Source organism: Aestuariirhabdus haliotis (assembly GCF_023509475.1).
GTDB lineage: Bacteria > Pseudomonadota > Gammaproteobacteria > Pseudomonadales > Aestuariirhabdaceae > Aestuariirhabdus > Aestuariirhabdus haliotis.
The window spans coordinates 173,014-230,684 of sequence record NZ_JAKSDZ010000003.1; the positions used below are offsets into that span (position 1 = coordinate 173,014).

Below are 57,671 nucleotides of genomic sequence, written 5' to 3' on the forward strand. Positions count from 1 at the left end.
ATGTGCTTCGGGCTCTTCAACTATCAGCCCTCGATAAGCAGCGGTGGGATCCTTAGCCATCTCACTTAGCACAACGGCCATAAATATTAGGTTGTTAAACCCGAGTCCATTCAACTCAATATCGAAATAATCGGCCTGAAGAGATAGCCTGGCAGATAATCGATTGAAGTCTGTACCACTGATACCTAAAGAAAGTAACTGAGCCAACTTATCTCCAAGCATGGCGCTGTGCTTACTGGCTATCGAAGTTTGAGTGGACTCTATGGGGCCTTTTTCTTTTAACTGTTCGTCATATTGAACTAACGTCTTTTCAATTTCTTCCTTCCCTGCTGGGTCCTCATCACCAAGCAAGCGTAACAATTTGGCTAATTGGCTATTTCGGCCTGGTTTAAGGCCCTGGGAAGCATCCCTTAATGGTTTTAAATAAACACCCCGAAGATTTTCCAGTATATCGCTATTAAGCCCAATTTCTTCGTGCTCGCCACACCAGCGCTTGGGCCGCATTCGGCCTGTAGCACGGTCAACAAGACTGTAACTAACAGATATATGCGCCTCAAATGCTTCTTCTCCCTCAACGGGAACTAATGACGGCAAAAAATCGGCCTCATCCTCATCACTGAGGTCTGAAAAAACAAACTGAAACAAGATATCTCCATTTGCAGGAGTGCCATCGCAGGGTCTATGAATATCATCACTCGTAAATCGTGGATACTGCTCCTCATGTCCTGCGAGCAAGGATCTGAGCGCATCAACCAATGCTGTTTTACCAATATTGTTGGCGCCCACAATAACGTTAAGACCAGGAACGAATTTAAATTCGGCATTCTTTAGCTTTCTAAAATTAGATACCTTCAGTGACTTTAGGTGCAAATCAACAATCCTCTTTTTAGGGTGTATCCCCATTTATTAGTGCCATGAATCCCGCATTCAAAGATATGCATTAATGAAAATCCACCCCATCCAAAAAATGCGTCCCATCGACGGTAAGCACATTGGTGTAAATCTCCGTGCTGTCCACTGACTTATGCCCCAATAACTGACTCACATACTTCAGTGGCCGTCCGTGCAGTAACAGGTGAATCGCAAACGAATGCCGAAACGTGTGGGCACTGATGGCGAACGGTGCGCCCCCTACTCTCTCCACCAACGCATGAATATGCCGGTTCACCGTCTGCCGGCACATCGGAAAGATGCGGTCGGTTTTTTTGAAGTGCCCTGCGTAGAGGTAACTCTGGATACGGTCTTCCAGCGCGTGATCGACGATCGGAATGTAACGTTTGGGCGAGCGCTGTAACGCCACCCTGGTCGGGCGACCCGGTCGCTGCTTGAGGGTCTTGAGAATCACCCCGAAATCGTAGCCGTCATCGATGAACGATGTCTGTCTCAGGGCCAGCACCTCGGAAACGCGAGCACCCGTGGTCCACATCAGATCCAGAATCAGACGAAAGGTCGGGTGTTTTTCGGCATCGATCAGCCGCAGTATTTCCGGTTTGAGCAAGTACACCGGCATGGCATCGATGGTGTTCAGTACGGTGGGCCGCTTGGCCACCAGACGATCCCAATCGATTGTGACCGATTGGATGGGGAACGCCACAACCGGTGCTTCCACGGGGTGAAAGAGGCGTTGGGGGCGTGCAGGGGGAAATTCATTTTCCCCGGGGTGTTTTTGAACCATTTTGTCTGGGACCTTGGTGCAAAACTAACCCCATTGTATACCCTTTATGCCGGATTAGACACCGCTACCCCTGAGGCAATGGCCCGCCCTGAGGGGGCAGCTCCGCCCTGCACCCAAATACCTGCAGATGGTGCACAATCGCACCGATTACCCAATGAGCTTTGGTGCAACACCGAAAGTCAAAGAAGTCTATTGGGGTGCTACGCCCCCAAACCCCTGTATAATAAGGGGAGGTATCAACTTTCAGCCTGAACAGCCCTCAGAAGCTCTCTACGGCCTCATATGACGTAAGGAGGTTCCATTATGCGCTATTTTGTTTGATGGGATTGGGTGGACATCTGAGGTGTTGGCTTCCTCGCTGCGGCTCGCATGGCTACGTCTCTGCACACCTCAACTGGATTTAACAGCGGATGGTCTGTGGCGCGTCGCTCGTTAGACTCAATCACAACTCGATATATTTATACTGAGCTTGAGATAATTCTTGCTTTCGATCACTGTCATGAAAGCTCTGGCATCTCAGGCATCCGTGATGAATGATGTTCAATAATCATCCAGCGCGTACCATTCCATCGGTATATGAATGTAAAGCGCGCCTGTACTTTTTCTTCTTCATTAAAGGTAAACGTATAAACTCCAGAATTAATCGCAATTTGATCGAAAACACGAATATTACATTCATCGATCTTTCCTATGGGGTTATTCGCAAGAAACTGGACAAAGTAATCAGCAATCTCTTTGGTGTTGTAACGAACCTGATTGGAGATCGTGGGAAGTAAAACGGCATCACTTTCATAGAGCGATGCGACAACCTGAGAGTCCCCTGTTTGCAGTGCGCCATTCCACTCATCAAATAAAGATAAAATTTCAGTTTTACTCATCTGACATCCTACGATTATGGGCTCTCGGCCTTCTTTTTAGCTTGCTGAAACGAGGCCAATATCTGCTGCTGATAGTGAGCACCATAAAGCACCATAAACTGTCTGTTCTTGAAGTCGTTGGCATCTTGCAGGGATGATATACGTTCTTTAATAAGTGCAGGTGTTAACTTCAAGCCGCATTCGACGGTTATACAGTGATGCCACTCATCGTAATTATTGGGTATTCGAGCTGCCATCATGTTTTTGTTTATCGTTTAGGCCAGATTAATTGAATTGCTGATAAGGTGGCGCTAATTCCCGGGTTAGGTATTTAATAGCATCATCCGGTGAATACTCACCCAAACTGGTACCGTCGTTATATCTTAGATTGACCTTACCGCTTTGGGCCTCTTTTGCACCTACAATAACCATAAAACAGGTTTTTTAATGCGTGCTCAGGCTTACAAGCGCCCTATCTTCTCGACTCTCACAGGTCCGACTATAGTGTGTACCGCAGCGGTACTGTTCTTACTGTCAACCGTGGTTTGGCGAATCGTAAAACCCTTAGGAATCACCGCCTTAAAACTGTATCGGCCATCGTAACAAGCACCGAGTCGACAGGAGCTACATAAGTCTTGCCATCGATGAAGGGCTTGCGAAACAGCTCCTCTCTGGTACTGTCTCTGACATATACACAGACAACAGTGCATTTCGTAATCTTATCCTATGAAGAAAAATATTTGGCACCCCGTAACCTTCCAACCAGAATTAACTGTTGGCCAATATGTTGTCCCCAACTTCGTATCTAACTCTGTCGCCATTCGCCTGAGCGACAAAGAGTTTGTCTTGTACAGCCCAGGGGAATCCCTACTAGCCAGCTGGCCTGATAAGTGGCGTTCAACTGATACAAAAATGCACATCATTATGCCCAACGGATTTCACTATATGGGTGTCGCGGCTTGGCAAACAGCGTTTCCAAATCATCAGCTCTATGCCAGTAATGCAGCCATTCCCCGTTTGATAAAACAGTCTGTGGCACCAGCCGAAAGCGATATCATTCCACTAGAAAAACAACAGCCGCCTTTGCCCGAAAGTTATTCAGTCCTGTTTCCTCCTGGGCACAGAGCCGGAGATATCTGGCTAAAAAAGGATAACGGTGATGGAAGCTCTGTCTGGGTTACTTGCGACAGTTTTTTAAACTATGAGCGCGTCTCAAATCAGCCTGTTGCCCGTTTTGCCCAAAAGTTACTGGGTGCTGCGCCGGGACTTAAAATCAGCCAGGTGGTCAAATGGTTTATTATGAATAATCGCAAGCTATTCAAACAATGGGCGCTGCAACAACTCGCCAACGACAAGCCGACTACTCTGATGCCCAGTCATGGCGAGATAGCTCAAACAGATGCTTTACCGGAACAATTGGAAGACCTTATAAAACAACGTTTGTAGCTTGACTTTAAAGCCGCGCCTAAATAGTAGATGGATCAGCGTCAGCGTGGCTTTGAGCCTTCAGCGGGTTCGATGATGAACGTTTTTAACGTTCCATACAGGCACCAAATACAACAACAGCAAAGCGATCATCCGAGCCCGATAAGGACATTTTTCCGCTCGATTGATCAATAACCATAGTCCAACCCAAGCCATCCCTAACCCCTTCTACACCGTCATCCGCGCCCTGCAGAAACAGTTTATCGTCCAGAGTTTCTACACGTTCAATGGGGGTCTTTCTTTTTGCGCTGCGTAGCTCTTTATTGGCCACATCAACCACAAAGAAGTCCGGAATATTCATGCTTTGCGATGTCACCGACTGACATCCTTGATTGGCCAGACATTCATTCACACTTTGTGTGGCGCACAATAACTCTTTCGAGCCATCCAATGCGAACAACACAGATGCATTCAGCGCCATAAAGCCGGCTAGTATCGCCCTAAAAGCAATTCTCATATCTACCCCCTATTTTACTGTGTATCCGCGTCCTTCCAGACATGCGGAATAGGCTCGATTATAGTTATTGCGATTATTGGCGTAATTGGCGCTTTCACGCTGCTCCCACTCTCTTCGTTCACGCTCAGCCGCACTATTTTGCGATGATTGGCGAACGCCACCAATCAAGCCTCCGGCTACGGCACCTCGCTTGGCTGCCTTAGAACTATCCCCAATAATACCACCTAGCACGGCACCACCTACCCCACCTCTGACAACGCCGCCAGAGCTTTTTTCATTACTGGGTGGTGCAGTCGTTGCCTGGGGTACCGCCATCGGGTCAAAGCCTGTGTCATTTTTAGCCCAGCTGTAACATTCGTATTTGTCTTTATCTAATTGTTCTGCACTTTGCCCTTTCGCTGGATAAATATAGAGTTCACTCGCAATGGTTGGCCCAGAAAGCAGCATAACGCCTATGAGGAATGCTCCTCTATGCATGGTTCTTTTCATCGATATTCCTCGTTTTCATCGAGTTACAAGCAAAATATCATTGGCCTGCGAGTCAAAATATCCGCAAGCACAGGATTTAGCTGCCCTGCTTTTGAGGCGAATAGACGTGCATTATTAGAGCATTTGGCTTGCATGAAGAGCATGATAGAGCCCCAATCCGTACTAACCATGTGCCACGCCAGGCAGAAGCCCCTTAAGTCAGGATAGCTCAATCAATAATAGACCAAGGAGAATGCCATGCGGGCTTCTAGTAGTGCCTATTTAGTAACGCGGGATCAGTTATTGGAATCGCATTGTTGCTGGTGAGGGGTATAAACCCGGCGCTCACCCGAGACACCTCTCAATGGGAAAGAACCATTGAAGCGCCAGCCATCTTCGCCCTGCCCGCCATGCTTTTCGACAAACTGATGCGAGGCCAACAAAGGTACACCCAGTGACTTGGTTAAATCCTGTATTCGAGCGGCCTCATTGGCGGCAGCGCCTATGGCCGTAAACTCAAGTCTTGAGGGTGAGCCTATGTTGCCGTACATGACAGTGCCAAAATGCAGCCCAATGCCAAACTCCATGCCTTTACATTCGGGCTCCGATTGCATTCGGGAGATGGCGCAGCGAGCCGCCATCAGTGCATTCGCAGCAACCTTCGCAGGCACCGCTTCACATCCGTGTTTTCCGATAGGGAAAATAGCCAACATGGCATCACCGATATACCGCAAGACCTCACCATCTTGCTCCAGAACCGATTGAGCCATAATTTCAAAAAATTGATTAAGCTTTTCAATAAAAGCCTCCAAACCCATCTGATCGGCCATTTGGGTCGATCCACGAAGATCACAAAACCATATAATGGCCTCGATCTGTTCTCCGTCCCCACGCTTGATTCGGCCTTGTAACACCTGGCTTCCCGTTCGCTTGCCGAGGTAGGTTTCCAGCAGTATTTGCGAAGTGCATCTCAGCGCATAAATCTCCAATACCCGGCCCATTGCAGGTAAAAGTTCGTAGATCATCGCCAAATGCTCTGTAGAAAAACCAGGGCCTTTATCCGCCGCCAAGGTGATGGCGTGAATGCTGCCATCCATAAATTCAATGGGGAGCGCCACATAATCGCTAGCGCCCTCGTCAGCCAGTTCGGACAACAACGGATAATCGAGCTGAGCATCAGGACCGCTTAACCGTCGGCGAATAGCCCCGGCGCCCTCTTCAAAAATGGCCCAGTATGGGCTGTCTCGGTAGGTTTCCGAATGCAGCATTTCATGGGGTGGGTTATAAACGGTAATTTCGTCGTCCCCTTTCACCCAGGTAAAGCTGAAACCTGTAATTTGCGGGTGCAATAACCTCAGTGTAATGCGTACACGGTAGAGAGGTACACCCAAGGAGAGCAGCCGCTCAACCAGTGCCTTGGTCAGACTTTGGGCATCCGGCAAACGCCAGGCTTCGTTAAGCATCCACTGGGATAAGGGCTCTTCAGGCACATGAATCGGCTGTACATTCAAGATATAGGGCTCCTGGCCGCTAGGCCTTCACCGGGTTAGTCTCGGAAAAGTAAGTATAACCCCCAGAGCGCTTTGTGGAATCTGCCAATAGGCACCCATCGACAGATCCGTATTATGAGTTCAGGAAACATCAAGCGGGAGCAAGCCATGATTACAGTAGCAACACCCTCACTGAAAGAGTGCACACAGTGCTTACTGCAATTACGCGCCCGTCACTTCACCCTGAAACGCATTCAGGGTCGCTGGATTGCAACACTCAGCAAGCAGATATCCGCCTAGGGTCCTTAAACAATCACGCCTGATAAAGGTTTTCATAGCAATAGTTGGTGGCTTTTATGTAGCCATCGACACTTCCACAATCGAAGCGCTTGCCTTTGAATTTATACGCTAGTACACAGCCATCTTTGGCTTGCTTGAGTAGCGCATCGGTGATTTGAATCTCCCCCCCCTTTCCTGGTGGCGTATTACGGATAATCTCGAAAATATCCGGCGTCAGGATGTAGCGGCCAATAATGGCCATATTGCTGGGCGCGTTTTCGGGAGCAGGTTTTTCCACCATATCGTTTATTCGGAAGATATCTTCCTTAATCATCTCTCCGTCGATGACACCGTACTTATAAGTTTCATCGGCGGGCACCTCCTGAATAGCGACAATACTGCAACGAAACTGTCGGTACAGCTTGACCATTTGCGATAACACTCCCTCTTCCGGGTTAACACAGAGATCATCAGCCAGCACCACTGCAAAGGGTTCGTCACCGATCAAGGGTTCACCGGTAAGAATCGCATGCCCCAACCCCTTCATTTCTTGTTGGCGGGTGTATGAAAAGGTGCAGGCGTCAATCAGGTGACGAATATCCTTGAGTAGATTTTCTTTGGAGGATCCCGCAATCTGATGCTCGAGTTCGTAATTGGTATCGAAGTGGTCAGCCAACGCACGTTTGCCACGTCCCGTTACAATACTGATTTGATCCAAGCCAGCTTCCAGCGCTTCCTCAACGCCGTACTCTATCAGTGGCTTATTTACGATTGGCATCATCTCTTTCGGCATGGATTTGGTCGCTGGCAGGAACCGTGTACCATAGCCTGCGGCGGGAAATAAGCATTTACGAATCATTGATCAGGGGTTCCTTCGGGATTAATTATTTCTGTGCGTCCATAAATATCATCCAGACGGACGATATCATCTTCACCGAGGTAGCTACCAGATTGCACCTCGATCAGGTCCAGTGGAATTTTACCGGGATTCTCGAGCCGGTGCTGTTCTCCCAGTGGAATGTAGGTTGATTCATTTTCAGTCACCAGATACTGGCTGTCACCGCAGGTCACTTTCGCCGTTCCCTGCACAACCACCCAATGCTCGGCGCGGTGGTGATGCATTTGTAAAGATAAGCTGGCACCTGGATTAACCCGAATATGCTTGACCTGGAAACGTTCCGAAGTATCAATTTCTTCGTATTTTCCCCAGGGACGATAAACGGTGCGATGCTCACGCGCCTCTTTGCGCCCTTCAGATTTGAGCAGGCTTACAACGTCCTTCACCTGCTGCGCCTTGGCCCGATCCGCTATCAGTACCGCGTCATCGGTTTCTACAACAATAATATTATCCAGCCCAACTGCCGCCACTAGACGGTTGTCGGCGTGCACGTAACTGTTGTTGCAATCAACCAACAAGCGATCACCAACACCACCATTACCCTGGTCGTCAGCAGGTTGCAGATCTGCTAGAGAATCCCAGGCACCCACATCGCTCCAGCTAATATCGGCCGGAACTACAGCGCCTTTTTGCGTATGCTCCATCAACCCGTAGTCAATGGAAAGATCAGGTGCAGCAGAGAAGCCGTCCTCCTGTAGGCGAATGAAGTCCAGATCTTCTGATGCTTGCTGAACTGATGCCTCGACCGCTTTCAGAAGTTCAGGTTGATATTGCTGCAGTTCATTGATCAGGGTTTGTGCCTGGAACATAAACATGCCGCTGTTCCAGAAATAATCACCACTGGCAACCAGCTTTTTAGCTCGTTCCAAAGAGGGTTTTTCAACAAAGTGATCTAGCCTTAACCCACCTTCAGGGAGCTCAGCGCCGCCCTTGATATAGCCATAACCGGTTTCCGGACGATCGGCAATAATACCAAAGGTGACCAGACGGCCTGTAGAGGATAGGAGACTTGCTAATTTGATTCGTTGATGGAATTCATCGACTCGGGCGATAACATGGTCAGCAGGCAATATCAGTAACGTCGGATTCTCACCAGATCGCTGGGCGATCAAGGCTGCCGCGGCTATGGCTGGAGCCGTATTTCTAGCGCAAGGTTCCAGCACAATATTGCTACCCTCGGCACCGCACTGACGCATCTGCTCGGCAACCGTAAATCGGTGCTGCTCGTTACAAACGATGAGCGGCGGTGCAACATCATCAACATCTGCTATACGACGCCAGGTTTGCTGAATCATGCTGTCATGGTCTGACAGCATACGAATTAACTGCTTGGGGTAGGACTCTCGCGACAGAGGCCAAAGCCGGGAACCACTACCACCTGAAAGAATAACCGGTACGATCATGAACTATCCCTGTAAGACCAATCGAATGTACATACAGATAGTAGCGGAAAAAAAGAGCTTAAGTCTTCGGCGGGAGGATTTTTTTGAGTGGTGCCCGGAGCCGGAATCGAACCGGCACGACCTTACGGTCGAGGGATTTTAAATCCCTTGCGTCTACCAATTTCGCCATCCGGGCTAAGGAGGGCAAGCGTCTTAGCAAGTAAAACGTGGCGCTAGTTTACACTGGATATCTTAGGCCTAACAAGCTGTTTTAAAAGTGCTTTATACTCATAAAAAGTAAAAGTAACAGCCGCTCACAAGAGATTCAGAATAAACTTGGGTTCGCCGAAAACATCCTTGTTTTCAGCGGGAAGATGGAGGCTGAGGTCGGAATCGAACCGGCGTACACGGAGTTGCAGTCCGCTGCATGACCACTCTGCCACCCAGCCTAAATCGGGAGGATATTGCAAAAGTACAATACCCAAAATGCAGAAAATTTGGAGCGGGAAACGAGACTCGAACTCGCGACCCCAACCTTGGCAAGGTTGTGCTCTACCAACTGAGCTATTCCCGCTCTGTGTATGTTTAACCAGTTACCGCTGGTGCGAATATGAGGCAAGCCTCCTCGCTTCCTGATGTTCAGGTGGTGCGTATTGTATGCGCTCGGAGAATTCTGTCAACCCATTGATTCAAAAAAGAGTTTTGGTTGAATTGTAGCCAGCTAAGACTGATCGTCGGTTGGCATTAGGTCCCCCCAGGCAGCCGACAAATATTGCCACATCGACCAAATCGTCAATAACGCAGCAACATAGAGAAACCCAAATCCGATTTGACCAACCAGATTGTTAATCTCGGCCGGAGTTGCCAGCAGGAAGAAAATGGCGCCCATTTGGGCGGCCGTCTTAATTTTACCAATATAGGATACAGCCACACTGGTTCGCTTCCCCAGCTCGGCCATCCACTCCCTGAGTGCCGAAATCACTATTTCTCGACCAATAATAATCATGGCGGGGACTGTCACCCAGAAACTGGCATACTCATGCACCAGAAGAGTCAGGGACACCGCAACCATCAATTTGTCTGCGACAGGATCGAGAAAGGCACCGAAGGGTGTACTCTGATTCCAGCGACGCGCCAGGTAACCATCGAGCAGATCGGTGCAGCCAGCAATAAAAAAAATCCCGGCCGCTGCCATGTAACTCCAACCCACCGGCAGGTAGTAGACAACGACAATAACGGGAATCAGCAACACTCGTAACAAGGTCAATAGGTTGGGGATGTTCATGGAATCCTTTGTGTCAGGCATCAACAGAAGCGTAGATATTAGAGCGATTAATCTGGATGTAAAGCGTCATGAATGGCTTCGGCCAAATGGGCACTGATCCCCTGCACTTTCTGTAGCTCACTCACTGACGCCTGACTAACCCCCTGCAAGCCTCCAAAGTACTTCAGCAGCTGCTGTCTACGTTTGGCCCCAATACCGGGCACATCCTCCAATGCAGAACGATTACGGGCCTTGGCGCGCCTCTGGCGATGACCCGTGATGGCAAAGCGATGCGCCTCATCACGTATAGACTGGATCAGCAACAATGCCGAAGATCCTCTAGGCAACTGAATCTCTTCGAAAGACCCGTTTACAATCAGGGTTTCCAGTCCCGGCTTGCGCGTTTCTCCCTTAGCAACCCCGACAAGCAATAGATCAGTCAACTCCAGCTCCTCCATTACCTGATTAGCCATAGACAACTGCCCCTTCCCGCCATCAATGAACAGCAGATCGGGCAACCTGCCCTCCTCTTTCAATACCCGGCTATAACGGCGATGCAGGGCTTGGCGCATAGCGGCGTAATCATCACCCGGGGTAATATCGGTGATGTTGAAGCGCCGGTAATCTGATTTCAACGGCCCCTCATCATTAAACACCACACAAGAAGCGACCGTCGCCTCCCCCGAACTGTGGCTGATATCAAAGCACTCCATACGCGCTGGGATCTTGTCCAGCTCTAGCAGCTGTTGCAATTCAATGTAGCGCTGGCGAATACTGGTTCGGTTGCTCAACCGTGCTTGCAGGTTTTGCACCGCATTTTTTTGCGCCAAATTGATCCAACTGGCTCGATCTCCGCGCACCCTATGGCGGATGACCAGGGCACGACCTACCCCGGAAGAAATGGTTTCTTGCAGTAATTCTGAAGATTGAATATCGATGTCTGTGACTACCTCCTCAGGTACATCTCTGCCACCCTGATCCCCCAGATAAAGCTGGGCTAACAAGCCACTGTATATATCCTCAAGCGGATCGTCTGTTTTGCGTTGGTGGAAAATGCTCCGATTACCTGCGACACGACCACCACGTATGCTTAACAACGCAAAGCACAGGTGATCCCCCTGCTCCGCCATAGCAATGACATCGATATTACCGCCATCACGATCGACCACCTGCTGTTCCTGAGCCGCCCGAAGCTGAGTCACCTGATCCCTTAAGTCAGCTGCTTTCTCGAATTCCAACGCAGCCGCCGCCGCTTCCATTTCTTCCAGTAGCAGATAGATCAAGGCTTGGCTTTTGCCGCGCAAAAACAACCTGGAACGCTCAACATCAGTAGCATACTCTTGCTCACTGACAAGCCCGGTACAGGGAGCTTTGCAGCGCTTTATTTGATACTGGAGACAGGGTCGGGTCCGGTTGCGGAAATAGCTGTCTTCGCATTGCCTGACCCGAAAGACACGCTGCAGTATATTCATACTTTCCCGAATAGCACCGGCGCTGGGATAAGGTCCGAAGTATTCGACACCTCGCTTTTTTCGCCCTCGGTAAAACCCCAAACGGGGGAATCCCCCCCCCGGAGCGATAAAAACATAGGGGTAGGATTTATCGTCCCTAAGTAGAATATTGTAGGGCGGGCGGTGATTTTTAATTAGATTTTGTTCAAGTATCAGCGCTTCGGCTTCAGTATTCGTCACAATCGTCTCTATATGAACGATGCGAGCAACCAACGCAGCCGTTTTCGGCGCAAGGCCACTTGAGCGAAAATAACTTGCCAGTCGATTCTTCAGGCTTTTCGCTTTACCCACGTACAGAATAGCACCACCTTCGGCATACATTTGATAGACGCCGGGGTGGTGGTGCTGGGTTGCCAGAAAGGCTTTGTGATCAAAAGCAGGAGGTGAGGCCGCCATAAAACCCCTGATAGCGGTTCCAATAAAACAGAAATTATCCGGCTACACTCTCACCATCAACCATTCCGTGACGAACAGCGAGCAGAGTTAATTCAACATCACTACTGATGCCGAGCTTATCGAATATTCTGTAGCGATAACTATTAACAGTCTTTGGACTAAGGCATAGCTTATCGGAGATGACCTGCACCTTATGGCAGTTAACAATCATCATCGTGATTTGAATCTCCCGCTCCGACAATTGGTCAAATGGCGAGCTTTGCTCCTCATCCTGAAAAGGTTTCAGAGCCATTTGCTGAGCTATATCGGCACTGATATAGCGCTTGCCTTTCGCCGCCATACGAATCGCGTTGACCATATCATCCAAGCCCGCACCCTTGGTGACATACCCGGAAGCGCCCGCTTTCAGCAATCTGGAAGGAAAGGGTTCGTCCTCGCAAACCGTGACAGCGATCACTTTGATATCAGGATTTGATCGCGTTATTTTACGGGTGGCTTCCAAACCGCCGATGCCAGGCATTTTCACATCCATCAGAATTACATGGATATCCAGGCGTCGCGCAAAATCGACCGCTGCCTCACCACTTTCCGCTTCTCCAACAACAGTAATACCGTCTACATCAGCAAGCATTCTGGTGATACCGGTACGCACCAAATCATGGTCATCAACAACCAGTACATTAATCAAATACGAACCCTCCCCGCAAATCTCTTTATTATTATCAGGTTAAGAGCACAACTTAATGCTATTAATGAAACTGTAGTGCAATTCCTGACAATTAAAATAGCAGATCGGCAGTACTATAGACAGAAAAAAGGCCCACCCCGAAAGGATAGGCCTTCTTACTTATTCGCAATAATTGTCTATACAAGCTTTTCCAGTTCAGGAACAGCTTCAAACAGATCAGCGACAAGACCGTAATCAGCAACCTGGAAAATAGGCGCTTCTTCGTCCTTGTTAATTGCAACAATAACTTTACTGTCTTTCATGCCGGCGAGATGCTGGATAGCACCAGAAATACCCACAGCAACGTAAAGGTTTGGCGCAACAACCTTACCTGTTTGTCCAACCTGCATGTCATTCGGGACAAAACCAGCATCAACCGCTGCACGAGATGCACCGACCGCTGCTCCCAGTTTGTCAGCAAGGGTATACAGCAACTCAAAGTTTTCTCCATTGCCCATACCGCGACCGCCCGATACCACGATGTCGGCAGCTGTCAACTCAGGACGGTCGGACTTGGCCAGCTCTTCGCCGACAAAGCTCGATATGCCCGCATCTTCAACGTTGGCAACCGCTTCAACATTTGCACTTCCACCTTCAGCAGATGCGGCATCAAAACCCGTGGAACGAACCGTGATCACTTTAACCGTAGCACTGGACTGCACGGTAGCGATCGCATTACCTGCATAGATAGGTCGGGCGAAGGTATCCGGGCCTTCAACTCGAATCACTTCAGAGATTTGATCAACATCCAGCAAGGCAGCAACGCGAGGCATGTAATTCTTGCCGCTGGTAGTCGCTGGCGCCAGAATGTGACCGTAGGACTTGCCCAGATCAGCAATCAATAATCCCATATTCTCCGCTAACTGGTGCTCATAAGCAGCATTGTCGGCCACCAATACCTTGCTGACACCTGCAACTTTAGCGGCCGCTTCTGCGGCACCGCCGCAAGCATTACCGGCAACCAGCACATCGATGTCGCCACCGATTGCCTGAGCTGCAGTTATGGTGTTAAGAGTTGCACCGGCCAGACTGTCATTGGAATGTTCTGCAATTACTAGAATAGCCATTAGATCACCTTCGCTTCGTTCTTCAGTTTCTCAACCAACTCCTCAACGCTGGCTACCTTGATACCAGCTTGACGTTCTGCTGGCGACTCAACTTTCAACGTTGTCACGCTGGATGAGGTTTCAACACCCAAATCTGCCGGGGTTTTGGTATCCAGAGGCTTACGCTTGGCTTTCATAATGTTAGGCAAGGAAGCGTAACGAGGCTCGTTCAAACGAAGATCTGTGGTCACAATGGCAGGCAAACTCAAGGAGACTGTCTGCAATCCACCATCAATTTCACGGGTAACAGAAACCTTACCGTCAGCAACATTAACTTCGGAAGCAAAGGTACCCTGAGGAAGCCCTGCTAACGCACCCAGCATCTGGCCAGTCTGGTTATTGTCGCTATCAATTGCCTGCTTACCAAGAATGATCAGATCAGGCTTTTCCTCATCAACAACCGCCTTAAGCAATTTGGCGACACTTAATGAACCCAGGCTTTCATCGGTTTCGACCAGAATGCCACGATCAGCACCCAGCGCAAGCGCAGTACGAATCTGCTCCTGGCACTCTTTTCCACCCATGGAAACCGCAACAACCTCAGTGGCAGTTCCGCTCTCTTTCAGGCGAACGGCCTCTTCGACAGCAATTTCATCAAAGGGGTTCATGGCCATTTTGACGTTGGTTAAATCAACATCTGAATTATCCGCTTTAACACGGACCTTTACGTTGTAATCTATGACTCGCTTTACAGCTACAAGAACCTTCATGGAATCCTCGTATGATGTCCGTTTATAGTAATATCCACCAGGAACAGGTCACCGGCGGCTCGTTGTATCTTCATTGGCGATAATGCATGCCGTGAAGACGGGGTTTTTAAGTGGGCGGTATCTTGAACCCATCCCTATAGCAGGTCAAGGGATGCGCCCTTCAAGATACGGTTATTCATACCAACCGAATATCTCCACCCGGTGCAATGATTCAAAAATCATGCTGCTTGAACTCGAAAACAGACCCCTTTCGAAACAACCAGTTAGACAATATTAAAACAACTGTTTAAAATCCAGCAAGCATCTTTTGGGAGTCCAGTCCAATATTGGCTCCAAATAACAACATAAAATACCCTTGAGGAGATACAGCGTGGAACGAGAATCGATGGAGTTTGACGTCGTCATCGTCGGAGCCGGACCTTCTGGCCTGTCAGCCGCTTGCCGTCTTATGCAACAAGCTCAGGAAGCCGGAAGTGAGCTCACCGTATGTGTGGTGGAAAAAGGCTCTGAGGTTGGTGCCCATATCTTGTCTGGCGCTGTAATCGAGCCGACTGCCCTGAATGAGTTATTTCCAAACTGGAAGGAACTGGGTGCACCTCTCAACACACCCGTCTCAGGCGACGAAATCTTTGTGCTTAAAAATCAGGAAAAAGCACAAAAAGTGCCCAACTTTTTCGCTCCTAAAACCATGCACAACGAGGGTAACTACATTGTTAGCCTGGGCAATGTCTGCCGCTGGTTGGGCGAGCAAGCCGAATCCCTTGGAGTAGAGATATTCCCCGGCTTCTCCGCATCCGAAGTGCTTTTCAATGAAGATGGCAGTGTCAAGGGTATCGCCACAGGCGATATGGGTATCGGAGAGGATGGCAGCCAGAAAGACAGCTATATGCCTGGCATGGAGCTGCATGCAAAGTACACCTTGTTCTCAGAAGGTTGCCGAGGCCACCTGGGCAAACAACTGATCGCTCATTTCAACCTTGATAAAGACGCAGAACCCCAACATTACGGCATTGGCATCAAGGAACTCTGGGATATTGATCCAGATAAACACCAACAAGGACTGGTCGTTCATACTGCCGGTTGGCCACTCGATGAAAGCGGCACCAAAGGCGGCGGCTTCCTTTACCACATCGAAAACAACCAGGTCGCGCTCGGTTTAATAACCGATTTGTGCTACAGCAATCCTCATCTGAGCCCCTTCGATGAAATGCAGCGCTACAAGCAAAATCCGGTTATCAAGCAATACCTGGAAGGCGGAAAGCGAGTTTCCTATGGTGCCAGAGCAATTGCCAAAGGTGGTCCGCAGTCTTTACCCAAAATGAACTTCCCGGGCGGGCTCCTGCTTGGTTGTGATGCAGGCACCCTGAACTTTGCCAAGATTAAGGGCACCCACACGGCGATGAAATCCGGAATGGTTGCTGCCGAAGAGGTCTTTAAAAGCATCCAGAACGGAAGTCAGGGCGGTGAAGACCTGGAAAGCTATCAATCCGCTTTCGAGGCATCCTGGGCTTACAAAGAGCTGTATCAGCAGCGTAACTTTGGTCCGGCGATGCATAAATTCGGTAATATTCTGGGTGGTGCTTTTGCCTTTATCGATCTCAATATTTTCAACGGTAAACTGCCCTTTACTATGCAAGATCGTACACCGGATCATGCCACCCTCAAACCGGCCAGCGAATGCCCTGAAATTCACTACCCCAAGCCAGACGGCGTCATCAGCTTTGACAAACTAAGCTCTGTATTCCTGTCCAATACCAATCACGAGGAAGACCAACCCTGTCACCTTCAATTGGCTGACGACAGCATTCCTCTTGGAAGCAATCTGGCGCAATTTAACGAGCCGGCTCAGCGTTATTGTCCTGCCGGGGTCTATGAGATCGTGGAAGACGAAGAAGGCAAGCGATTCCAGATCAACTCCCAGAACTGCGTTCACTGTAAAACCTGTGATATTAAAGATCCTGAACAGAACATCACCTGGGTCACACCAGAAGGGGCTGGCGGGCCAAATTACCCCAACATGTAACATGGGGGCTTGGCTATGATCGATAAAAAAGGGGCTATTAGCCCCTTTTTTATGCAACGCCAGCTTCTCACAGTTGCCTGCTGCTTCATTCTTGAGCAAAATAAACCTACCCCACCTTCAGGAGTAGTCGTTTGGAAATTGATGAGGAAGTCTGCCAGCTGGCAAAGGTTCCAATGTTTTCCAAGCTGGATAAGTCGAAGCTACGTTTAATAGCCTTTACCAGCGAGGCCCTTCATTATCAACCTGGTGAAATCCTTTTTAAAAAAGGAGAACCGGCCGATAGCGCTTTTGTCGTACTCTCCGGCGAAGTAGAAGTATTGGCCGATACCCATGGTGAAGATCTTGTTGCCGCCGTACGTGGGGCTAATTCTTTGATTGGGGAAATGGCCGTCATTACCACCGACCCAAGGTCCGCAACCTTGCGCGCACGAGATGATGTTGAAGTATTGCGTATTGGGGATGATGTCTTTATCAAACTGTTAACCGAAAATCCCGAAGTTTCCCTGGATGTGATGCGCCAATTAAGTAGCAAACTGGCCGAATCACAAACCGCTTATGAAACTCTGCAAGATAAGCTTCGTGCTTCTGGCGGTTAGAAACACAATGGATCAAAAGCGCTTCATCAAACTTTGGCAGGACCTGCTTGCCAACAGCTCGGCAACACCGGCTGAGAAAGCCTGGCTTAAAATCACTGAATACTATTCGCTTAAAGATCGCTTTTATCATACCGGCGACCATATCTGCTTTTGCCTCACACAACTCGACCAGGTCATAGGAGAGCTTGATAACGCTCAGGAAGTCGAGATGGCACTCTGGTTTCACGATGTTATCTACCAAATGGGCAGCGATTCGAACGAGGCCGACAGTGCGACGCTCTTTTGCCAGCTGATTGGCAAAAACTCAGCACTGACTGGAGTCAGGAAGCGGGTATCTCAACTTATTATGGACACTACCCATGATACTGAGCCGCAGACAAAAGACGGCTGTTATCTTGCAGACATTGATATCTCTTCTCTCGGTCTACCTTGGGAGGAATTCTTAAAGGACAGTGACAATGTGCGAAAGGAAAGTCCTCACCTGGATGATCCTGCATATCGCTCTGGCCAACGTCGGTTCTTTGAAAGCCTGCTGAGCAAATCTTCCATTTTTTATACAGACTATTTCTACCAGCGATACGAGCTACAAGCTCGTGACAACCTGAGCAAACTCCTTGAGCAGCCCGTTTAATCCTGTATTTTCCGGACAAAGCCTCCCGATCACTGCATGCGCTAGGCATCTACCGTGTATAAGCGGGTGATTTTACTTCTACCACGTATCATCACCTCGCCAACCTCCCTGAACGCAAATACATCTCCAGCCTGAACTCTGCATTCTTCGGAGATTAAAATACAGGTGCCATATTCCTTGTTGAGCTGCTCAAGTCGTGCCGCCATATTGACCGCATCACCGTGCACCGTATAGCTTAAACGCTCACTCGTACCCACAAGACCACCAACCACCTTACCGGTATTAATTCCGATACGAGTGACAAAATCGGGATCATGATCTCGAAGCAGCGCCTGTATTTTAAGCGCAGCGTGAATGGCGTTCACCGCATGCTGCTGATTGGAAATGGGCATGTTAAACGATGCCAGAACCGCATCCCCCTGAAACTGGTTGATTGTGCCTCCCCAATCGACAATTGGCCCTGATAGCACACTAAAATAACGATTCAGCCGCTGAATCAGATGTTCTGGGTCGGTCTTTTCACTTAATGAGGTGAAACCCTCAATATCGGTAAACAAAATGGTCGCCTCCCCCACCTTGCCAGCACCAAACTCCAGCTCCGGTGCATCCAGAGAGACTTGGCGAGCTACCTCAGCAGGGACAAACCGGGCGAGATCATTGGCTATCTTGGTTTCAACAACCGCTTCTACCAACAAGCCTCTTGCCCGGGTGATTGCCAGGGCAAGAATAGAGGTAACAAGCACCATAACGATCATTTTATCGAACTCCGCGCCTAACAAAACCGAATTTGAGGTTAGGTAGTTAACATAATCACGGGTCAGAGGCATCTCGCCATCGTCGGTGTATAGAACATAGAGCACCATCAACATCCAGCCAACAACGGCACAAAAACCGGCAAAAAGCACATAGCGAGCTTCAAAGCGTAACGCCCTGATAGCAATAAAAATGAATACATACAACAGGGTCGGAGCCTTCAGATAAAAGGCAGGAGGCTGCTGATATTGCATATGAAAGCTCCAAATCAACCCATACAACAGAGTGAAATTCAGAACGATTGCACTATAGGAACGCCAGCTTAACAAGCGCTCTGAGTACGCCTGAAACAACCCCCCAATCGCTACTAAAAAATACAAACCAAGAGCCCAGGGAACCGGTTCATTACCCACTGCAAGCAAAAGCTGGCTTGGCAAACTGGAATCAAGATTGAAAGCCAGATCAGGTGCAACAAAGGTTTTGGGGGTTAGGGAGTACAACAGCAGGAAAGTAACCACAACGGCCAGTTCAACCCAGGCAATTAAACGCTCACTACCCTGTTGCTGGCGCAGAATCGCTCCTCTCACTCTTGAGCTGCTCAAAATTTCGCCTGCGCGTTCATTCGGCTGCGTACTGGATAACCGGTATAAAAGGTCTCGACCTCTTTGAATAACACTCATCCCTTAGCTGGCCATCCTGTCATTATTTACTGTTTGACACATAGAACCCGACCTCGGTCTATTTCTTTCCCGACAAGAGTACAATTTGGCGGTCTACTGACTTATAGTAGCAACCCTGCGACCGATCTAGCCGTTTGCCCATCAGTTGAAGGAACCATGACGCAGCTTACTAAACCCGACGCCCGGGTACTGATCTACAGCCACGATAGCTATGGCCTGGGTCACCTGAGGCGATGTCATACCATTGCCCACGCCTTGGTCAGACATTACAAATCCATATCCGTTCTTATTCTGACAGGCTCCCCGATCATCGGGCGCTTTGATTTTCGTGCGCGGGTAGATTTTGTCCGTATTCCTGGGGTGATCAAGCTCTACGATGGCGATTACACCAGTCTTGGCTTACACATAGACCTGTCACACACCATGGCCATTCGCGAGTCGATTATTTATAACACGGCGTTGAGCTTCTCACCGGATATCTTTCTGGTCGATAAAGAACCCCTTGGGTTAAAGGGTGAAGTCAAGCATACCTTAAAGATGCTGAAAGCCTTGGGTACCACTAACATCCTGGGTCTCAGAGATGTCATGGATGAGGCCAGTGCGCTCGATCGTGAATGGTCAGATAAGGGGATACCACCCCATATAGACCCGCTATTTGATCAAATATGGGTCTACGGACCCGAGTCCATGGGTAACCCTCTCGAAGGCGTCTCTCTACCAGACCCAATAGACCATAAAGTACATTTCACCGGGTACCTCAATCGTCGATTGCCCAAGGCTGCGATTAACCAACCCCTTCCCCTCGAGCAGCCTTATTTGCTGGTTACTACCGGCGGCGGTGGAGATGGCGTCGACCTCGTTGACTGGGTTCTCAGGGCCTATGAAGCAGCAGAAAACCGGCTTCCCTTGCCCGCACTAATCGTACTGGGCCCCTTTATGCCCAGCGAACAACGGGAGGCCTTCGCAGAGCGTGCGTCTCAATTGCAACGCGTTAAGGTTATTACCTTTAACAATCATCTCGAGGGCCTGATTGCCAAGGCCTCCGCCGTGGTTTCAATGGGTGGATACAACACCTTTTGTGAAATTCTGTCGTTCAATAAACCAACCATCATTGTTCCGCGAAAGACGCCTCGACTGGAGCAATATATACGAGCAAGCAAAGCCAGCGCTCGATATCTGATTCAGATGGTCGATCCGGATGACCTTCAGGATACGTCCCGTATGGTGAATGCGCTGATTGAACTCGAGCAAGCCCCTACTCCATCCGAGGCTAAGGCTGATGAGATGCTGGGCGGTATCGAAAATGTCGCATCCAGGGTTTATCAAATCATGTGTGAACGAGGTCATGACCTACAGCCAAACCAACCCGAAGAATGAAGGCTTTGAAACCCCGCGTACTCTTTTACGTACAGCACTTACTCGGCATAGGGCACATCAAACGCGCAGCCCTGCTTAGCAAAGCACTTATCAGGGCTGGCTTTGATCTTCATCTGGTACAGGGTGGCGCCCCTTCGCCCATTCATTTCGAAGGTGCCCATGTCCATCAGTTGCCACCAATCACTTGTCAAAATGGGGATTTCTCATCGCTGGTCGATGGAAACGGTCGATCTGTTGATGACGGTTATAAAGCGTGGCGCAAGGATCAACTACTAGCCCTTTACCAAACTCTGCGACCGGACCTGGTTCTTATCGAACTGTACCCTTTTGGCCGCAGGCAGTTTCGTTTCGAGCTTATACCTTTGCTTGAGCTTGCTCATCAGCAAGCAACGCCGACCGTCTGCTCACTCAGGGATATTCTGGTTAAGAAAAGCGCAAACAAGCGATCGCGCGCTGAAGAAAGCGCTGAGTTGATTAACCACTATTTTGATAAGGTTCTGGTACATAGCGACCCTAACCTGGTACGTCTCGAGGACAGTTTTCCCTGCACCGAGATGATCAACAATCCTATTTACTACACAGGGTATATCGCAGAAAAGCTTGCTAATTCGGAGCAGACTACTCGCCATGGAGTCGTCATCTCCGTTGGTGGCGGCGCCGTTGGCTATGAATTACTTCACAAGGTTATGCAGTGCAAAAGTTCGACCAGACTGGCCAATGCGAACTGGAGGTGTATAACCGGACCTGGGCTTAGCTCGGCTCGCTTTACGGAGTTACAGCGAATGGGTAGCGAGAACGGCATATTGGTTGAGCGTTTCCGGGATGATTTCGTTTGCTTGTTGGCACAAAGCCAACTGTCGATATCCCAGGCAGGATACAACACTACTATGGATATCCTGGCGACCCGAACGCCTGCGCTAGTAGTACCCTACAGTAACGGTGGAGAAACCGAACAACTCCAGCGCAGCCATATTTTGCAGCAGCGAGGTTATCTGCACCTTCTTCATGAAGATAAGCTCAATGAAGCACATCTTGTGTCCGCGATTAACCAAGCCGCTCTGCAATCATTCCCTGAGATTGATATTGACCTCAATGGTGCCCAACAAAGCGCCGACTACCTTTTCGAAAGTATAACAAGGCCGACCCGATGAAACAGGAGCACCCCTGGCAACTGCTCGAGCAAGAACTGGCATTGTGGCAACAATCGGGATCCCGGCTCAGCTTATGGTGGCGTGATGATGATGCCACTAGCGACACACCGGCCTTGGAACAACTGCTGAATCTATCCAATCGGCATCAGGTGCCACTGTCATTAGCCGTTATTCCAAAAGGGCTGCAACCATCTTTGGCGTCCAGACTAAAAGGTTACACGAAGATTAGCTGTCTATTACATGGCTACGATCACAGCAACTACGCACCACCAGAGCAGCGCAAGCAAGAACTTGGTCTGCATCGACCTAAACAGCAGGTGATCAACAGCTTGGTGCAGGGGCACCAGAAACTCTCCAAAGAATTAGGAACAGCCTACCACCCTGTACTGGTGCCACCCTGGAATCGAATCAGTAAAGCACTAATCGACGAGTTATCAGCTGTTGGCTTATTGGGATTATCGACTCTAGGGCCCAGAAATGATCAGACAGATCTTACCGTTAACAATGTACACATTGACCTGATCGATTGGAAACAACGTTGCTTTGCCGGTGAGCAACGCGTTCTAAATCAGTTGGTAACTCATCTGAGGCAGCGTCGATTGAGGCAAGTCGATCCTCTGGAGACGACAGGGATTATGAGCCACCATCTTGCACATGACACGCAATGCTGGGAATTTCTGCACCAACTACTGGCCCTGCTGCAAAGCCACCCCTGCGTGCGATGGCCCAGCATAGATTGCCTGTTTCCTGATAAACATCGAGAAGCTTGAGGCTTTTATTCGCTGACTGACAATACGCTCATTAGTCTAGCGGGCAGTCAACTCGACCGAAGCCCAGACCCTCGGCCTCTGACCAGGTAAATTCCAGCGCTTTGTTCCAGTCGGGCTTAATCGGGCATTTATCCAGCATATTCCAACCGCAAGCTTGCGCAATGGCTGCCCGAATCACTCCTTTGTGGGTTACCAATCCGATATCCGATTGGGGCGCCAGTTCCGATAACCAGGCCATTAAACGCGTTATTACCTGTGATGGATTCTCACCCTGAGGAGGCGTCATAAAAAGGCCTTTGGCCTCCTCCCGAGACATCACTTCAGGTTGCATAGCGCGCAATTCGGCCAATGTTTGGCCTTCCCATTCGCCCCACTCCATTTCAATCAACGCCGGCTCTGTAACGGCATTTAGTCCCAGTGCCTTGGCGGTTTCAACCGCCCGAAGCAATGGACTGGAAAACCAGGTCAATTCTTTATACCGATTTGCGACCGGCGTATTACAGAGCAAATCAAAGGCTTGGGGTAACAATGCTATATCAGTGTGCCCCTGAATTCTTTTTTGCACATTCCAGGGGGTTGTTCCATGACGAAGCATATAGATACGAATCATCCCATAGCTCCCAGCACCGATTTCAATTGCATGGCCGCCGCATCAAGACTGCAATCAGACACCGTTAAGTCACGATTCGCAGTGGACATTTTTTTAAATGATTGAGGGTTTGATAATAAACGCTCGAAGGCAAGGGAAAACCCTGCATCATCGCCTTCGGCCAGCATTGTCAGCCCCTCCCCCTTAAGGGATAAAGGATAGAGCGCAGGACTGTAACCCGATAGTACCGGCACCCCAGCTGCCATAGCTTCCAACATGGCCATGCCAATAGCCTCATTGATCGCAGGCCAAACAAACAGATTAAAAGCAGGCATCCACTGTTGAATCTCAGCCCGTGAGCGTTGACCGGCAAAAACAACCTGCGCCTTAAATGACGCAAAGAGCGCCTCAACCTGCGTTCGTTCTTTGCCATCACCAATAACCAGCAGCTGCCAACGACAAGAGGTTTGAGCAGAAACAACCTGCAAACTTTGAGCTAACCGCTGGTAGCTTTGAAATTTAGCGCCGGGGCGCATCATGGCAGTAGTAATAAGCCAGATGCAATCCGGATCAAGTCCCAATTTCTGAGCTAGCATCTGGCGATCGGCCGGTTGTGTATTGACCGATGATACAAAGGGCGTTATTGAATGAATTCGATGTTGAGACACATATTCGCGTAGTGCTGGTTCATCGCCAGGGTTTAACGTCAACACCCCGTCGGCCACAGTCAGTGCATTAACAGAGCATTGCCACCCTTCACTCCAGGCCCCTTGTTTCTGCTTATTGGCAACGGATGCCTCTGCCACAAAATAGGGGATTCCAAGTGCCTTGCTCACCGCCGGGCCAATCCAGTCAGGGGCTTTATGAAAAAGGTGGTAAGTAAACCAATAGGCAGGGCGCTGAGACTTTGGACGTGCTTGATATTCGCCAATAAGTGACCGTGCCTCAATTTGTCCCTGTTCACGGATAGCTTTCTGATGGGCCCTGTCACCTTTGCCTTCCCAGCTGCGGAGCTCACTTGCCAGCTCAACCTCGTAGCCCGCCAACTGCAACGCCTCAACAAACAATCTGGCTATGCGCTGGTCACCCGATGGATTGGGGTGATCCGGTGACTTCATAGGTGCATAAAAGGCAACCCGGGGGTTCACGCATCGCCCCCAAACTTACCCATCAACTGATCAATGCCCTCATCTAATGAGAAGTGCGAACGGACTCGCTGATAACCGGCCCGCCCCAGTCGCTGGCGCAGATCGTAATCGGCCATCAAACGGTGCAGAGCGTCTGCCAAGGCGGCTTCGTCCTTCTGGGGGACGAGCAGACCACTCTCGCCATCAATAATCAGCTCCGGTATGCCTGAGATATCAGTCGACAAGCAGGCCAGTTTCTGACTTTGCGCTTCCATCAATACGTTGGGTAGACCGTCACGATCACCGTCGCCATTAACACGGGACGCCAACACAAACAGGTCGGAGTTTTGATAGGCCTCTAGGACACGTTGCTGGGATTGCGCACCCAACCAGGTCACACGGTTTTGTATACCCAGTGTGATCGATAGCTGCTCGAGCTCGGGTAATAATTCACCTCCACCAATATGGGTAAAGTGCCATTCCAGTTCCACAGGCAGACTTGCTAACGCATTGAGCAACAGATCATAGCCCTTTTTAGGCACTGCACGGCCTACCGATAGCACTTGCACAGTGCCGTTCTCAGCTGCTTCACTAACGCTTGTCTCCGGCTCAGGAAAGCGACTGAAGTCGAGCCCATGATAACTCAGGAAAACTTTATCCTCATCATCACAAAGACCCTTGAGGTATTCGGTGTTGGCAGCAGTGCAAGTAGTCAACCAGGATAGGCTGGCCAGTTTCTCCTGTAGCTCCCAGCGAGGGGTCGTCCAGATATCCTTGGCATGGGCCGAAGCGCACCAGTCAATAGTCGTTAGCTCACTGCAATAACGCGTTACCGAACCTGGTGTATGTATAAAGTGCGCGTAGAGCAACTCAACATCCTTTGGTAGCTCATTGGCCAACACCAGCGCCTGGCCAAACCGGCGCACTCGATTACTGCTTATATCTCGCATCAGGTCTTTCCACCAAATGCCGGCCGTTCGCCAAAAAGACAATGTCGTCAACTGTCTTAACAGGGCAGATAGGACCCGCCAAGGCTCTACATACAGGTATTCTGGTAAATAGAGGACTCGAGCCTGAATCTCGTCATGAATAGGGTGGGTACGAGAGTCCGTGGGGTGACGCAGGGAAACCAGAAGAATATCCAACCCGTGTTTTTCCAGCTCGCGTATCTCCTGCGCGATAAAGGTCTCTGACAAGCGGGGATACCCCTTTAAAACAAGTGCGATTCGTTTCGCCAAGACATCCTCTCTTTGGTCTTATCAAGGTCAGTGCTTGTGAGGCACCGGGTTTATCAACGATAATGCATGGGGGCACGCTCGGGGAACCCACCCTTTCGCAGGAAGTGATCAGAGCAGATGGAAAAATCGATCTATACATATATTATCAAGCATACGCTCAGGCATCAGGTTCTGATCCTGATGCTAACGCTGGTCACCTTCCCGTTTGTCTACGCATCCCTCGATGTACCCAAGCAGATTATCAATAAAGCCCTGACGGGAACCGATATTCCGGAAGTCGTTCTGGGCTACGAAATGAACCAGATTTCCTACTTGCTGTTTCTCTGCCTACTGTTTCTGGCACTGGTGGTAATCAATGGCGCCCTGAAATACATACTGAACGTTTACCGAGGCGTCGTCGGCGAGCGGATGCTACGCAATCTGCGACTGGAACTCTATGGGCGTATCTTACGCTTTCCCCTGCCCCATTTCAGGAAAATTTCCCAAGGGGAAATCATACCGATAATTACCGCCGAAACAGAACCTCTGGGTGGCTTTATTGGCGAGGCGTTCGCATTACCTGCTTTTCAGGGCGGGCTTCTATTTACCTATCTGTTTTTCATCTTTAATCAGGACCCTTTTCTCGGCTTGGCCGCCATAGCACTCTACCCCTTGCAGATGTACGTGATCCCGAAGCTACAGCGCAAGGTCAATGCACTGGCCAAGCAACGAGTACTGGCAGCACGGAAATTAGGCGATAAAGTGGGCGACAGTATGGCTGGCATTCAGGATGTGCACAGCCTGGGCACCACCGCGTTTGAACGGGTCAAGATCGCATCGCGCTTGCAGAATATCTTCCAGATCCGCTTCGAGATCTACAAGCGTAAGTTTTTTATCAAGTTTCTCAATAACTTCCTGGCCAAAGTCACCCCCTTCTTCTTTTATTCGATTGGTGGCTATTATGTCATTCAGGGTGAGCTCACCCTAGGCGCTCTGGTTGCGGTACTGGCTGCCTATCAAGATCTGGATGCTCCCTGGAAGGAATTGCTCAAGTACTACCAAACCAAGGAAGATGTTCGTATCAAGTACGAACAGATAGTCGAACAGTTTTCACCGGAAGAGATGATTCCAGCTCCACAGCTTTGCGAAGGGGAATCCTCCCTGGAACAGCTGAACCAGCAAATTGCCTTTGATCGTGTGTTTTTCTCAGACGGTGATGCCAGCACCAGCCTGGACAGCATCAATATGCAATTGGACCTTAAACAGTCCATAGCATTGGTGGGTGACACCCTCAGCGGAGCTTCTGAACTGGCTCAACTGATCTGCCGATTACAGAACCCTGCGCGCGGCAACATCAGCTTATTCGGCCACAATCTTCAGCAGGTGAATGAACCCGCGTTAAGTAGCGCCGTTAGCTTTGTCGGCTCCCGTTCACACCTGTTTGCAGGCACTATTCGCGACAACCTGTTTTACGGCCTCACCAAACCTGAAGCCTTTTCTGACAACGACGCCAATATCTACACCCAGCCTATCGACCATGACTGGCTGGATATTAGTCAAACACCCTACGACTCCTTAGAAGCGCTACAAGATGAAGTGCTCGAGCTTAGTTCTTTATTTGAGCTGGATGGGGATCTGTATCGATTTGGTCTTCAGCAATCCATGACAAGCGCGCCGGATCAACAACTGGCCGAGAAGCTCGTCAACCTGCGCCGCCAGTTGAGTGACCGTCTAGCCAAACATAATATGACGGACCTGGTGGAGCGGTTTGAACCAGATAAATACAACACCAACATAAGCGTGGCTGAGAACATTTTGTTTGGTAGCTGCACGGATCATGCCCTTGACCCTGAGACACTGCATAATGATGGCTCGCTAGAACGCGTGCTCGTCCGCACTCGATTGATGCCAAAGGCATTGGAAATAGGCTATAAAGTCGCCGAAACCATGATCGAACTATTTTCCGATCTAGAGCCCGGCAATGAGATATTTGAACAATTCAGCTTTATCAGTGCTGAGGATCTGCCGGAATATCAAAGTCTGGTGAATAAGTACCCGATCGAGAAAGCTGGCTCCCTGCCCCATCGCTCGCAAGTCAAACTCCTTGCTTTGTTTATGAAGTTGGTACCTGCTCGACATCGCTTGGGTTTGATCGACGAATCAATTCAGAAACACCTGGTCGAAGTCCGCAAAGAGTTTGCCCATACCCAGAAAGGCCGACGGGAGTTGCTTCACTATCATTACGATCAGTTTAATGAACTATTGAGTATTCAGGAAAATATCCTGTTCGGAAAACTGGCTTATGGAAAAGCCAACGCCCAGGAAAAAGTAGCAAAAGTCATTGACGAACTTATCGATGAAAACAATCTTCGTGTCGACATTCAACATTACGGACTGGAGTACGAGGTGGGAACCTCTGGCTCGAGATTGCAGGTATCTACCCGTCAAAAACTCGCACTTATTCGGGCACTGTTGAAGAAGCCTCGCTTGCTGGTTGCAGATCAAGCAACCAATGCCATGGACGAGCAATCGGAACAGCGTCTGCTGTCTCGACTGCTACAAAGTAATCGCTGCGTCTTTCTTTGGGTGATCAACCGGCAACATCTGCTGCCATTATTCGACCATAGAGTCGAGATGGTCAATGGCCGTATCGAGTCACAAACCTGATGGACCAGTTCACTCAAACGGCACTAATGCTTATAGGGATCCGCCGCGTCGCGTAGACCATCACCCATAAAGTTAAATGCCAGAATTACACAGATCACCGGCACCACCGGCAACATCAACCAGGGGTAAATCGCCACTACGTTCACGTTTTGAGCTTCGGCCAACAGAACCCCCCAGCTGGTTATGGGGGGGCGTAAGCCTAACCCGAGGAAACTCAAAGCGGTTTCACCCAAAATCATCGCAGGGATAGACAGGGTGGCCGAAGCGATTAAATGGCTAAAAAATCCCGGCAACAGGTGCTTACGAATAATTCGTGGAGGCGAGGCCCCCATTAACTGAGCCGCACTCGCATAATCCTCTTCTCGCAGCGCCAACAGTTTGGAACGTACTGCTCTGGCCAAGCCGGTCCAATCCATCAACGCCAGGATCAGGGTGATGCCAAAAAACACCCATAATGGACTCCAGGTGACCGGAATAATTGCTGACAATGCCATCCATAGTGGCAGTTCCGGGAAGGAACGTATGACTTCAATGATTCGCTGTACGACATTATCAACCCAGCCGCCATAATAACCCGCCAGGCTGCCAATGATGATACCCATAATCATGCTCAGGGTGATGCCAACCAGGCCTATGGTGATCGATATACGGGTGCCATAAATAATACGAGACAGCATATCCCTGCCTAGTCGATCGGTACCCATAAGAAACATAGTGCCGCCCTGCTCGACGCAGGCCAAATGCAAGTTGGCCTCAACCATGCCCCAAAATCGGTAGCTTTCTCCGGAACAGAAAAAGCTGATCTTGTAGATTTTCTCGGTATCTTCGCTATAGATCCTTAGCAGCCGGTCCATGTCCAATGTCTGATTCCAGCCATAGACAAAAGGGCCAACCCACTCACCTTCATGAAACAGGTGTACCGGCTGTGGCGGCGAATAGATCGAGTCAACATGACGACTGTGCAGATTATAAGGTGCCAGAAACTCACAAATAAGAATCGACAGGTAAAGCAAAATCAAAAAGACGGCACTATAAAGCGCTAACTTGTGCTTCTTGAATTTCCACCACATCAGCTGCCATTGTGATGCCAGGAAAAAAGCTTGTTGATTACTTTGTGCGCGAACGATGGACTGTGGATCATAATCCGCGTCACAAACAAAATGGGGGTTAGCCGGTGACTTCATCGCTGGGCCCCTCCCTCAAGTCGAATCCTGGGGTCTAGCACGGCTAATAGCAGATCAGAAATCAGTACACCAACAACCGTTAGCATGGCCAAAAACATCAAAAATGATCCGGCTAAATACATATCCTGACTCTGTAATGCGCCTAGCAGCATCGGACCCGTCGTCGGCAGCGATAACACCAGGGCAACAATTTCAGCGCCGGAGATGATACTGGGCAACATGCTACCAATATCCGCAATAAAAAAGTTAAGCGATACCCGGAACGGATATTTCAACAATAGCCTTGTTTCCGGTAAGCCTTTTGCCCTGCCTGTTACCACATAGGGTTTGTGCAGCTCATCGAGCAAGTTGGCTCGTAGTCGACGGATCATTCCCGCTGTACCCGAAGTACCAATAACAACAACCGGAATCCACAGGTGCTCCAGGACAGACTTTACCTTGTCCCAGCTCCAGGGCTGATTGATGTATTGCTCGTCCATCAAACCACCAATGGAGGTGCCGAAATACACATTCGCAAGGTAAAGCATGACCAGAGCAAGCAGGAAGTTTGGTGTCGCCAAACCGATAAATCCTATCAGGGTCAGGCCATAATCTCCCCAGCTGTATTGATGGGTAGCGGAATACAAACCAATTGGAAAGGCAATAATCCAGGTAAAGAGTATGGTCAATACCGACACCGCAATCGTGAGGTACATACGATCACCCACGACTTCAGATACGGGCAGATCGTATTCAAAGGAATAACCATAATCGCCTTGCACAAAACCGCTAACCCAGGAGATATATTGCTGGAAAAAGCTTTTATCGAGGCCATACTCTTCACGCAGGTAGGCTATTTTTTCCATATCTACGCTTTCACCCTGAGCCTGGAGTTCAGCAATATAGCTTTCCAGATAATCCCCGGGAGGCAGCTGAATAATGACAAAGACCACAAAGCTGATCAGCAACAGAGTGGGTATCATCAGCAATATACGCTTAACGATATAATGGCCCATCTATTGCTCCCTCCTGGATTTGATAAGCCAGAATGTGTCGGGGTTATACACGCCAAAATAGGAGCCCGGCTCCCAGCTATACCAACCCTGGGCAGGCACATTCCTTAAATCATTGCTGACAACAATCGGCTGCATAATACCGGTGACGGTACCGATGCTGAACACTTGGTTCGAATAGATTTTGAGCATCTCTTGCCATATATCCCAGCGTTGCTGACGGTTACGTGAACGCTCCCAATCCTCTACCAAGGTACGAAGTCTCGTCGCTGGTAACAGGTCTGGTGCAGACCCTTTGCCAGTTTCGTAATAATCTCCCCACTTGGACCATTGGAGCTGTTGCTGGGAATAAGGAGCCAGTTCCCAGGGGCTCATATCGCTGGTCGCCAATGCATTATCCAACCCCTTCCAGACCGACATAACCGCGTCTCCGGATATTACCCGGCTGCGAAACACTTCTCTCTGGGAAGGACGTATGTAGAGTTTGATACCGATATCGAGCCAGTGATCGTGTATGAGCTGGAGCACATCCGTCTCTTCAGTATCCTCCCCAGCTGTATGCACAATAAGATTCATAGGGCGACCATCGGGTAACAAGCGGACGCCCCGCTCGTCACGCTCAGTCAGACCTATCTCATCCAGCAACTGGTTAGCTTCTTGTGGGGAATATTGGTTCCAGATACGCATAAAGTCTTCCTGGAACAGGCTGCTTTCGGGTAACAATGTGTTGCCACCTTCAGACGCGAGACCGTAGTACACCACTTGATTGATTTCATGCCGGTTGATGGCCATGGAAAGTGCACGCCGGTAGCGGACGTCTCGATTCAGAATCCGCCACTGCTCATCATTAGCATTCAGATTCGGATAGAGCGCGAACTGAGAGCCACGTGCTGCCTTCCAGAAACGTACCTGATAGTTACTCTGCTTTTCCCCCTCTTTCAGAAAGGTGTAGTTATCAAGGCGAATATAACGCCCCTGCAGATCGGACTCCCCCGCCCTGGCTTTTGCCGCAATCAGGCTACTGCCAACGATATTGACGACCACTTCATCGATATAGGGTAATTGAGTGCCACGAGCATCTACTCGATGAAAGAAAGGGTTTCGCAGGAAAACGAAGCGATCAGCAGGCTTGAACGTCGTGTTGTACCAGGGTTGCAAGGTCGGTAAATCGGGGTTATCCATTCGATAGACGTTATCTTTCGATTTGAATAACGCTACCCAGTTACGCTTTTTGGCTTGCTTTCTTAAGCTTTCAAGACGATCAGCATCTACATATTTATTGTGGAACTGGCGCATATAATGCGCAGGGAAATAAATGCTTAATGCCCTTGGCGCCGCGAGTAACGGCAGAAAATGCGGATTCGGTGTACTCCAGGTAAAACGAATCGTCAGTTCATCAACAATTTCTACGGTTGGAAACTCACCATCGACTTGCAACGCTTTGGGAGGGCCATACGGAGAAAGATCTTTGTTCAGGGCTACGTCTTCCCAGTAAAAGCGAAAATCCTCCGAGGTAAACAAAACGCCATCAGACCAGCGATGACCCGGGCGCAAATGCAAAGTAAAAATCCGATCATCTTCATTTTCATAGGACAGTAAAATGTCAGGCACCAACTCGAAGTTTTGGTCGTAACCGACAAGGCGGGCATAGCCATAGACATTCAGCATACGAATATCTTTGGACTTGGCCATCAACACCCGTAAACTCCCGCCCTGTTTTCCGTATGTTTGAGGAGGCAGTAACTCCATAATTCTGGGTTGTTCTGGCGGCTGCGGCTCAATGGCAAAGGTATCAACGCTTATCAGCATAGATAACAGCAACACCCAAACGGAACTAACCTTCATCAGAATGCATCCTTACCCAATGGTTGTTCTCAACCTCGATCAGGCTGGTTTCAATGTGGGGCGATAAGGTATAGGGCTGAGGCCAGAACTCTGGTTGGGCCAACCCAGCCTCCTGATTATCAAAATCGAGTAACTGGTTGAGATCCGGTGCCGGCACCGCATCTATCAAAGCTCTGGTATAGGGGTGGAGGGGGCTGGCAAAGAGCTCTTTTGTGGGCGCAACTTCAACCACTTGGCCATGGCACATAACCACTACACGCTCAGCGATATAGTCGACTACGGCGAGGTTGTGGCTAATAAACAAATAGGTCAGGCCGAGCTCTTTTTGCAAATCTTTCAATAAATTCAGAATCTGTGCTTGTACTGAAACGTCCAAAGCTGACACAGGCTCATCGAGTATCAAAAGATCAGGGGATAATGCCAAAGCCCTCGCTATACTGATGCGTTGACGCTGACCACCGGAAAAACTGTGGGGGTAACGATTCAAGACTTCAGGGCTCAAACCTACCAACGCCATCAACTCCCTGGCACGGCGTTCTCGATAAGCTTTATCACCAACGTGGTGAATTAACAAAGGCTCACAGATGATATCGTTGATCGTCATTCTGGGGCTTAAAGCGCTATATGGGTCCTGGAAAACCAATTGCATTCGAGGTCTAAATTGCTCAAGTTCTGGCCCCTCTAGATCTAATAAAGGAACCGTGGTTCCGCGATCGTTATAGAGAATGGATCCGGTGCTAGGCTCCAGACCGCGCATCAGCATTTTGGAGAGTGTGGTTTTGCCACACCCACTTTCTCCAACCAACCCCAGAGACTCACCGACAGCAATATCGAGATTAAAATCTCTCACCGCATGAATATGCTCTTCGTCACCGCCGCCCCACCACCCACTTTTGCGCTGGACATAGGTTTTTGATAGCTCGCGAATGCTTAAATGGGGAGCATGAAGCCGCTGTTGTTCGGTCCAGGGGGTGTACAGCTCTTGAACATTATCGAGCCCACCGGCACTGGATCGAATAGGATTCAACCGCTCATTCGTTTCCAGATTGAATCGGGGTACTGCCCTGAACAACGATTGCAGATAGTCATGCTGTGGATGCTGAAACAGCGCTTCAAGCGGACCTCTTTCAACCACTCGACCGTGGTACATAACCACTACCTCATCGGCCATATTAGCCACCACGCCCAGATCGTGGGTAATCAGCAAAACCGCCATATTGAGCTCGGCCTGCAAGCGGCGTATCAATCTGAGGATCTGCTTCTGAACGGTCACGTCCAATGCCGTAGTGGGTTCGTCTGCTATCAGCAGCGCCGGATGACAGATTAAGGCCATAGCAATCATGGCTCGTTGCCGTAAGCCACCAGAAAGCTCAAAAGGGTACAGATTCATCGCTTGCTGGGGATTACGAAATCCAACCAGCGCCAGCATCTCCTGAGTCACCTCAAGGCCTTTGGCACGACTCATTTTTCGATGCAGAAACAACGCCTCACTGACCTGATCCCCAATAGTGTGCATGGCTGACATGGACACCATGGGTTCCTGGAATATAATCGAGATTTGCCCACCCCGAATGTTCCGCATATCGGCGCCACTATTATCCAAGGCAGCTATGTCCACACAATGACCGGGATGCTTGGGGTCTCTGAACTCTATACTACCGCTATGGATACGAGCATTAGCGGGGAGAATACCCAGAATGGCTTGAGAGCATACCGACTTCCCCGAGCCGGACTCACCCACCAGAGCCAGGGTTTGCCCCTCTCGAACATTAAATGAAACGCGGTCTAATGCCCGTACCGAGCCTCCCGGCATATCGAACTCGATAACCAGGTCTCGTATCTCCAGCATTTCATGTGCGGGCTTATCGATTGGGGCTGCTCGCAAGCTGTGTCCTTAGCATGACGCTTAGTGGCTTATTCGTTTGGTAATTGACCCAGAGAAAAGAACTCCCCTCCACTCCAGACCCCCAAGTGAAGCTTCTGCTCCAGAGTATGTTCAACAGCATATTGTTCAATTAAATGGTAGAACAGATTACGGTGAATGCGGGCACGAAGTTGACCTCTCACTCGAATGTAGGGCGTACTTTCGCCCTGCTCGTCTTTAACCATCGTTAGAGGATGGTCTAAATCAAGAGGCACAGAGTCACCAAGGTTGGTGATAAGCAGCAGTGCTTTTGAGGTGGATTGAGCATTAGGACTTGTCCGGTCTGTGTGCTCGCATTGTTGCTCGGTGGTCGTCGTATGATGCGTCTGAATATCGACCGCGATAAAGGGTACATCCGCCACCTCAATTAAGAGTTTCTCATCGGGAGTCACCAGATAATAAACCCCCTCATCGCAGCGCAAAACAGTCGAAAAAAGGCGAACCAAGGCGGGTCTCTCTATCGGTGAATCCTGATAAAACCAGTCACCGTCCCGATCAATCTGCATGCCACTGTGCCCTTCCGCAGATGGCTGCCACTGATCTACCGGGGGCAGCGCTTTATCGCAGCCCAATTTGCCTAATGCTCTCGCTAATGAACCCGGCGTACCGGACATACTGCCTCTCCTGTCTCAGGTATTCGTGGCTAGTCTTTGCCGTACAGCTGGTGCGCGTATTTATCAACGGCTGGGCCTAGCAACTCGGAGGGATCACTGTTGATAAAAGTTAGCCAACCACTACGCCCTTCAATATAGGCATTTTCTACCAGGTCACCCGTGCCAGAGTTATAGAGACTCAGGGTGATTTTGATTTTATCGCGCCCTACTTTGGACATTTCCTGGGACTCACGCCACTCCGCCCAGGTCCCTATGGCATCGTTATAAACCAAAACCTGAGGCATTAGCAGATAATCCGCTCGTTCCCGGCGCGCGATCGACAAAGCTGCATTCAGGTTCTTGGCTTGCTTAGCTGTATGTATATGGGGGAAATAGGCGCGAAAAACCCCAGCCACAGTACTAGCCAAAGACTGGTTATAACGGTTCGCTTCCGCTTGCGCCTGTTTGATAGTGACAATGCTGATCGAAGGATCATTGACCAGGGACCAGTTTGCCGTGCGATGCAGGTCAAAGGAATCGAGTAAACGGGCATCTCGGGCGTACCGCTCCGTCTCAGAGTAAATATCTGATGGCATGCAGCCACTGACTGCCATAAATAACAGAAGACCGCCAAGTTTGAAAAACAGCTTCATCCTTTTCCCTCCCTAAAGGCCCCGCTGCCACTCCTGACGTAACCCTGCCTGTTGTGGATTGGCCATCGCCTGTCGAACCTTATCCAGCAAAGCGCTTTTGTCCTGCCCTAATACCCCCTTGAGAACCAGGTAGTTTGAGGCATGATCACTTCTGAAAATGGTTTTCTCCAGCTCAAGAGTAGACAATAACACCTCCATCTCCTGAAACAACTCTACTTTGTTCAACTTTCTCCAGCGCCCCTCAAAAGGCTCCGCAAAGCGATCTGAGCCCATGGGGAATTCAACGACCAGCGTGGATAAATAGTCCGGTTGGGAAGCATTCATCAACCGTGCAGAGTTCAACGCATGTTGACCGCTGAGCTCTGGACCACCGAGGCCATTAAGAATCATTACCGAACTTTTGATTCCAGCCTGATGAATTTTACTGAGCGCCGCCAATGAAGAGTCGTAAGTTTCACCTTTGTTCACCAGGCGGAGCACCTCGTCGTCACCACTCTCACAGCCCACATACAATAGCTTGAGACCCAATTCGTGCAACTCAGACATCTCCTGCACACTTTTATTCTTTAAATTTCTGGGTAAGCAATAGGAAGAAACGCGATTTAAGTCCGGGTAATAACGCTGTATCAATTCCAGTATTTCCTTCAAACGGCGAAATGACAAAGACATCGCATCTCCATCTGCAAGAAAGACTCGACGAACCGGATACCCATGCTGGGTAAGCCCTTTTAACTCGGCTTCAATCTGATCGATCGGCTTAGGTCGAAACTGTTTGCCTTCCGCAGTGTACATGTCACAGAAGGTGCACTTGTTGTACGAACAGCCATTTGTAACCTGAAGTATCAGCGAAGATGCTTCACTGGGCGGTCGAAAAACAGGCTCAATATAATCCAGGGGGTACATCAAAAACCTCAACAAATATTTAAAAGCCGACAGTAATATGCTGTTTTATATGAATTTTAGTATAAAAAAACAGCAGCCCGCTGATCAACAGCGCACCTCAGATGCCATCAATCTTGCAACAAACTACCCGATTTAACGCAGTTCCTTCCCGATTTCTTGGCTTCATACAACGCCGCATCGGCGGCAGAAATGCATTGCTCAGGGGATAAATCAGCACCCTCGAGAGGAACAACCCCAAGACTGACCGACACAGACAGATCCTTGTTTTCAAAGCGAATCACCTGACCGGCAATGGCACGCCTTAACCGGTCAGCGAAAAGCAGCGCGCCTTCGATATCGGTTTCTGGCAGGATTATCGCGAACTCCTCCCCGCCATATCGACCCACGATATCGTTACTACGCATTATCGATAACGAAGTGGCTGCGACCTGCTTTATCACCATATCCCCAGCCAGGTGACCATAGGTATCATTCACTTGTTTAAAATGATCAATATCGAACATTAGAAGACAACAGCTATTTTGATAGCGGTTATGCAAGGAAACCATAGAAATAAGCTGCTCTTGCCAATAACCACGATTGAATAGCCCTGTTAACCGATCGGTTCTGCTAAGGTTTGAAAGTTCAAGATTCGCTTTTTGCAATGCCAGCCGGTTCGCAGCGATATCAGTGACATCGTAAATCATCATAGATATTAAATCGGCCTCACCGCTTGGCTGCTTCAAAACGTTCAGACTGACATTCTGATACATCATCTCCAATTGACCTGTTACAGGCCTATAAGCTGGAAAATCAAATAAATGGGGGACCTGTTCAGAACTGATAAAAATCTCACTTTCAAGAACCAACACGGCATCAAGCTTCTTTTGCAGCCAGGTTTCACGAAAGATGGGAAAACGATCAAACAGACTATCGACCTGCTTGATTTGAGAGGAACTCACACCTGAGTGGTTTTCCATAAAATGGTTCCAGACATGCACCTTGCCTTGACGATCAAAGACAACGAGCCCCACATTAATGTGAGTAATCATATCCATCAGCCAATGCATTTCACGAATGGAGCTCATATCTTTGCTCCTTCATCGTCGATCAGGTAGCTGGCATTTTCCAAAATAGCTTCGGCAGCAGGGCCCGGGAACAGCAACAACAAGTCACAAGACACATTGTACTCTTCGAACTTATAGGGTACTTCAATCACTAATGTTTCATCTTTCAACTCTTTGTGGGCACGCCACAAAGGCAAAACCAGCGTTTCTGCGGATACCAGGGCTGGCTGACTCTTGCTAAAAGAAGTATCCAGAATACGTCCCATCCCGTTTAAAAAAGCACTGATCAAGACGATTGCCGCATCCAAAACCGCACCATCATCATTACCGAGGGAAAGATTACGCTGGTGCATTAATTTACGCAGACTTTCAGCATCGGATACATCCATACTGAGTAAGGCTTCGGCCGCCAAACCTCTTGATACGAACCCTTGACAGACGGCTATGTGATTGCCGTTCGTCAAGGCATCCAGTGTCATGGCTAACTCACCTCCAGAAAGCGCTGCCAGCCTAGGGATCGGCAATTCAATGAACACACCCAACAAACGAGCCAATCTGTCTGCGGCCTGCCCCATGGCAACATTAGCAATTTCCTGCAAACATTCCTGAGGCGTCTGTTGTGAACTACCGATTAGCTCAGCAGCTGAACCAATGGCCGTGCTTTCATCCTCATAAGTTCTGTCTAATAGGCCATTTTCCTGAAGTACGGCTTCCAGCTCGCCAGAGTCAACAGGCTTTTTAATAAAGGCCAGTGCGCCAAGATCTAAAACCCGGGCCTGAGCAGCGGGTTGTATATCACCAGAGACAACTATTACCAGACAGTTCACACCCAAATGACGAAGCTGCTCCAGGGTCTGATAGCCATCCATGACCGGCATGGTTAAATCCAGAAACATCAGATCAATGCTCTCACGCTCCAGTGCATGCAGAGCTTGCTGCCCATGTTCGGCAAACAAAATACGGCGTGCCATACCCTTGGGAATAACCAACGACATCTGTTTTCTCGCGACTAAAGAGTCATCGCAGACCAGAATATTCAATTACGCCACCTGTTAACACTTAGCCATTCCAAGCCTGCTTTGCAGGCCAGGGCAACCATCAAAAGTAAAAAAACCAAGAATCCATTTGGACTATCCTCTTCAGCTCAGCTGTACGATAGTCTCTTTTTAGTCCCAGGAATTGATAAAACCCCACCTCTACAACCCAGTAATATCGACGGCCTCACCAGCTTTAGACGCACGACTTCGCCCCCGGTTACCCATTCGAACACCAATATCCATCATATACTGAAAAAAGCCTTCCTTATCTTTAATTACATCCCGCCAGAACGGCGAGTGATACATAGCAACACCACCGGAAATAAGTGCCCAGGCTGCACAATAATGATAGTACTCAGGAACGTCTTCCAGACTACCTGCCGCAATTCTTGCGCGAATCAAGTCCGCTAATCGATCGAAGTTGGAAGCCCGCACCTGGTGCAATTCGTCGAGCATCTCCGGTAAGGGGTTGCGCTGCGCCAATTTCTCTTCCAGGCGTTCAAAGAGATAATATTTTTCGGGGTCTTTTAAACGATATTCGAAGTAGCTGCGAGCCAATGAGTCTTTATCACGGGTTACTTCCTGCGAGTGAAATAACTCTGCAAGCTCTCGCTCATAATCGATCATCATCCGCAAGTAGATCTCAGCCTTGGAACGGAAGTGCTTGTAAATAGTACCTTTACCGATACCCACTTCTTCTGCGATACGCTCTACCGTGACATTCTCTTCTCCATCACGGAGGAAAAGACCCAGAGCCACCTCCAGTATCTCTTTGCCTCGACGCTTAAACTCTCTTTCTTTTCGGGATTCTTTCTTCATTGAATGGAGAAACCTGTAACAATGCGAACGTTGTTGCAACGAGCCTAGTCGTCAAAATCAATTATGACAGACCTTGAAAAAGGCGAATAGCAATCGATTTGCAAATTTACCCGGCCCCTAATCATCACGGACAAAATAGCCGAGCAATAGCCTACATCAATGACTCTATCCAGTATCAAAGGGGAGTTGAAGGCATTTCGTTCACCAATCTTTACCTCCCTCTATAATGAAACAGATCGATATAAAATAGCGATATGCAAAAAAAGTGTAAAAACACTGGCGAGCAAATTGGACGTTTTATGATCAAGCAACAATACTTAAGGCTACCGAGGCAGCCCCTATCCCCCATTCGCTGCCTTCGGCTCTGGTCAGCAATGACCAATATACGTAGGAAAGTGTACCTTTGTTTCACTCCTAATGGTCTTGCCCCGGTACCCTCCCCCCAGGACTACCGGGGTTTTTTTATGATTCAAGCAATTACTGTGTCACGCTTTCAGCAAGGAATGATAAGAAGGGCTCACCAAACGCATCCAGGATAATCCCGTCGACAATATTCCCATGCACTCAACGGAAGGCGCCGCATAACTGATTGGACTAAAAATTCAACAGATCTATAAGAGTACTAGCAAATCAGCTCTGCACGTTTTGCCAACTCATCGTGTATCTGCATCAAACGCACTTTCGCATCATCACTGAGACTTTCTTCGTCGGGAGATTGAGCCGCAAGATCAGCCTGATTTTGCACCTCCCGACAGGCAACCCGAGCCTCTTCTATCCAGGGATCGTAGTCCACCGGAACAGATAAATAGGTTACCCACAGCAAGGTGTCTACCCGCCCATTAACTTTTGCTTTTATCAGGCCCAAAACTTGCTGGCGGCTTAGTTTTCGACGGGCTCGCGATGACAGATAAAGAGACAAATAGCAGAGCAGAATCACCCCTACGGTTAACGCAACTGTGATAAGGATGAGCGCCATCAGGATACCTTCTGCAACAACAGCGATCTGGCTTCATTCAATCGCGCCGCCAGATAAGCACTGCCTCCCTTATCAGGATGAACTTTGGATATTAAGCGCCTGTGTGCCTCAATGATCTGCTCGCGACTGGCACCGGGGTTCAAACCCAGAATTTGGTACGCTTTCTCCTCATCCAAAGACGACTCCGAGCCCTTGCCCGACTGATTGCATTGTTGGTACTCATCCCACTGAGCACTGCGCATTTTGACCAGATAACCCTGAAGCAGGTTTCGAGTGTCTTGCTGGGCTGGGGGGCAATACTCGTAAAGTCTCAGAATGGACTCAAAATCGAGCTCACTGAGCATTTTCCCTGCAAATTGGCCCGTCAGAATTTCGCCATCCATCTCCCCACTTTGCTGGTCGAGGGTCATTCGTAAGCCCTCTGTTACCACTTCGGAGACCCCGGACGTCGCTTTCGATTGTTTCCGTTTACGCCAGAGCGCCTTAAAAATCGGTAAAAAGCGCAGCAGGGGCAATAGACGTCGGGCAAATGGCAGCAAAGCCGCAAAGAAGGCAATCAAGACGGCTCCCTTGCCGGTAACCAAAAGGTAAACAGCGGTAACAGTCAGCGCCGCGATAACCACCATCAGGAAGAAAGAGCGGCGTTTTGCCGGAGACTGGAACGCCAGCCAGCAACCGACACCGGCAACGATCAAACTCAACAAGACGTATTGCATGCCTAGCGCTCCAACTGCTGCTTTATCAACTTAACTTGTTCGCAATGCTGTCCCGCTAACTTTTCCAAGGCAGGGATGCCACCAATACTGAAAGCGGCAACGGCACTCAGGAGAGATTCCAGTGCTGATGCACTGTTAAGATTAAAAGGGGCATAGGCGCCGCCGCTGATTCTTGCAATTTGCCTGAAGGCGGCCGAAGCAACGACATCATGGCCTTCATGAAAAACAAAAACCGGTGTCCCACAAATTTTGAGCTGACCGGCCAGGTCACACAATAGATCGACAGGCTCTTCAACACAGTCGCCGATAAACACGAGCCCTTGCACAGGCTGGTTTCTGGACTCATCCAAAGCGTGCTGTAAAACTCTGGCAATCTGGGTCTGCCCCCCGAGGCAACGCACCCCCTCCATCACCTCTAACAAGCCCTTGGAATCACTCATCCAGCGTGACCCCTTAAACTGATGATAGCCACGGTAATAACAGAGCTGCACATACAACTCCCCCAAAGCACGGGTGTTAGCAAACATCTGGGATTGAATATGGGAAGCCCGATCCCATGTTGGTTCGCGACTTGCGGTAGCGTCGAGGGCAAAGATCAAACGTCCCCGACAGGAGGAGGATAGCAGCGGTAAGGAATCAGACCGCTGTAAAAACCGCTCTATTTCCGTTGAGCTGGAATGCGGCTTCAATGCTTTTGACCGACCACCCATATCCCTGTTGCTTTCCCTCGGCTTCTTTAGGGTCCAGTATAAACCCAGAAAAGAGGAGGGAAAACGTCCTTGTAAAGATAGTCAGCCGGAGAGTACTCCCAAGAGGGATCAAGCGACCTTTTGAGTCTCAGCTTCTTCGGCTTCGGCCTGGGATTGAAGCTGTTCCAGCTCAGATTTAGCCTTCTTTAGCTGGTCATTCAACTGCTTGTTTTTGCTCTTCTGAGCATTGAGATCAGCAGTCAAACCGCGATTTTGCTCTTGCTGGCGCTTATTTTGCTTTTTCAAACGCTCAGGGTTTAATGCGCGCAACACCTTTACTTCATCTTCCAAAGTTTTCAAGCGCGTCTGGGCGTCACGTTTCTCGCTTTTGAGATTCTCTGTAGCGCGCTCGGCTTGCTGTTGGGCGGCTTCTAGCTGTGCTGTCAAATCGGCAACCAGGGCGTTATGCTTTTCTGTAATTTCGAGCAACGCCACAAGACGACTTTGCTCCATGGCTTCAAACTCTTCCTGCTTGACGAAACGCCCGCCCATGCTCAATTTGGACATATATTGATCTCCGCTGATAAAAAAGAGCGCGTATTATACGGAAATCATTCGGGTGATTGAACCATTATCCGCTTCGCATTATACCTACTGAAGAAATGCTATAACCCGCTTTGAGGAATCTTCGCAATAATTGGCCTGCAGCTGGTCAGCATATTCTTGCAACGACAAACGCTCCCACCCCTCCCCCTGGACCTGAGTCAGGGTCATGGACAACAACTCTGGATCGGCTACGGCCAACATCTCGTCACCCAATTGGCATATACGTGCAAACAAATCTTCCCGGTATGCGGCCCCCGGAGCACATTCTTGCACTAGCTTTATGTGGCCTTGAATTAATAATCTGTTGCTGCGGGTAAGTATGTAATTATCATTATTTTCAGAAAGATAGGACTGCTTTTTAATTAAGCCTTTAAGATGTGTTTTCCAATAATGGCAACTCGATCCCAGTGGTTTTGAGTGGGGATTCATCACCACCGAGTCCACAGAATTATTTGCTGTAGCTACCGGTTGCCTGCTGGAAAAGCCAGAGGATGTTGTTATGTCATCCTGACCTGTAATCGGAGCGACTGATTGAGGTTCAAGGAAGAGTGGCTCAGCGCTGGAAGATTTATCGGATACTGAAGGCCGGTTTGACAGAATGGGATTTGAAAGCTTCATATCGACCTCTTCATGCTTCAAGGATGAATCACGAGAGGATATCGATGAAACGCTGGCATAGAGGCCGATCAACAGCAAACCAGCGAAGGGTAGCAGTGGTGCGTTGCGCATAACCCTGTAACAGTTGCGGCTTTATCAATCAGAATAGCAGGTTAAATATTAACCAGCCCACTGACGGCTCTACTCAACTGGATTTACCAGAGTAATGACAACCTGCTATACGTTTAACCTGGGACGATAGCGGTACACAATAATGATTCAGCACTCGACAACGTTGACCGCAAGCCCCCCTTGGGAGGTTTCCTTATACTTGCTCTGCATATCAATTCCGGTCTGTCGCATGGTTTCGATGACAGAATCAAGAGCGACGCGGTGCTGCCCATCGCCACGGAGTGCCAGACGAGCAGCATTAATAGCCTTGATGGCACCCATGGTATTGCGCTCGATACAGGGCACCTGCACCAACCCGCCTATGGGATCGCAAGTCATACCCAGATTATGCTCCATGCCAATTTCTGCGGCATTTTCGACCTGCTCACAACTTCCTCCCATTACTGCCGCTAACGCTCCGGCGGCCATGGAACAGGCCACTCCGATCTCTCCCTGACAGCCCACCTCGGCTGCCGAGATAGAGGCATTGTGCTTATAGAGCATACCAATGGCCGCAGCCGTTGCCAGGAAGTCGCGCATTCCTTGCTGGTTGGCGCCGTGCATAAACCGCATGTAATAGGCCAACACTGCCGGAATAACCCCTGCCGCACCGTTGGTCGGGGCGGTGACAACACGACCACCGGCGGCATTTTCTTCGTTGACCGCCAGCGCATACAGGCTTACCCAATCCATCGCCGTCAATGGGTCGCGTAACGCGGCCTCCGGTTTGGCTTTCAACTCTTCCGCCAGGCGATGAGCTCGCCGGCGAATGCCCAGACCTCCAGGTAGTGTTCCTTCGAGACTGCATCCCCGCTCGATACTGCTTTCCATAACTTCCCAGATACGATCGAGTAACTGGAAAACGGTTTGCTCATTACCCTGAATCGCCAACTCATTCCCCAGCATCAATTGGGAAATACTCAAGGAATGTTGCTGACAGGTATCCAATAGCTGTTTGGCGGTTGTGAAAGGATAAGGGACCTTGGAGCCCGATGCGTCCAGAGCAACGGCCTCAACCTTATCCTCCTCGACGATAAAACCACCACCAACCGAGAAATATTCACGTCGGACCAATTGGTGCGAGCCAGCATAGGCGATGGCACAAAGACCATTGGGGTGCCGGGACAATACCTCGTCGTTATGAAAAAAAATCTCGCTATCGGGATTGAAGTCGATGGCACAACTGGCCAGCGCCAAACGCCCAGTGCTCTGTACCTGCTCTACGATCGCTTGCGCTTCTTCCGGCAAAACCCGGTCAGGACGACATCCAGACAAGCCCAACACCACCGCCTTGTCGGTGCCATGCCCCTTCCCGGTTAAAGCTAGCGAACCATAGAGGTGGACTTCTACTCGATCCAGCTCATCTAGATGACCTTCGACACTCAAACACTTGAGAAAGCGGAACATAGCCCACATTGGACCCACCGTATGTGAGCTGGACGGGCCAATACCTATTTTGAACAGATCAAAAATACTCAGCTGCATGATATCCGCCCGCGTCCTTGTTATGACGACATTAAATAGAGTGTAGCCCTAGTTGGAACGGGATTCAGGAACCTCTCTCAACGCTGCGCTGAGCAGCTGCCAAAAGCGATCTACCGTTTTAATCTCGACCTTTTCATCCGGTGAATGGGGGAAACGAATGGTAGGTCCAAAGGAGATCATATCCCAACGTGGATAGGTTCCTCCCAGCAAACCGCATTCGAGCCCGGCATGGATGACTTTAATTTCAGGGTCCTGATCAAACAGGCGCTGGTAGGTCTTGCGCATGACACCGAGAATGGGCGAATTCATATTCGGGGTCCAACCGGGAGAAGGCGCTTCGAAACGCGACTCGGCACCTGTCAAAGCGAAGGCATCCCGGATAGTTTCCGCCAGTTCATCCATTGCACTATCAACCGCACTGCGAGCCATACACTCGACTTTGATGTTACCGTTAGCGATATGAACTACCGCTAGATTGTTCGAGGTCTCAACCACTCCCGGAACGCTATCACTCATGCGCTGAACACCTATCGGGCAACAGGCCAAAAGCGCCAGCCAATCGCGCTGTGTGGCTTGAGGCATCACCAGGTTCAGCGGAGTTACTTCCTTGACCGAAATAGAAAGATCACCTTCCACGGCAGCCAATTCCGCTTGCACGATAGCCTTTACTTCCTCAGCAATTTCACGCAAACGTTCAGCGTTCGCTGCAGGCACGACAACATTAGCGAAAGCTTCCCGAGGAATGGCGTTGCGTAAGCTACCGCCCTTCAGGCTGCTGATGGACATACCAAGCTCACCGGTGCCGCGTTTGAGGAGTCGCGCCATAACGCGGTTGGCATTGCCGCGGCCGAGGTGGATATCACAGCCCGAATGCCCACCCTTCAAACCGCTGACAAAAATTTCAAAACTCTTGCTGTTTTCTTCCGGTTTCACCTCTTCGTACTGTGCCGTTGAAACAATGTCGACACAGCCGGCACAGCCAACAAAGAGCTCACCTTCATCTTCTGAATCCAGATTGAAGAGAATCTCACCATCCAAGGTATCAGCACCTAATCCCTCTGCCCCACTCATTGAGCTTTCTTCTTCAATGGTGAACAGCGCCTCAACAGGACCATGCTGAAGCTCATTGGACGCCAGTACCGCCATGATGGCTGCAACCCCAATGCCATTATCGGCACCTAAAGTCGTACCATCGGCTCGCACCCAATCCCCATCTATAAACGGACTGATAGGGTCCTTACTGAAATCGTGATTACTGTCATTGTTTTTCTGCGGCACCATATCCAGATGGCTCTGCAAAACCACGCCAGCGCGGTTTTCATACCCAGCCGTCGCAGGCTTTTTAACAATGAGATTCCCGGCCGAATCGACCAGATATTGCAAACCTAGTGATTGAGCAAAATCTATGATCAGTTGGCGCACTGCAGCCTCTTCACCAGAAGGCCGAGGCACCCCACAGAGTTGCGAGAAATAATTCCATAGCGGCTGCGGTTGTAAACTGTCGATAGCACTCATACTCAGTTCCTGTAATCATTAAAATAGGAATCATTGACCCAATCGGGCATGACTTGATTGAGTTATAGCACTGAAACCCAGGCAGCGAACTAAGTAAAGATACCTAATCCCCCTCATGGTTATGGCCCCTTGCCAGCGAAACCCAGCGCTACTTGCCGATCAGAAGACAACCCCCTACCGTCAAGCAAATACCGTTAAAGTGATCAATCGAATGCAAGCTATGCATTAATCATCTAACAGAAACCGCCCCCCTTCCCTATAATCGATTAAGGCACTTTTTGGTCAAAATATTGGGCTAAACAAGGAATGCTAGCCACAGTTTTAAGAGTGCCATCTAAGCCATTGATTTTAGCTTTGGCAACTGCAGGAGAGAAAGGATGCTGTTAGTTCGATCCCACGACTGGAATAACCAGTTAGCCTGTTATGGGGTGACAATTTTTCATTGTTCCCAGGGCAAAACCATTGTACTCACCGAGCTGGATGATAACCCGGGAATGTCAATCACCCAGGCTGCCGAGCGGTATTTACAACACCTCCAGGAAAAAGGCCTGTGGCATTTTGACGAACTCGATAGCATCTGTTTTGTCGAACACCTACCGGCAATGCGCTACACCAGAGAACACTTTCAGCAAATCGTGCCTCTACTGGACCGCAGTAATCGCGTATTCGCCATTAAATGGCACCCTCTTGATGAAACCGCATTGAGAATTGTCTCAGTCACCTTGCAAGGACATATTCCAATCCCCTTGCGTGACGCCAAAGCCGACACTCAGGTTGACAGCTCGCCACAATCAGAAACGCCCATCGTTGCGGCTTAATCATTGAACCATTAAAGTCTCAATAGACAATAAAAAACGGGGAGGCTGGTTAGCCTCCCCGTTTTTTATTGTTACTCCAAGATCGATAGCTAAAAAGGTGCGTGCTTTGGAGTACGCGGAAAGGGTATGGCATCGCGAATATTTTCCATACCCGTGATGTAGTTGATCAGACGCTCAAAGCCCAACCCGAAACCACCGTGAGGCACAGTCCCATAGCGACGCAGATCCCGGTACCAGGCAAGGTCTTCCAAGGCGATGCCCGCTTCCAGCATTCGACGATCGAGGACATCCAGACGCTCTTCTCGCTGACTACCGCCGATAATTTCGCCAATACCCGGTGCCAGTACATCCATCGCCGCCACCGTGCGGTCATCATCGTTAAGGCGCATATAGAAGGCTTTGATCTCTTTGGGGTAGTTCATCAACACTACCGGTCGACCGACATGCTCTTCAGCCAGGAAGCGCTCGTGTTCAGACTGTAAATCAAGCCCCCATTTAACCGGGTATTCGAAGCCTTTACCGCAGTTTTCCAGAATTCGAATCGCTTCCGAATAGTCCATACGTTCGAAGTCAGAATTCACCATATGCTCAAGGCGGGAAATTGCTTGCTTGTCGATGCGCTGCGCGAAAAATGCCATATCCTCTTGACGCTCATCCAACACAACCTTGAAAAGATGCTTGAGCAGATTCTCAGCAAGATCGGCACAATCATTCAGGTCGGCAAAGGCAATTTCGGGCTCAACCATCCAGAACTCTGCCAGGTGGCGGCTGGTGTTGGAGTTTTCTGCCCTGAAGGTCGGTCCGAAGGTGTACACCTTGGACATGGCGAGACAATAAGCCTCGACGTTCAGTTGCCCCGATACAGTGAGAAAGCTTTCTTTACCGAAAAAATCTTCTTTAAAATCGATATCGCCTTTGTCATCGCGAGGTATGTTCGTCAGATCCAGTGTGCTGACGCGAAATAATTCCCCCGCCCCTTCGCAGTCACTGGCAGTGATAAGTGGTGTATTGATCCACTGGAAGCCCTGCTCATAAAAAAAGTTGTGGATCGCGTTGGATACCGTCGTACGAACCCGCGTAATAGCGCCAAAGGCGTTGGTGCGGGGTCTAAGGTGAGCAACGGAGCGGAGGTATTCAAAGGTGTGGCGTTTCTTAGCAACCGGATAGGTTTCCGGGTCATCAACCCAGCCAACAACTTCGACCGCACTGGCCTGTATTTCAAAACTCTGCCCCTGACCCTGGGACTCAACCAGTTCGCCTTCAACAATCACCGAACAACCGGCACTGAGGTGTAAGATCTCAGATTCGTAATTAGCCAGGCTTGACGGAACAACCGCTTGTAAAGAATCAAAACTGGAGCCGTCATTGATTGCTACAAAAGAGATTCCCGCTTTGGAATCCCGCCGGGAACGAACCCAACCCTTGATCTGTACCGCAGTGCCCACAGCAACCTCGCCCGCCAGCAGTGATTTCGTCGTGTAACTGTTCATAATCTGCACACACTCAAATTGATGTCAGAGGAATGGACCCTGAAGATCCTTTAACTGGGCGAAGATTCTAGCATGCTTGCTAGCGCTGTCATCTGCTTTAAACAGATCGGTGTTCTGCCCGCTTGAACTATCATAAGCATTGCCTCAGTATGTCGCGCCTGCTTCCTGTTGTTTCATACCGGTTACCCTCTTCGACACTCCTTGCACTATCATGCCAACCTTCGACCCCAACTCGTTTCGCAAACAATTCCCATTGATCAAGCAAGGGGCCGAGCGCGATGGATTGATCTATTTCGACAACGCAGCCACAACCCAAAAGCCAGATTGTGTATTGCAAGCCGTGGAACGTTACTACCGTGAAACCAATGCTAATGTGCACCGAGCAGCCCACCGGCTTAGCGACAACGCCACACGCTATTATGAAAATGCCAGGGATACCGCTCAACAGTTTTTAAATGCCCGTCATCGGGCCGAGATCATCTGGACCCGGGGCACTACCGAAGGCATCAATCTACTCGCCAATTGCCTGCCCTTGTTGCCCGGTGATGAGATATTGATCAGTGCCCTGGAACACCACGCGAATATTGTACCCTGGCAGTTAGCCGCCCAACGTGGCGGCGCCTGCATCAAAGTCATACCCCTGAATTCGCAGGGTGATCTGGACCTGGAAGCTTATCAGCAACTCTTGAACTCACGGACTCGACTGGTGGCTGTTACACAGTGTTCAAACGCTATCGGCAGTCAGCCTGACCTTCCCGCCATGATTGAACTTGCCCATAATGCTGGAGCTTTATTCCTGGTGGATGGTGCGCAGTCGATCGCTCACCATCGCATAGATCTGCAGCAAATGGGCTGCGATTTTTTCGTCTGCTCGGGACACAAAGCCTTCGCCCCAACGGGAATTGGCCTGCTCTTCGGCAAGCGCTCCATTATGGAAACCCTCCCTCCCTGGCAAGGTGGCGGTGAGATGATTGAGCATGTCAGCTTCGAGCGCAGCATTTATCAACCCCCGCCTTTACGCTTCGAAGCAGGTACCCCTAATATCAGCGGTGCCATTGGCTTTGCCGCAGCACTGGACATGTTAGGCCAGCTCGACCGCAAACAGCTTATAGCGCATGAACAGCAGCTGCTGAGCCACGCCAAAGAACGCTGTCTGGCGATACCCGGGGTCAGATTAGTTGTCAACCCTGAAATGCAAGGCCCGGTGCTATCGCTACAGGTGCCGACTATGGACCATAAGGATATCTCCGCTCAGCTTGATCAAGCAGGCATCGCAGTTCGAACGGGGCACCATTGCGCCATGCCTTTAATGCAGCTGCTTGGTCTAAAAGGTACCATCCGAATATCATTTTCGGCCTACAACCAGCTAGCGGAAGTAGACCGGTTTGCAGATAATCTCGAGCAGATACTGTCACAAGAGAGGGCCGCGTTAGCTGTCACAAGACCAACCAATCACCAGCAATCCTTTGATCAATACGGTAAAAGTCTGTCGTTTGAGCAAGTAATCAAGCCGCTGTTAGCAACACCGCAGTGGCAACAACGTTATCGTAAAATCATGCAACTCGGGGACAACCTCCCCTCCCTACCGGATAACTTTCGTGGCCCTGAGAATCTGGTCAGTGGTTGTGAAAGCCCAGTATGGTTACACAGCCAAATCATTGATCAAGGCAAGGACGCTCGCCTGGAGCTAATGGCCGACAGCGAATCCCGCTTACTCAGAGGCTTACTCAGTTTACTGCTATGTCTGGCCAACCATCGACCGATTAAGGAATTACAAACCTTTGACCCGATGCCAGACTTTGAGCCCCTGGGCCTCGAGCGTCATTTGAGCCCGTCGCGCAGTAATGGATTGCACCGAATCATTGAGCAGATTCGTCGGCGAGCAACTCATTACTAGCACGACACCTTTTTAGCAGCCGATCAATACCCAGAGATGCAGCAGTAAAGCCAAAGCTGGCCGTCATCATAGTGGAAGCACCAAATCCCCCGCTGCAGTCAAGTTTCACCTCGCCGTTCTCAAGAGACCTGGTATGGCAGACGCTGCCATCGGGCTGGGGGTACATCAATTGCTGGGTTGAATAGACACAGGGAATACCGTAATTACGCTTGGTATTGCGGGTAAACCCATAGCGGCGACGCAACAACGCTCGGGTCTTGGCCGCGAGTGGATCGTTGTACGTTTTATTGATATCTGCAACATCAATCGCCAGGGGATTCGTTTGCCCTCCTGCGGCGCCGGTACAGACCAGATTCAACTTATTGCGCCGACAATAGGCAATGATGGCCGCTTTGGCTGGCACGTTATCGATGGCATCAATAACCAGGTCAAAAGGCCCACTTAATAACGTCATCACATTCTCGCTATCAACAAAATCCTCGATGGTCTTGATCCTGCATTCCGGGTTGATGAGCAGTAAGCGCTCCTTCATCGCAACCACTTTGGACTGCCCAACGGTAGAGGTTAGTGCATGTATTTGTCGGTTGCTGTTGGTTACGCACACCTCATCAAGATCTATCAGAGTTATCGCCCCAAGCCCCGAGCGAACCAACGCTTCGGCCGCCCAGGAACCGACACCGCCAATCCCTATCACACAACCATGGGAGCGCTGTAGTGATTCTAACCCCTGAACACCATAAAGGCGTGCGATCCCACCGAATCTCGCCATCACACTCTCAGAAAACATACTCACCCCTTACACCGCACCTACTGATCAAAAGCTGGGCCATTTTACTCGCTTGCCCGCCATGATTACAGAGAGGCCAATCCGCTATCGGATGCCTGTAACGTCATTCCCCTCGACACGGTGATAACCGGCTATGATTAAACAAAATTGATGTTTAAGGATTACCCTCTCTATGAGCAGCACGATTCTGATTTGTGATGATTCCGCCATGGCTAGAAAGCAGCTAGGCAGAGCACTGCCATCGGATCTGGATGCGACCGTTAGCTTCGCCCAACATGGAGAAGAAGCCCTGACGGCTCTTAATAAAGGCGAAGGGAATTACCTGTTTCTGGACCTTACCATGCCGGTTTTGGATGGCTATGGCGTCTTGAACGCCATCCGTGAACAAGGCATACAATCCAAGGTTATTGTTGTTTCCGGCGATATTCAGCCCAAAGCCCGTGAGCGCGTACAGAAACTGGGGGCACTGGGTTTCATAAAAAAACCCGCCAGTGCCGAAACACTGGCTAATATCGTTGACCAACTGGGCATCCCGCGCAAAAAGCCAGCCACAGAGAGTGCACATTCCCCGCCATCGCCCGATACCGGGGATGATACAGACAAACAAACGCCAGACAATCTGCAAAATCTGGCCGAGCAATTTGTAGAAAAAACTGACTATATTGATGCTTACCGGGAAATAACCAACGTCGCTATCGGTCGCGCAGCAGATCTTCTGGCCAGATTACTGGACGTCTTTGTGGTAATGCCTGTGCCCAGGGTCAACCTGATTGAGGTTAGCGAACTTCAAATGGCCCTGACCCATTCCGATAAAGATGATTCCTGCTCGGCTATTTGCCAAGGTTTTATTGGCGCGGGTATAGCCGGCGAAGCTTTACTGATTTTTCACGATTCCAGCTACCAGGATATTGCCCGAAAAATGGGTTATAGCGATGAAATCGATGCCCATACGGAAATGGAAGTGTTGATGGATGTGGCCAACATCATGATTGGAGCCTGCCTCAAGGGGCTGGAAAATCAGCTGGATTTAACCTTTAGCCAAAGCCACCCGAAAGTATTGGGTCAGCACCTCAATGTAAGTCAGATACTAACGGTCAATACCAAGGACAGGTGGCAAAAAACCCTGGCGATTGAATTAGGGTTCAGTGTCGAGGGCTTGAATATCGAGTGCGATCTACTGCTGCTAATTACCGAGCAGTCAGTGGCTTTTTTAAATGAACGTATCGGCTACCTGGTGGAATAATGCAAAATTCAACGTTAGAGCTGGATGATATTCACTGGTTAATGGATATGGTTCAGACGATTGATGTAGGCTTGGTCGTGCTGGACACAGAATACCGCATCCGGGCCTGGAATACTTTTATGGAAAACCACAGCGGAAAAAGCCCGGTACAGGTGCGGGAACGCTCTTTGTTTGAGCTGTTTCCAGAGCTCGATGAAAACTGGTTCAGGCAAAAAACCCGTCCCGTGTTTTTATTGGGCAATCGCGCATTCACGACCTGGCAACAACGACCTTACCTGTTTCGGTTTAATAACTACCACCCTATTACCGGAACAGTCGATCATATGTACCAAAACACCACGATCACCCCGCTGGCCTCCCCCGATGGCAAGGTGAGGCAGATTTGCCTGACCATCTACGACGTCACCGACAGCGTCAACTCCATTGAGTAGTTATTGCTCTAATCAATAGTGCGAGTCACTAACCAAAGGTTGCATCACTCACAAACGGATTCGTACGCCGCTCCTTACCAATGGTCGAATTAGGGCCATGCCCCGGCACGAAGGTTACCTCATCTCCCAGTGGCCATAGGCTTGTTCGTATACTATTGATCAGAGTGTCATAATCTCCCTGTGGGAAATCAGTACGACCTATCGAACCTTGAAAGATCACATCGCCGACCCAGGCAAGTGCTTGTTTCTGATGATAGAAAACCAGATGTCCCGGGGTATGACCGGGGGTATGGATGACCTGCAAGGTTTCATTTCCTACCTCAACCCGGTCGCCATCGCTTAGCCATTGATCCGGTGTAAAACTTGCGGCTGAGGGAAAGCCGTACTGCTGACAGATTTGAGGCAGCATTTGTATCCAGAAAAGATCGGCCTTATGCGGCCCAATAACCGGAATATCTGCTTGCCGACTCAGGGCTTCGGTCGCTCCAATATGATCGACATGGCCATGGGTTAACAGTATAGATTCAAGCGTTACTCCCTCAGCCTCCACAACTGCCAAAATTCGTTCCAGGTCCCCTCCCGGGTCCACTACAGCGGCTTTGCTGGTTTGATCACACCAGATTACAGAGCAGTTTTGCTGAAAAGCAGTCACGGGAACTACCCGGTAATTGAGGGCCATATCATAAAATCCTAAGGCGTTCGTGGGACAACTATTATAAAGATAACCGAAGGTCAGAAAAGACAGCCAAACTCTTCCGGCATCATTTTTTGCAAGAAAGCAATTAGCTAGTGCTTTTAACTGGTTTATATCAAAAAACACAATTTAAACCTCTGGATAATGACCTAAACTTAAACTTTATCAATACTAAAACCGGTTTCTGGAGGCTAAATCAATGTTAGTTGGCGTACCCAAAGAGATTAAAAACCACGAATATCGAATCGGCATGACACCTTCGGGAGTTCGCGAACTGACGTCACAGGGACACCAGGTCATGGTGCAAAAAGACGGGGGAGCAGGAATAGGCCTAAGCAATGAACAGTACATAGCTGCGGGCGCCCAAATCATCGATACCCCTGAAGAGATTTTTGCCAAAGCCGATATGATCGTGAAGGTCAAAGAGCCGCAACCTAATGAATGCAAGATGCTCCGCCCGGGGCAGCTTCTGTTTACTTATCTCCACCTGGCACCCGACCCCGAGCAAACACGCTTATTAGTCGATTCCGGGGCTATCTGCATCGCTTATGAAACCGTAACCGATAGCAAAGGCGCTCTTCCGCTGCTGGCGCCAATGAGTGAAGTCGCCGGCCGTATGTCGATACAGGCAGGTGCTCATGCCCTCGAGAAAGCACAAGGTGGGAACGGCACCCTATTAGGTGGTGTCCCGGGTGTTGCCCCGGCAAAGGTCACCGTTATTGGTGGTGGCGTAGTGGGTGTCAACGCGGCACGAATGGCCTTGGGAATGGGAGCCGACGTAACAATTCTGGATCGTTCCCTGCCACGATTAAAGGAGCTTGATGAACTCTATGGACCAGGACTAAAAACTCTGTATTCCAATACAGATAACCTGGCCAATGCCGTCGCTGATTCGGACCTGGTCGTTGGCGCCGTATTGATACCAGGGGCAGCCGCACCGCATTTGGTAACGCGTGAGATGCTTGGCACCATGAAAAAAGGAGCCGTTCTCGTAGATGTGGCTATTGATCAGGGCGGTTGTTTTGAGACCAGCCATGCCACCACCCACCAGGAACCGACTTACGAGGTTGATGGCATCGTACACTACTGCGTAGCGAATATGCCTGGAGGTGTCGCTCGCACATCAACCTTTGCCCTTACCAATGCAACTCTCCCTTTTGCCGTTTCCCTGGCAAACAAGGGGGTCCGTAAAGCTCTTGAAGAGGATACTCATCTACTCAACGGCTTGAACGTCTGCAAGGGTAAGGTGACTTACGAAGCGGTTGCCCATGATCTTGGTTACGACTATATGCCTGCAGATCAGGCACTTAGCTTGTAGATGGAACAGTCACCGCTTACCAAGCAGGCTTTGCCGATAACATCAAAACTATGCTGTGCTCATCAACAGAGAAAGGCAAATTTCGGGCCCTTTCTACCTGCATCCAATAGCTTACGCCTTTGTAGGAGATATCCTACAAAGGCAAGGGAGAAAGTAGCGCTGTATTCGAACATGAAAGCCGTATACTGTAACCAAGCAAGCGATAAGTTGACATGGATTAGGGATAGAGTCATTTGCCATTGAAGGCACTTCTCGTTTGCTAGCCAGGATGGCACAGGAATGGAATAGCTCACATAGGGAAGTGAAGAGCCAAACAGCAGGATGCTGCCGAGGCACGGAGCCCACATAGCTTAGCTATCAACATTAGATCCGCTTAATTGCGGATTTTTTGTGTCTGACGTTTCAGTTCCCAATCAAAGTATTACCGATCCATTACCCCCCACCCTTTCTGAAATAGAGATCAAAGTAGCGCGCAAACTCCTCCTTCTGCACGTTAGATGCCTGTAAAAATACAATGCGTACCCGCATCACGGGTAATGAAATTGATGCAATTCGCCTGGGCGGCATCGCTTCGATGTCAATTCGAATCAATAGCTGCTCTTGCCCTGCAAGCTGGTACCCGTGATTATCTCGCTTCCATTCATCTTGAGCTTCACAGCTCAGCTGCAAGCGCTCGACTAATCTCGCCAGCTGACGATCAAATTCAGCTGGCACCAATGACATCTCCTTTTCAATAACATCCAAGCGGTCATTAATCATTAGCCACCTGCTACAGCGGGCCAGACCGCCAATACATCACCCTCATTGAGCTGATAACTGTCGCGTTCACTTTCACAGACAAACACTCCGTTGACCACTACAAGGTGGGCTTCCTTCAAAGGCACCCCATAAGAATCAAGCACCTGATGAATCGAACGCCGACTATCAAGATTTAGCTCTATAGTGTTTCGATTAGACCCAGGCGGTAAGAAACACCCAAAAGACGCATACAACTTTAACGTAATCTTCATAGTTACTATCGCACTAGCGTGGCATCAGATTGAGCAACGGCCAGATAAACCTCCATGATCTTATTGGGATCCTTTAGCAAAACCTCCTTGAAACGCCCTAACTCATACTGCCCCTCTATCAACCCTCGCAGTGCTCCCTGGTGATTTTTGTGGCCCACGATAGTAGCCCCGACCAAACGCTCGCCCAAAAACTGCAAGCACAAATATCGATACCGCTCAGGATCAAATCGTTCAACCGTGTCCCCTTCAGTCACTCCTTGCCAGATTCCAATGGAACATGAAAGCAGCCCAAGGGTGTCCAAAACATTCATTATCAGTGAACCTCGATGAGCCACTGACTCCGCCTTAACCATATTGATCGCTGCCAACCGACCATGCTCAACAGCTGTGGTTTGTATCGCCTGTATCATCTTCTTTCCTGTTGAAATATCCAGCCCCTGAGCCACATCACCGGCTGCAAAGATATCTGGCACACTGGTCCGCATAAAACGATCTACGAGAATCCCGTGCTGCATTTCAAACTGCCCTGGCGCGACAAAACTGGTATTTGGACGAACCCCTGCTGCGGCAATTAACAAGCCCGCCTCAATGCTCTCACCCGAACTCAACTCAACGTCAATACGATGATCATTAAGCGAACTTACCCGAGTGATGTCGGTCGATGTCAGTACTTTTACCCCTTTGCGTTCACACCAGGATTTCAGCAATCCACCCGCCTTGTCTCCCATCATTCGAGGAACCATTCGGTCTTGATGCTCTACGACCGTTAGATCAACGCCCCGCAGTGCGAGAGCTTCCAGAATAATGGAGCCAATAAAACCTGCCCCCATAAGCACTACGGGAGTATCTCTGGCCGCCAACCGAGCAACGGATCTGGCGTCATCAAGCGTCCAGCAACTGTGCACCAAAGGCAGATCTATACCCTCTATATCAGGTTTGATGGGCAAAGAGCCGCTAGCGATCAGGCAGCGGTCATAGGTCAGGGTTTTACCGCTGACCAGGCTAACGGTTTTCGACTCGGGCTGCATTCCAGCTACAGCATCGTGTAAAACATCGATTCTTTGTTCATGATAATAATCTGGGCGCTGCCTTAAGTGAGTACCCTCCTCTTTTATCTGGTCGATCAACAGATAGGGGATGGCCATTCTTGAGTAAGGTTCAGCTTTCTCAGAACTAACCAGAGTAATTTGATCGTTTGATGAAAGTTGACGCAGAGTCTCGGCAGCAGCGACACCCGCGGCACCTGCGCCAATAATGAGATGATGCATAATGGCAAACTCCAGTTTGCTCACTGAGAAAAGTAACAAGCGTGATCAACGCTGGGTTAATCACGCTAACCGACTCAAAGGTGATTACAGCCCTAACCGTTGGTAAGTATCCCCTGTTGGGATTCCATCAGCGCCCCAGCCTCGAACCTGGTAATACTTCGGCAACATCTCATCCAACTTTGCGACCATTCCCTTGGCTGGCCCGACCTTTGCCGCTTCGGTCAGTAACCGTTCAGGTAACGAGTCATCAGCGCCGGTCAGCCCAGCTTGCAAGTTGAAGCGGCGCTCCATATTCCAGATTCGCTCACCCGTTTCCGCTAATCGCTCCACACTCCACTCCCCTTCACAGGCAGCATCAATTTGTGGAGCAATGTTATCCAGAGTCCAGGCGAAGGTCGTGAAAACGCAAAGCCCAGAGGAGTCGACAGCCGCTGTAGCATCCTGAAAAGCCATCACCAACTCAGGTTTGCCTTCCGTTGATAGGGGATCGGTTTTCTCGGGAATGCCCAGAATTTCCGAAGACACCGTATAACTCCGCAGATGACAGGCGCCCCGGTTAGAGGTCGCGTACGTTAGCCCCATCCCCTGTATACCTCGCGGATCATAAGCAGGAAACTCCTGACCTTTAACCGTCATGGACAATTCCGGCCGCCCATATTTCTCACATAGTCGTTTGGA

The 57,671-nt window shown here is 49.7% G+C and carries 57 protein-coding genes and 3 tRNA genes (2 of these 60 only partly in view); 14 read left to right on the forward strand and 46 right to left on the reverse strand.

What is annotated here, in order from left to right; translation table 11 throughout:
• The 5 genes from MIB40_RS04050 to MIB40_RS19835 form a co-directional block, all read right to left on the reverse strand.
• Nucleotides 1-903 carry the beginning of an ATP-dependent nuclease gene (locus tag MIB40_RS04050; RefSeq protein WP_249691123.1) on the reverse strand. Its footprint begins 921 nt before the window's first position, so the window shows 903 of its 1,824 coding nt (coding positions 1-903); the start codon lies at nt 901-903; its stop codon lies off the left edge, out of view.
• Between the two features lie 37 nt (nt 904-940).
• Complete coding sequence (locus tag MIB40_RS04055; protein WP_249691125.1) at nt 941-1,675, reverse strand: tyrosine-type recombinase/integrase; 735 nt, start codon at nt 1,673-1,675, stop codon at nt 941-943.
• A gap of 497 nt (nt 1,676-2,172) precedes the next feature.
• Nucleotides 2,173-2,553, reverse strand: coding sequence for an SgcJ/EcaC family oxidoreductase (locus MIB40_RS04060; protein ID WP_249691134.1), 381 nt, complete (start codon nt 2,551-2,553; stop codon nt 2,173-2,175).
• Nucleotides 2,554-2,567: 14 nt separating this feature from the next.
• Nucleotides 2,568-2,792, reverse strand: a complete 225-nt coding sequence (locus tag MIB40_RS04065) for a hypothetical protein (RefSeq protein ID WP_249691136.1) — start codon at nt 2,790-2,792, stop codon at nt 2,568-2,570.
• Nucleotides 2,793-2,817: 25 nt separating this feature from the next.
• Nucleotides 2,818-2,964 (reverse strand): hypothetical protein, encoded by a 147-nt coding sequence (locus MIB40_RS19835; RefSeq protein ID WP_406566435.1) that lies wholly within the window; start codon nt 2,962-2,964, stop codon nt 2,818-2,820.
• A 294-nt stretch (nt 2,965-3,258) separates the two neighbouring features.
• On the opposite strand from MIB40_RS19835, the gene MIB40_RS04070 reads away from it, so the two are divergent.
• Entirely contained in the window at nt 3,259-3,978 is a 720-nt protein-coding gene (locus tag MIB40_RS04070; protein WP_249691139.1) for a hypothetical protein, read from the forward strand.
• Nucleotides 3,979-4,063: 85 nt separating this feature from the next.
• Here MIB40_RS04070 and MIB40_RS04075 read toward each other — a convergent pair whose 3' ends face one another.
• The 3 genes from MIB40_RS04075 to MIB40_RS04085 all read right to left on the reverse strand — a co-directional run bounded on the left by MIB40_RS04075 (nt 4,064) and on the right by MIB40_RS04085 (nt 6,453).
• Complete coding sequence (locus tag MIB40_RS04075; RefSeq protein ID WP_249691141.1) at nt 4,064-4,474, reverse strand: hypothetical protein; 411 nt, start codon at nt 4,472-4,474, stop codon at nt 4,064-4,066.
• Nucleotides 4,475-4,483: 9 nt separating this feature from the next.
• Nucleotides 4,484-4,963, reverse strand: coding sequence for a hypothetical protein (locus MIB40_RS04080; RefSeq protein ID WP_249691143.1), 480 nt, complete (start codon nt 4,961-4,963; stop codon nt 4,484-4,486).
• Between the two features lie 275 nt (nt 4,964-5,238).
• Nucleotides 5,239-6,453 carry an adenylate/guanylate cyclase domain-containing protein gene (locus MIB40_RS04085; RefSeq protein WP_249691145.1) on the reverse strand — a complete coding sequence of 405 codons (1,215 nt, stop codon included), beginning with the start codon at nt 6,451-6,453 and terminating at the stop codon, nt 5,239-5,241.
• 114 nt (nt 6,454-6,567) lie between these two features.
• On the opposite strand from MIB40_RS04085, the gene MIB40_RS04090 reads away from it, so the two are divergent.
• A complete protein-coding gene (locus MIB40_RS04090) occupies nt 6,568-6,732 on the forward strand; it encodes a hypothetical protein (protein ID WP_249691147.1) in 165 nt (54 codons plus the stop codon).
• 13 nt (nt 6,733-6,745) lie between these two features.
• Here the strand turns inward: MIB40_RS04090 and galU are convergent, their stop codons facing one another.
• The 10 genes from galU to MIB40_RS04140 form a co-directional block, all read right to left on the reverse strand.
• On the reverse strand, nt 6,746-7,570 hold the full coding sequence (galU, locus tag MIB40_RS04095; RefSeq protein WP_249691149.1) for a UTP--glucose-1-phosphate uridylyltransferase GalU: 825 nt from the start codon (nt 7,568-7,570) through the stop codon (nt 6,746-6,748).
• Nucleotides 7,567-9,012: a mannose-1-phosphate guanylyltransferase/mannose-6-phosphate isomerase gene (locus MIB40_RS04100; RefSeq protein ID WP_249691151.1), complete on the reverse strand. Its 1,446-nt coding sequence runs from the start codon at nt 9,010-9,012 to the stop codon at nt 7,567-7,569. The genes galU and MIB40_RS04100 overlap by 4 nt, the downstream gene beginning before the upstream one ends.
• 88 nt (nt 9,013-9,100) lie before the next feature.
• A tRNA-Leu gene (locus tag MIB40_RS04105) sits at nt 9,101-9,187 on the reverse strand.
• Nucleotides 9,188-9,366: 179 nt separating this feature from the next.
• Nucleotides 9,367-9,440: transfer RNA gene (locus MIB40_RS04110), tRNA-Cys, on the reverse strand.
• Between the two features lie 49 nt (nt 9,441-9,489).
• A tRNA-Gly gene (locus tag MIB40_RS04115) sits at nt 9,490-9,565 on the reverse strand.
• Between the two features lie 147 nt (nt 9,566-9,712).
• Nucleotides 9,713-10,276: a CDP-diacylglycerol--glycerol-3-phosphate 3-phosphatidyltransferase gene (pgsA, locus tag MIB40_RS04120; protein ID WP_249691152.1), complete on the reverse strand. Its 564-nt coding sequence runs from the start codon at nt 10,274-10,276 to the stop codon at nt 9,713-9,715.
• Between the two features lie 47 nt (nt 10,277-10,323).
• Nucleotides 10,324-12,162, reverse strand: a complete 1,839-nt coding sequence (gene uvrC / locus MIB40_RS04125; RefSeq protein WP_249691154.1) for an excinuclease ABC subunit UvrC — start codon at nt 12,160-12,162, stop codon at nt 10,324-10,326.
• Between the two features lie 34 nt (nt 12,163-12,196).
• Nucleotides 12,197-12,850, reverse strand: coding sequence for a UvrY/SirA/GacA family response regulator transcription factor (gene uvrY / locus MIB40_RS04130; RefSeq protein WP_249691156.1), 654 nt, complete (start codon nt 12,848-12,850; stop codon nt 12,197-12,199).
• Between the two features lie 176 nt (nt 12,851-13,026).
• Nucleotides 13,027-13,956, reverse strand: coding sequence for an electron transfer flavoprotein subunit alpha/FixB family protein (locus MIB40_RS04135; RefSeq protein WP_249691158.1), 930 nt, complete (start codon nt 13,954-13,956; stop codon nt 13,027-13,029).
• The gene (locus tag MIB40_RS04140; RefSeq protein ID WP_249691159.1) at nt 13,956-14,705 is read right to left on the reverse strand and encodes an electron transfer flavoprotein subunit beta/FixA family protein; all 750 of its coding nucleotides are present in this window, start codon (nt 14,703-14,705) and stop codon (nt 13,956-13,958) included. Before MIB40_RS04140 ends, MIB40_RS04135 begins: the two co-directional genes overlap by 1 nt.
• Nucleotides 14,706-15,075: 370 nt before the next feature.
• Here MIB40_RS04140 and MIB40_RS04145 point away from each other — a divergent pair, with 370 nt between their 5' ends.
• The 3 genes from MIB40_RS04145 (at nt 15,076) to MIB40_RS04155 (ending at nt 17,955) form a co-directional block, all read left to right on the forward strand.
• Nucleotides 15,076-16,728, forward strand: a complete 1,653-nt coding sequence (locus MIB40_RS04145) for an electron transfer flavoprotein-ubiquinone oxidoreductase (RefSeq protein WP_249691161.1) — start codon at nt 15,076-15,078, stop codon at nt 16,726-16,728.
• Between the two features lie 131 nt (nt 16,729-16,859).
• Complete coding sequence (locus MIB40_RS04150) at nt 16,860-17,324, forward strand: cyclic nucleotide-binding domain-containing protein (RefSeq protein WP_249691163.1); 465 nt, start codon at nt 16,860-16,862, stop codon at nt 17,322-17,324.
• Between the two features lie 7 nt (nt 17,325-17,331).
• The gene (locus MIB40_RS04155) at nt 17,332-17,955 is read left to right on the forward strand and encodes an HD domain-containing protein (protein ID WP_249691165.1); all 624 of its coding nucleotides are present in this window, start codon (nt 17,332-17,334) and stop codon (nt 17,953-17,955) included.
• Nucleotides 17,956-17,996: 41 nt separating this feature from the next.
• On the opposite strand, the gene MIB40_RS04160 is transcribed toward MIB40_RS04155, so the two are convergent.
• Nucleotides 17,997-19,310, reverse strand: a complete 1,314-nt coding sequence (locus MIB40_RS04160) for an adenylate/guanylate cyclase domain-containing protein (RefSeq protein WP_249691167.1) — start codon at nt 19,308-19,310, stop codon at nt 17,997-17,999.
• 234 nt (nt 19,311-19,544) lie between these two features.
• Between MIB40_RS04160 and MIB40_RS04165 the strand changes: the two genes are divergently transcribed.
• Genes MIB40_RS04165 through MIB40_RS04175 form a run of 3 tightly spaced genes read left to right on the forward strand, consistent with a single transcriptional unit; the run spans nt 19,545 to nt 22,686 of the window.
• Nucleotides 19,545-20,765, forward strand: coding sequence for a glycosyltransferase family protein (locus MIB40_RS04165; protein ID WP_249691168.1), 1,221 nt, complete (start codon nt 19,545-19,547; stop codon nt 20,763-20,765).
• A gap of 5 nt (nt 20,766-20,770) precedes the next feature.
• Nucleotides 20,771-21,916 (forward strand): glycosyltransferase family protein, encoded by a 1,146-nt coding sequence (locus MIB40_RS04170; protein ID WP_249691170.1) that lies wholly within the window; start codon nt 20,771-20,773, stop codon nt 21,914-21,916.
• Entirely contained in the window at nt 21,913-22,686 is a 774-nt protein-coding gene (locus MIB40_RS04175) for a polysaccharide deacetylase family protein (RefSeq protein WP_249691172.1), read from the forward strand. The genes MIB40_RS04170 and MIB40_RS04175 overlap by 4 nt, the downstream gene beginning before the upstream one ends.
• 31 nt (nt 22,687-22,717) lie before the next feature.
• Here the strand turns inward: MIB40_RS04175 and MIB40_RS04180 are convergent, their stop codons facing one another.
• Genes MIB40_RS04180 through MIB40_RS04190 form a run of 3 tightly spaced genes read right to left on the reverse strand, consistent with a single transcriptional unit; the run spans nt 22,718 to nt 25,640 of the window.
• Nucleotides 22,718-23,296 (reverse strand): histidine phosphatase family protein, encoded by a 579-nt coding sequence (locus MIB40_RS04180; RefSeq protein WP_249691174.1) that lies wholly within the window; start codon nt 23,294-23,296, stop codon nt 22,718-22,720.
• Complete coding sequence (locus tag MIB40_RS19715; RefSeq protein ID WP_249691176.1) at nt 23,293-24,423, reverse strand: glycosyltransferase family 4 protein; 1,131 nt, start codon at nt 24,421-24,423, stop codon at nt 23,293-23,295. The genes MIB40_RS04180 and MIB40_RS19715 overlap by 4 nt, the downstream gene beginning before the upstream one ends.
• Nucleotides 24,420-25,640 (reverse strand): glycosyltransferase family 4 protein, encoded by a 1,221-nt coding sequence (locus tag MIB40_RS04190; RefSeq protein WP_249691177.1) that lies wholly within the window; start codon nt 25,638-25,640, stop codon nt 24,420-24,422. Before MIB40_RS04190 ends, MIB40_RS19715 begins: the two co-directional genes overlap by 4 nt.
• 117 nt (nt 25,641-25,757) lie before the next feature.
• Here MIB40_RS04190 and MIB40_RS04195 point away from each other — a divergent pair, with 117 nt between their 5' ends.
• Nucleotides 25,758-28,286 carry an ABC transporter transmembrane domain-containing protein gene (locus MIB40_RS04195; protein WP_249691179.1) on the forward strand — a complete coding sequence of 843 codons (2,529 nt, stop codon included), beginning with the start codon at nt 25,758-25,760 and terminating at the stop codon, nt 28,284-28,286.
• Nucleotides 28,287-28,309: 23 nt separating this feature from the next.
• Here MIB40_RS04195 and MIB40_RS04200 read toward each other — a convergent pair whose 3' ends face one another.
• From MIB40_RS04200 to MIB40_RS04280, 17 genes are all read right to left on the reverse strand, one after another.
• Nucleotides 28,310-29,470, reverse strand: coding sequence for an ABC transporter permease (locus MIB40_RS04200; protein WP_249691181.1), 1,161 nt, complete (start codon nt 29,468-29,470; stop codon nt 28,310-28,312).
• Nucleotides 29,467-30,465 (reverse strand): ABC transporter permease, encoded by a 999-nt coding sequence (locus MIB40_RS04205; protein WP_249691183.1) that lies wholly within the window; start codon nt 30,463-30,465, stop codon nt 29,467-29,469. Before MIB40_RS04205 ends, MIB40_RS04200 begins: the two co-directional genes overlap by 4 nt.
• Nucleotides 30,466-32,307, reverse strand: a complete 1,842-nt coding sequence (locus MIB40_RS04210; protein ID WP_249691185.1) for an ABC transporter substrate-binding protein — start codon at nt 32,305-32,307, stop codon at nt 30,466-30,468.
• On the reverse strand, nt 32,297-34,192 hold the full coding sequence (locus tag MIB40_RS04215; RefSeq protein WP_249691187.1) for an ABC transporter ATP-binding protein: 1,896 nt from the start codon (nt 34,190-34,192) through the stop codon (nt 32,297-32,299). The genes MIB40_RS04210 and MIB40_RS04215 overlap by 11 nt, the downstream gene beginning before the upstream one ends.
• A 29-nt stretch (nt 34,193-34,221) precedes the next feature.
• Nucleotides 34,222-34,845 (reverse strand): DUF1285 domain-containing protein, encoded by a 624-nt coding sequence (locus MIB40_RS04220; protein WP_249691189.1) that lies wholly within the window; start codon nt 34,843-34,845, stop codon nt 34,222-34,224.
• Between the two features lie 29 nt (nt 34,846-34,874).
• Nucleotides 34,875-35,477 carry a DUF4823 domain-containing protein gene (locus MIB40_RS04225; RefSeq protein WP_249691191.1) on the reverse strand — a complete coding sequence of 201 codons (603 nt, stop codon included), beginning with the start codon at nt 35,475-35,477 and terminating at the stop codon, nt 34,875-34,877.
• Between the two features lie 12 nt (nt 35,478-35,489).
• Nucleotides 35,490-36,380: a radical SAM protein gene (locus MIB40_RS04230; RefSeq protein WP_264758432.1), complete on the reverse strand. Its 891-nt coding sequence runs from the start codon at nt 36,378-36,380 to the stop codon at nt 35,490-35,492.
• A gap of 107 nt (nt 36,381-36,487) precedes the next feature.
• A complete protein-coding gene (locus MIB40_RS04235) occupies nt 36,488-37,447 on the reverse strand; it encodes a GGDEF domain-containing protein (RefSeq protein WP_249691195.1) in 960 nt (319 codons plus the stop codon).
• The gene (locus MIB40_RS04240) at nt 37,444-38,466 is read right to left on the reverse strand and encodes a response regulator (RefSeq protein WP_249735313.1); all 1,023 of its coding nucleotides are present in this window, start codon (nt 38,464-38,466) and stop codon (nt 37,444-37,446) included. The genes MIB40_RS04235 and MIB40_RS04240 overlap by 4 nt, the downstream gene beginning before the upstream one ends.
• A 156-nt stretch (nt 38,467-38,622) precedes the next feature.
• Nucleotides 38,623-39,282 carry a TetR/AcrR family transcriptional regulator gene (locus tag MIB40_RS04245; protein WP_249691198.1) on the reverse strand — a complete coding sequence of 220 codons (660 nt, stop codon included), beginning with the start codon at nt 39,280-39,282 and terminating at the stop codon, nt 38,623-38,625.
• Nucleotides 39,283-39,904: 622 nt separating this feature from the next.
• Nucleotides 39,905-40,258 carry a hypothetical protein gene (locus MIB40_RS04250; RefSeq protein ID WP_249691201.1) on the reverse strand — a complete coding sequence of 118 codons (354 nt, stop codon included), beginning with the start codon at nt 40,256-40,258 and terminating at the stop codon, nt 39,905-39,907.
• A complete protein-coding gene (locus MIB40_RS04255; RefSeq protein WP_249691202.1) occupies nt 40,258-40,974 on the reverse strand; it encodes a DnaJ domain-containing protein in 717 nt (238 codons plus the stop codon). The genes MIB40_RS04250 and MIB40_RS04255 overlap by 1 nt, the downstream gene beginning before the upstream one ends.
• 2 nt (nt 40,975-40,976) lie before the next feature.
• Nucleotides 40,977-41,684 (reverse strand): vWA domain-containing protein, encoded by a 708-nt coding sequence (locus MIB40_RS04260; protein ID WP_249691204.1) that lies wholly within the window; start codon nt 41,682-41,684, stop codon nt 40,977-40,979.
• 108 nt (nt 41,685-41,792) lie between these two features.
• Entirely contained in the window at nt 41,793-42,230 is a 438-nt protein-coding gene (locus MIB40_RS04265) for a hypothetical protein (protein WP_249691206.1), read from the reverse strand.
• 84 nt (nt 42,231-42,314) lie between these two features.
• Nucleotides 42,315-42,887, reverse strand: coding sequence for a hypothetical protein (locus tag MIB40_RS04270; protein WP_249691208.1), 573 nt, complete (start codon nt 42,885-42,887; stop codon nt 42,315-42,317).
• A 258-nt stretch (nt 42,888-43,145) separates the two neighbouring features.
• Nucleotides 43,146-44,522: an L-serine ammonia-lyase gene (locus MIB40_RS04275; protein WP_249691210.1), complete on the reverse strand. Its 1,377-nt coding sequence runs from the start codon at nt 44,520-44,522 to the stop codon at nt 43,146-43,148.
• 48 nt (nt 44,523-44,570) lie between these two features.
• On the reverse strand, nt 44,571-46,037 hold the full coding sequence (locus MIB40_RS04280; RefSeq protein WP_249691212.1) for an aminoacyl-histidine dipeptidase: 1,467 nt from the start codon (nt 46,035-46,037) through the stop codon (nt 44,571-44,573).
• Between the two features lie 377 nt (nt 46,038-46,414).
• On the opposite strand from MIB40_RS04280, the gene MIB40_RS04285 reads away from it, so the two are divergent.
• Nucleotides 46,415-46,855 carry a hypothetical protein gene (locus MIB40_RS04285; RefSeq protein ID WP_249691213.1) on the forward strand — a complete coding sequence of 147 codons (441 nt, stop codon included), beginning with the start codon at nt 46,415-46,417 and terminating at the stop codon, nt 46,853-46,855.
• An 89-nt stretch (nt 46,856-46,944) separates the two neighbouring features.
• Here MIB40_RS04285 and asnS read toward each other — a convergent pair whose 3' ends face one another.
• Nucleotides 46,945-48,345 (reverse strand): asparagine--tRNA ligase, encoded by a 1,401-nt coding sequence (asnS, locus tag MIB40_RS04290; protein ID WP_249691215.1) that lies wholly within the window; start codon nt 48,343-48,345, stop codon nt 46,945-46,947.
• Between the two features lie 211 nt (nt 48,346-48,556).
• Here asnS and MIB40_RS04295 point away from each other — a divergent pair, with 211 nt between their 5' ends.
• Nucleotides 48,557-50,242, forward strand: coding sequence for a SufS family cysteine desulfurase (locus MIB40_RS04295; RefSeq protein ID WP_249691217.1), 1,686 nt, complete (start codon nt 48,557-48,559; stop codon nt 50,240-50,242).
• Here the strand turns inward: MIB40_RS04295 and tcdA are convergent.
• Nucleotides 50,205-51,029, reverse strand: coding sequence for a tRNA cyclic N6-threonylcarbamoyladenosine(37) synthase TcdA (gene tcdA, locus MIB40_RS04300; RefSeq protein WP_249691219.1), 825 nt, complete (start codon nt 51,027-51,029; stop codon nt 50,205-50,207). The genes MIB40_RS04295 and tcdA overlap by 38 nt on opposite strands.
• Nucleotides 51,030-51,201: 172 nt before the next feature.
• On the opposite strand from tcdA, the gene MIB40_RS04305 reads away from it, so the two are divergent.
• The gene (locus MIB40_RS04305; protein WP_249691221.1) at nt 51,202-52,272 is read left to right on the forward strand and encodes a response regulator; all 1,071 of its coding nucleotides are present in this window, start codon (nt 51,202-51,204) and stop codon (nt 52,270-52,272) included.
• Entirely contained in the window at nt 52,272-52,703 is a 432-nt protein-coding gene (locus MIB40_RS04310) for a PAS domain-containing protein (RefSeq protein ID WP_249691223.1), read from the forward strand. Before MIB40_RS04305 ends, MIB40_RS04310 begins: the two co-directional genes overlap by 1 nt.
• 28 nt (nt 52,704-52,731) lie before the next feature.
• Here MIB40_RS04310 and MIB40_RS04315 read toward each other — a convergent pair whose 3' ends face one another.
• A complete protein-coding gene (locus MIB40_RS04315; protein ID WP_249691225.1) occupies nt 52,732-53,382 on the reverse strand; it encodes an MBL fold metallo-hydrolase in 651 nt (216 codons plus the stop codon).
• Nucleotides 53,383-53,596: 214 nt separating this feature from the next.
• Between MIB40_RS04315 and ald the strand changes: the two genes are divergently transcribed.
• Nucleotides 53,597-54,715, forward strand: coding sequence for an alanine dehydrogenase (ald, locus tag MIB40_RS04320; RefSeq protein WP_249691227.1), 1,119 nt, complete (start codon nt 53,597-53,599; stop codon nt 54,713-54,715).
• 432 nt (nt 54,716-55,147) lie between these two features.
• Here ald and MIB40_RS04325 read toward each other — a convergent pair whose 3' ends face one another.
• From MIB40_RS04325 to MIB40_RS04340, 4 genes are all read right to left on the reverse strand, one after another.
• On the reverse strand, nt 55,148-55,474 hold the full coding sequence (locus MIB40_RS04325; RefSeq protein WP_249691229.1) for a hypothetical protein: 327 nt from the start codon (nt 55,472-55,474) through the stop codon (nt 55,148-55,150).
• Entirely contained in the window at nt 55,474-55,725 is a 252-nt protein-coding gene (gene thiS / locus MIB40_RS04330; RefSeq protein WP_249691231.1) for a sulfur carrier protein ThiS, read from the reverse strand. The genes MIB40_RS04325 and thiS overlap by 1 nt, the downstream gene beginning before the upstream one ends.
• A gap of 5 nt (nt 55,726-55,730) precedes the next feature.
• Nucleotides 55,731-56,993: an NAD(P)/FAD-dependent oxidoreductase gene (locus MIB40_RS04335; RefSeq protein ID WP_249691233.1), complete on the reverse strand. Its 1,263-nt coding sequence runs from the start codon at nt 56,991-56,993 to the stop codon at nt 55,731-55,733.
• A gap of 84 nt (nt 56,994-57,077) precedes the next feature.
• Nucleotides 57,078-57,671, reverse strand: partial view of an aldehyde ferredoxin oxidoreductase family protein gene (locus MIB40_RS04340; protein WP_249691235.1) — the end only. The gene runs 1,257 nt beyond the window's last position; 594 of the gene's 1,851 nt are visible here — the last part of the coding sequence; its start codon lies beyond the right edge, outside the window; it ends in the stop codon at nt 57,078-57,080.

Excerpts from the sequence above, each read along its gene's own strand:
- MIB40_RS04055 (WP_249691125.1), bottom strand. The coding sequence starts at position 1,675 with ATGGTTCAAAAACACCCCGGGGAAAATGAATTTCCCCCTGCACGCCCC.
- MIB40_RS04060 (WP_249691134.1), bottom strand. The coding sequence starts at position 2,553 with ATGAGTAAAACTGAAATTTTATCTTTATTTGATGAGTGGAATGGCGCA.
- MIB40_RS04065 (WP_249691136.1), bottom strand. The coding sequence starts at position 2,792 with ATGATGGCAGCTCGAATACCCAATAATTACGATGAGTGGCATCACTGT.
- MIB40_RS19835 (WP_406566435.1), bottom strand. The coding sequence starts at position 2,964 with ATGGTTATTGTAGGTGCAAAAGAGGCCCAAAGCGGTAAGGTCAATCTA.
- MIB40_RS04070 (WP_249691139.1), top strand. The coding sequence starts at position 3,259 with ATGAAGAAAAATATTTGGCACCCCGTAACCTTCCAACCAGAATTAACT.
- MIB40_RS04075 (WP_249691141.1), bottom strand. The coding sequence starts at position 4,474 with ATGAGAATTGCTTTTAGGGCGATACTAGCCGGCTTTATGGCGCTGAAT.
- MIB40_RS04080 (WP_249691143.1), bottom strand. The coding sequence starts at position 4,963 with ATGAAAAGAACCATGCATAGAGGAGCATTCCTCATAGGCGTTATGCTG.
- MIB40_RS04090 (WP_249691147.1), top strand. The coding sequence starts at position 6,568 with ATGAGTTCAGGAAACATCAAGCGGGAGCAAGCCATGATTACAGTAGCA.
- galU (WP_249691149.1), bottom strand. The coding sequence starts at position 7,570 with ATGATTCGTAAATGCTTATTTCCCGCCGCAGGCTATGGTACACGGTTC.
- MIB40_RS04100 (WP_249691151.1), bottom strand. The coding sequence starts at position 9,012 with ATGATCGTACCGGTTATTCTTTCAGGTGGTAGTGGTTCCCGGCTTTGG.
- pgsA (WP_249691152.1), bottom strand. The coding sequence starts at position 10,276 with ATGAACATCCCCAACCTATTGACCTTGTTACGAGTGTTGCTGATTCCC.
- uvrC (WP_249691154.1), bottom strand. The coding sequence starts at position 12,162 with ATGGCGGCCTCACCTCCTGCTTTTGATCACAAAGCCTTTCTGGCAACC.
- MIB40_RS04135 (WP_249691158.1), bottom strand. The coding sequence starts at position 13,956 with ATGGCTATTCTAGTAATTGCAGAACATTCCAATGACAGTCTGGCCGGT.
- MIB40_RS04140 (WP_249691159.1), bottom strand. The coding sequence starts at position 14,705 with ATGAAGGTTCTTGTAGCTGTAAAGCGAGTCATAGATTACAACGTAAAG.
- MIB40_RS04155 (WP_249691165.1), top strand. The coding sequence starts at position 17,332 with ATGGATCAAAAGCGCTTCATCAAACTTTGGCAGGACCTGCTTGCCAAC.
- MIB40_RS04165 (WP_249691168.1), top strand. The coding sequence starts at position 19,545 with ATGACGCAGCTTACTAAACCCGACGCCCGGGTACTGATCTACAGCCAC.
- MIB40_RS04175 (WP_249691172.1), top strand. The coding sequence starts at position 21,913 with ATGAAACAGGAGCACCCCTGGCAACTGCTCGAGCAAGAACTGGCATTG.
- MIB40_RS04180 (WP_249691174.1), bottom strand. The coding sequence starts at position 23,296 with ATGATTCGTATCTATATGCTTCGTCATGGAACAACCCCCTGGAATGTG.
- MIB40_RS04195 (WP_249691179.1), top strand. The coding sequence starts at position 25,758 with ATGGAAAAATCGATCTATACATATATTATCAAGCATACGCTCAGGCAT.
- MIB40_RS04200 (WP_249691181.1), bottom strand. The coding sequence starts at position 29,470 with ATGAAGTCACCGGCTAACCCCCATTTTGTTTGTGACGCGGATTATGAT.
- MIB40_RS04205 (WP_249691183.1), bottom strand. The coding sequence starts at position 30,465 with ATGGGCCATTATATCGTTAAGCGTATATTGCTGATGATACCCACTCTG.
- MIB40_RS04210 (WP_249691185.1), bottom strand. The coding sequence starts at position 32,307 with ATGAAGGTTAGTTCCGTTTGGGTGTTGCTGTTATCTATGCTGATAAGC.
- MIB40_RS04220 (WP_249691189.1), bottom strand. The coding sequence starts at position 34,845 with ATGTCCGGTACGCCGGGTTCATTAGCGAGAGCATTAGGCAAATTGGGC.
- MIB40_RS04225 (WP_249691191.1), bottom strand. The coding sequence starts at position 35,477 with ATGAAGCTGTTTTTCAAACTTGGCGGTCTTCTGTTATTTATGGCAGTC.
- MIB40_RS04230 (WP_264758432.1), bottom strand. The coding sequence starts at position 36,380 with ATGTACCCCCTGGATTATATTGAGCCTGTTTTTCGACCGCCCAGTGAA.
- MIB40_RS04235 (WP_249691195.1), bottom strand. The coding sequence starts at position 37,447 with ATGAGCTCCATTCGTGAAATGCATTGGCTGATGGATATGATTACTCAC.
- MIB40_RS04245 (WP_249691198.1), bottom strand. The coding sequence starts at position 39,282 with ATGAAGAAAGAATCCCGAAAAGAAAGAGAGTTTAAGCGTCGAGGCAAA.
- MIB40_RS04250 (WP_249691201.1), bottom strand. The coding sequence starts at position 40,258 with ATGGCGCTCATCCTTATCACAGTTGCGTTAACCGTAGGGGTGATTCTG.
- MIB40_RS04255 (WP_249691202.1), bottom strand. The coding sequence starts at position 40,974 with ATGCAATACGTCTTGTTGAGTTTGATCGTTGCCGGTGTCGGTTGCTGG.
- MIB40_RS04260 (WP_249691204.1), bottom strand. The coding sequence starts at position 41,684 with ATGGGTGGTCGGTCAAAAGCATTGAAGCCGCATTCCAGCTCAACGGAA.
- MIB40_RS04265 (WP_249691206.1), bottom strand. The coding sequence starts at position 42,230 with ATGTCCAAATTGAGCATGGGCGGGCGTTTCGTCAAGCAGGAAGAGTTT.
- MIB40_RS04270 (WP_249691208.1), bottom strand. The coding sequence starts at position 42,887 with ATGAAGCTTTCAAATCCCATTCTGTCAAACCGGCCTTCAGTATCCGAT.
- MIB40_RS04275 (WP_249691210.1), bottom strand. The coding sequence starts at position 44,522 with ATGCAGCTGAGTATTTTTGATCTGTTCAAAATAGGTATTGGCCCGTCC.
- MIB40_RS04280 (WP_249691212.1), bottom strand. The coding sequence starts at position 46,037 with ATGAGTGCTATCGACAGTTTACAACCGCAGCCGCTATGGAATTATTTC.
- MIB40_RS04285 (WP_249691213.1), top strand. The coding sequence starts at position 46,415 with ATGCTGTTAGTTCGATCCCACGACTGGAATAACCAGTTAGCCTGTTAT.
- asnS (WP_249691215.1), bottom strand. The coding sequence starts at position 48,345 with ATGAACAGTTACACGACGAAATCACTGCTGGCGGGCGAGGTTGCTGTG.
- MIB40_RS04295 (WP_249691217.1), top strand. The coding sequence starts at position 48,557 with ATGCCAACCTTCGACCCCAACTCGTTTCGCAAACAATTCCCATTGATC.
- tcdA (WP_249691219.1), bottom strand. The coding sequence starts at position 51,029 with ATGTTTTCTGAGAGTGTGATGGCGAGATTCGGTGGGATCGCACGCCTT.
- MIB40_RS04305 (WP_249691221.1), top strand. The coding sequence starts at position 51,202 with ATGAGCAGCACGATTCTGATTTGTGATGATTCCGCCATGGCTAGAAAG.
- MIB40_RS04310 (WP_249691223.1), top strand. The coding sequence starts at position 52,272 with ATGCAAAATTCAACGTTAGAGCTGGATGATATTCACTGGTTAATGGAT.
- MIB40_RS04315 (WP_249691225.1), bottom strand. The coding sequence starts at position 53,382 with ATGGCCCTCAATTACCGGGTAGTTCCCGTGACTGCTTTTCAGCAAAAC.
- ald (WP_249691227.1), top strand. The coding sequence starts at position 53,597 with ATGTTAGTTGGCGTACCCAAAGAGATTAAAAACCACGAATATCGAATC.
- MIB40_RS04325 (WP_249691229.1), bottom strand. The coding sequence starts at position 55,474 with ATGATTAATGACCGCTTGGATGTTATTGAAAAGGAGATGTCATTGGTG.
- thiS (WP_249691231.1), bottom strand. The coding sequence starts at position 55,725 with ATGAAGATTACGTTAAAGTTGTATGCGTCTTTTGGGTGTTTCTTACCG.
- MIB40_RS04335 (WP_249691233.1), bottom strand. The coding sequence starts at position 56,993 with ATGCATCATCTCATTATTGGCGCAGGTGCCGCGGGTGTCGCTGCTGCC.